The sequence below is a fragment of the Nocardioides sp. Soil805 genome, assembly GCF_001429625.1.
GTDB lineage: Bacteria > Actinomycetota > Actinomycetes > Propionibacteriales > Nocardioidaceae > Nocardioides.
This window is the reverse complement of the sequence record NZ_LMSU01000001.1, coordinates 2,088,961-2,141,614: the sequence shown is the minus strand read 5'-3', so window position 1 is coordinate 2,141,614 and position 52,654 is coordinate 2,088,961. Positions and strand designations below refer to the sequence as shown.

At 73.3% G+C, this 52,654-nt stretch carries 67 protein-coding genes (2 of these 67 running past the window's edge); 29 read left to right on the top strand and 38 right to left on the bottom strand.

The window, feature by feature from the left end:
- The 3 genes from ASG94_RS10445 to ASG94_RS10440 all read left to right on the top strand — a co-directional run.
- A protein-coding gene (locus tag ASG94_RS10445) for a DUF4396 domain-containing protein (protein WP_235537196.1) crosses the window boundary here: on the top strand, positions 1-449 show its 3' portion. The gene continues 34 nt to the left of window position 1, outside the view; the window shows 449 of its 483 coding nt (coding positions 35-483); its start codon lies off the left edge, out of view; its stop codon occupies positions 447-449.
- Positions 450-460: 11 nt separating this feature from the next.
- A complete protein-coding gene (locus ASG94_RS22545) occupies positions 461-589 on the top strand; it encodes a hypothetical protein (protein ID WP_268788583.1) in 129 nt (42 codons plus the stop codon).
- Positions 590-684: 95 nt separating this feature from the next.
- Positions 685-1,428, top strand: a complete 744-nt coding sequence (locus ASG94_RS10440; protein ID WP_056926164.1) for an EcsC family protein — start codon at positions 685-687, stop codon at positions 1,426-1,428.
- A 12-nt stretch (positions 1,429-1,440) separates the two neighbouring features.
- Here ASG94_RS10440 and ASG94_RS10435 read toward each other — a convergent pair whose 3' ends face one another.
- From ASG94_RS10435 to ASG94_RS10415, 5 genes are all read right to left on the bottom strand, one after another.
- Positions 1,441-2,220 carry a VTC domain-containing protein gene (locus ASG94_RS10435; protein ID WP_056926163.1) on the bottom strand — a complete coding sequence of 260 codons (780 nt, stop codon included), beginning with the start codon at positions 2,218-2,220 and terminating at the stop codon, positions 1,441-1,443.
- 1 nt (position 2,221) lies between these two features.
- Positions 2,222-2,824: a DUF4956 domain-containing protein gene (locus ASG94_RS10430; protein ID WP_056926162.1), complete on the bottom strand. Its 603-nt coding sequence runs from the start codon at positions 2,822-2,824 to the stop codon at positions 2,222-2,224.
- A 287-nt stretch (positions 2,825-3,111) separates the two neighbouring features.
- The gene (locus tag ASG94_RS10425) at positions 3,112-3,534 is read right to left on the bottom strand and encodes a hypothetical protein (protein WP_056926161.1); all 423 of its coding nucleotides are present in this window, start codon (positions 3,532-3,534) and stop codon (positions 3,112-3,114) included.
- The gene (locus ASG94_RS10420) at positions 3,521-3,877 is read right to left on the bottom strand and encodes a hypothetical protein (RefSeq protein WP_056926160.1); all 357 of its coding nucleotides are present in this window, start codon (positions 3,875-3,877) and stop codon (positions 3,521-3,523) included. The genes ASG94_RS10425 and ASG94_RS10420 overlap by 14 nt, the downstream gene beginning before the upstream one ends.
- A 29-nt stretch (positions 3,878-3,906) precedes the next feature.
- A complete protein-coding gene (locus ASG94_RS10415; RefSeq protein WP_056926159.1) occupies positions 3,907-4,500 on the bottom strand; it encodes a maleylpyruvate isomerase family mycothiol-dependent enzyme in 594 nt (197 codons plus the stop codon).
- 77 nt (positions 4,501-4,577) lie between these two features.
- Here ASG94_RS10415 and ASG94_RS10410 point away from each other — a divergent pair, with 77 nt between their 5' ends.
- Positions 4,578-5,024, top strand: coding sequence for a MarR family winged helix-turn-helix transcriptional regulator (locus ASG94_RS10410; protein ID WP_056926158.1), 447 nt, complete (start codon positions 4,578-4,580; stop codon positions 5,022-5,024).
- A 12-nt stretch (positions 5,025-5,036) separates the two neighbouring features.
- Here ASG94_RS10410 and ASG94_RS10405 read toward each other — a convergent pair whose 3' ends face one another.
- The gene (locus tag ASG94_RS10405; RefSeq protein WP_056926157.1) at positions 5,037-5,996 is read right to left on the bottom strand and encodes a TIGR03885 family FMN-dependent LLM class oxidoreductase; all 960 of its coding nucleotides are present in this window, start codon (positions 5,994-5,996) and stop codon (positions 5,037-5,039) included.
- A 49-nt stretch (positions 5,997-6,045) separates the two neighbouring features.
- Entirely contained in the window at positions 6,046-7,740 is a 1,695-nt protein-coding gene (locus ASG94_RS10400) for an alpha-amylase family protein (protein ID WP_056926156.1), read from the bottom strand.
- 95 nt (positions 7,741-7,835) lie between these two features.
- Here ASG94_RS10400 and ASG94_RS10395 point away from each other — a divergent pair, with 95 nt between their 5' ends.
- The 4 genes from ASG94_RS10395 (at position 7,836) to ASG94_RS10380 (ending at position 10,466) form a co-directional block, all read left to right on the top strand.
- Complete coding sequence (locus ASG94_RS10395; RefSeq protein ID WP_082624040.1) at positions 7,836-8,885, top strand: DNA polymerase IV; 1,050 nt, start codon at positions 7,836-7,838, stop codon at positions 8,883-8,885.
- 95 nt (positions 8,886-8,980) lie between these two features.
- A complete protein-coding gene (locus ASG94_RS10390) occupies positions 8,981-9,376 on the top strand; it encodes a YbaB/EbfC family nucleoid-associated protein (RefSeq protein ID WP_056926155.1) in 396 nt (131 codons plus the stop codon).
- The gene (locus ASG94_RS10385) at positions 9,376-9,693 is read left to right on the top strand and encodes a hypothetical protein (protein WP_056926154.1); all 318 of its coding nucleotides are present in this window, start codon (positions 9,376-9,378) and stop codon (positions 9,691-9,693) included. Before ASG94_RS10390 ends, ASG94_RS10385 begins: the two co-directional genes overlap by 1 nt.
- Complete coding sequence (locus tag ASG94_RS10380) at positions 9,693-10,466, top strand: WXG100 family type VII secretion target (protein WP_056926153.1); 774 nt, start codon at positions 9,693-9,695, stop codon at positions 10,464-10,466. Before ASG94_RS10385 ends, ASG94_RS10380 begins: the two co-directional genes overlap by 1 nt.
- A gap of 31 nt (positions 10,467-10,497) precedes the next feature.
- Here ASG94_RS10380 and ASG94_RS10375 read toward each other — a convergent pair whose 3' ends face one another.
- Positions 10,498-10,785 carry a hypothetical protein gene (locus ASG94_RS10375; RefSeq protein ID WP_156411499.1) on the bottom strand — a complete coding sequence of 96 codons (288 nt, stop codon included), beginning with the start codon at positions 10,783-10,785 and terminating at the stop codon, positions 10,498-10,500.
- A gap of 50 nt (positions 10,786-10,835) precedes the next feature.
- On the bottom strand, positions 10,836-12,029 hold the full coding sequence (locus tag ASG94_RS10370; protein WP_056926151.1) for a RimK family alpha-L-glutamate ligase: 1,194 nt from the start codon (positions 12,027-12,029) through the stop codon (positions 10,836-10,838).
- Between the two features lie 42 nt (positions 12,030-12,071).
- On the opposite strand from ASG94_RS10370, the gene ASG94_RS10365 reads away from it, so the two are divergent.
- Positions 12,072-12,545, top strand: coding sequence for an ATP-dependent zinc protease family protein (locus ASG94_RS10365; protein ID WP_056926432.1), 474 nt, complete (start codon positions 12,072-12,074; stop codon positions 12,543-12,545).
- A 44-nt stretch (positions 12,546-12,589) separates the two neighbouring features.
- Here ASG94_RS10365 and ASG94_RS10360 read toward each other — a convergent pair whose 3' ends face one another.
- On the bottom strand, positions 12,590-13,228 hold the full coding sequence (locus ASG94_RS10360; protein WP_056926431.1) for an NAD(P)-dependent oxidoreductase: 639 nt from the start codon (positions 13,226-13,228) through the stop codon (positions 12,590-12,592).
- 250 nt (positions 13,229-13,478) lie between these two features.
- Between ASG94_RS10360 and ASG94_RS10355 the strand changes: the two genes are divergently transcribed.
- The 3 genes from ASG94_RS10355 to ASG94_RS10345 all read left to right on the top strand — a co-directional run bounded on the left by ASG94_RS10355 (position 13,479) and on the right by ASG94_RS10345 (position 16,697).
- Positions 13,479-15,014, top strand: a complete 1,536-nt coding sequence (locus ASG94_RS10355; RefSeq protein WP_056926150.1) for a carbohydrate-binding domain-containing protein — start codon at positions 13,479-13,481, stop codon at positions 15,012-15,014.
- 81 nt (positions 15,015-15,095) lie between these two features.
- Positions 15,096-15,593 (top strand): hypothetical protein, encoded by a 498-nt coding sequence (locus ASG94_RS10350; RefSeq protein ID WP_056926149.1) that lies wholly within the window; start codon positions 15,096-15,098, stop codon positions 15,591-15,593.
- Positions 15,594-15,743: 150 nt separating this feature from the next.
- Entirely contained in the window at positions 15,744-16,697 is a 954-nt protein-coding gene (locus ASG94_RS10345; protein WP_056926148.1) for a succinylglutamate desuccinylase/aspartoacylase family protein, read from the top strand.
- A 32-nt stretch (positions 16,698-16,729) separates the two neighbouring features.
- On the opposite strand, the gene ASG94_RS10340 is transcribed toward ASG94_RS10345, so the two are convergent.
- Positions 16,730-17,518, bottom strand: coding sequence for a WXG100 family type VII secretion target (locus ASG94_RS10340; RefSeq protein WP_056926147.1), 789 nt, complete (start codon positions 17,516-17,518; stop codon positions 16,730-16,732).
- Entirely contained in the window at positions 17,515-17,862 is a 348-nt protein-coding gene (locus tag ASG94_RS10335; RefSeq protein WP_056926146.1) for a hypothetical protein, read from the bottom strand. Before ASG94_RS10335 ends, ASG94_RS10340 begins: the two co-directional genes overlap by 4 nt.
- Positions 17,863-18,020: 158 nt before the next feature.
- Between ASG94_RS10335 and ASG94_RS10330 the strand changes: the two genes are divergently transcribed.
- Positions 18,021-18,341, top strand: a complete 321-nt coding sequence (locus ASG94_RS10330; protein WP_056926145.1) for a GNAT family N-acetyltransferase — start codon at positions 18,021-18,023, stop codon at positions 18,339-18,341.
- Between the two features lie 151 nt (positions 18,342-18,492).
- On the opposite strand, the gene ASG94_RS10325 is transcribed toward ASG94_RS10330, so the two are convergent.
- On the bottom strand, positions 18,493-19,068 hold the full coding sequence (locus ASG94_RS10325) for a mycothiol transferase (RefSeq protein ID WP_056926430.1): 576 nt from the start codon (positions 19,066-19,068) through the stop codon (positions 18,493-18,495).
- Positions 19,069-19,130: 62 nt separating this feature from the next.
- On the opposite strand from ASG94_RS10325, the gene ASG94_RS10320 reads away from it, so the two are divergent.
- Entirely contained in the window at positions 19,131-20,075 is a 945-nt protein-coding gene (locus ASG94_RS10320) for a helix-turn-helix transcriptional regulator (RefSeq protein ID WP_056926144.1), read from the top strand.
- A 7-nt stretch (positions 20,076-20,082) separates the two neighbouring features.
- On the opposite strand, the gene ASG94_RS10315 is transcribed toward ASG94_RS10320, so the two are convergent.
- From ASG94_RS10315 to ASG94_RS10290, 6 genes are all read right to left on the bottom strand, one after another.
- A complete protein-coding gene (locus tag ASG94_RS10315; RefSeq protein ID WP_056926143.1) occupies positions 20,083-20,454 on the bottom strand; it encodes a tetratricopeptide repeat protein in 372 nt (123 codons plus the stop codon).
- A gap of 59 nt (positions 20,455-20,513) precedes the next feature.
- Positions 20,514-20,894 carry a DUF1304 domain-containing protein gene (locus tag ASG94_RS10310; RefSeq protein WP_056926142.1) on the bottom strand — a complete coding sequence of 127 codons (381 nt, stop codon included), beginning with the start codon at positions 20,892-20,894 and terminating at the stop codon, positions 20,514-20,516.
- A 39-nt stretch (positions 20,895-20,933) separates the two neighbouring features.
- Positions 20,934-21,287: a hypothetical protein gene (locus ASG94_RS10305; RefSeq protein WP_056926141.1), complete on the bottom strand. Its 354-nt coding sequence runs from the start codon at positions 21,285-21,287 to the stop codon at positions 20,934-20,936.
- Positions 21,288-21,353: 66 nt separating this feature from the next.
- Positions 21,354-21,674, bottom strand: a complete 321-nt coding sequence (locus ASG94_RS10300; protein WP_056926140.1) for a hypothetical protein — start codon at positions 21,672-21,674, stop codon at positions 21,354-21,356.
- 36 nt (positions 21,675-21,710) lie between these two features.
- Complete coding sequence (locus tag ASG94_RS10295; RefSeq protein ID WP_056926139.1) at positions 21,711-22,004, bottom strand: Dabb family protein; 294 nt, start codon at positions 22,002-22,004, stop codon at positions 21,711-21,713.
- Between the two features lie 9 nt (positions 22,005-22,013).
- On the bottom strand, positions 22,014-22,676 hold the full coding sequence (locus tag ASG94_RS10290; protein WP_056926138.1) for a TetR/AcrR family transcriptional regulator C-terminal domain-containing protein: 663 nt from the start codon (positions 22,674-22,676) through the stop codon (positions 22,014-22,016).
- Between the two features lie 84 nt (positions 22,677-22,760).
- Between ASG94_RS10290 and ASG94_RS10285 the strand changes: the two genes are divergently transcribed.
- Positions 22,761-23,708, top strand: a complete 948-nt coding sequence (locus ASG94_RS10285; protein WP_056926137.1) for an NAD(P)-dependent alcohol dehydrogenase — start codon at positions 22,761-22,763, stop codon at positions 23,706-23,708.
- Between the two features lie 22 nt (positions 23,709-23,730).
- Here the strand turns inward: ASG94_RS10285 and ASG94_RS10280 are convergent, their stop codons facing one another.
- Together ASG94_RS10280 and ASG94_RS10275 are read right to left on the bottom strand one after the other, a co-directional pair.
- Positions 23,731-24,693, bottom strand: a complete 963-nt coding sequence (locus ASG94_RS10280; protein ID WP_056926136.1) for an SDR family NAD(P)-dependent oxidoreductase — start codon at positions 24,691-24,693, stop codon at positions 23,731-23,733.
- Positions 24,690-25,127 carry an SRPBCC family protein gene (locus ASG94_RS10275; RefSeq protein ID WP_162260799.1) on the bottom strand — a complete coding sequence of 146 codons (438 nt, stop codon included), beginning with the start codon at positions 25,125-25,127 and terminating at the stop codon, positions 24,690-24,692. The genes ASG94_RS10280 and ASG94_RS10275 overlap by 4 nt, the downstream gene beginning before the upstream one ends.
- A gap of 64 nt (positions 25,128-25,191) precedes the next feature.
- Between ASG94_RS10275 and ASG94_RS10270 the strand changes: the two genes are divergently transcribed.
- Positions 25,192-26,007, top strand: a complete 816-nt coding sequence (locus ASG94_RS10270; protein WP_082624038.1) for a DNA/RNA non-specific endonuclease — start codon at positions 25,192-25,194, stop codon at positions 26,005-26,007.
- Between the two features lie 99 nt (positions 26,008-26,106).
- Complete coding sequence (locus ASG94_RS10265; protein WP_056926134.1) at positions 26,107-26,631, top strand: DUF2231 domain-containing protein; 525 nt, start codon at positions 26,107-26,109, stop codon at positions 26,629-26,631.
- Between the two features lie 54 nt (positions 26,632-26,685).
- On the opposite strand, the gene ASG94_RS10260 is transcribed toward ASG94_RS10265, so the two are convergent.
- Positions 26,686-27,696 (bottom strand): aldo/keto reductase family protein, encoded by a 1,011-nt coding sequence (locus tag ASG94_RS10260; RefSeq protein WP_056926133.1) that lies wholly within the window; start codon positions 27,694-27,696, stop codon positions 26,686-26,688.
- A gap of 19 nt (positions 27,697-27,715) precedes the next feature.
- On the opposite strand from ASG94_RS10260, the gene ASG94_RS10255 reads away from it, so the two are divergent.
- On the top strand, positions 27,716-28,357 hold the full coding sequence (locus tag ASG94_RS10255; protein WP_056926132.1) for a class I SAM-dependent methyltransferase: 642 nt from the start codon (positions 27,716-27,718) through the stop codon (positions 28,355-28,357).
- Positions 28,358-28,393: 36 nt separating this feature from the next.
- Here ASG94_RS10255 and ASG94_RS10250 read toward each other — a convergent pair whose 3' ends face one another.
- Positions 28,394-29,617, bottom strand: a complete 1,224-nt coding sequence (locus tag ASG94_RS10250) for an HNH endonuclease signature motif containing protein (RefSeq protein WP_056926131.1) — start codon at positions 29,615-29,617, stop codon at positions 28,394-28,396.
- 421 nt (positions 29,618-30,038) lie between these two features.
- On the opposite strand from ASG94_RS10250, the gene ASG94_RS10245 reads away from it, so the two are divergent.
- Both ASG94_RS10245 and ASG94_RS10240 read left to right on the top strand, forming a co-directional pair.
- Positions 30,039-30,449, top strand: coding sequence for an NUDIX domain-containing protein (locus ASG94_RS10245; RefSeq protein ID WP_056926130.1), 411 nt, complete (start codon positions 30,039-30,041; stop codon positions 30,447-30,449).
- Positions 30,450-30,576: 127 nt separating this feature from the next.
- Entirely contained in the window at positions 30,577-31,035 is a 459-nt protein-coding gene (locus ASG94_RS10240; protein WP_056926129.1) for a GNAT family N-acetyltransferase, read from the top strand.
- 4 nt (positions 31,036-31,039) lie between these two features.
- On the opposite strand, the gene ASG94_RS10235 is transcribed toward ASG94_RS10240, so the two are convergent.
- Positions 31,040-31,972 (bottom strand): quinone oxidoreductase family protein, encoded by a 933-nt coding sequence (locus ASG94_RS10235; RefSeq protein ID WP_056926128.1) that lies wholly within the window; start codon positions 31,970-31,972, stop codon positions 31,040-31,042.
- A gap of 80 nt (positions 31,973-32,052) precedes the next feature.
- Between ASG94_RS10235 and ASG94_RS10230 the strand changes: the two genes are divergently transcribed.
- Together ASG94_RS10230 and ASG94_RS10225 are read left to right on the top strand one after the other, a co-directional pair.
- Positions 32,053-32,487, top strand: coding sequence for a VOC family protein (locus ASG94_RS10230; RefSeq protein ID WP_056926127.1), 435 nt, complete (start codon positions 32,053-32,055; stop codon positions 32,485-32,487).
- 89 nt (positions 32,488-32,576) lie between these two features.
- Positions 32,577-33,359, top strand: a complete 783-nt coding sequence (locus tag ASG94_RS10225; RefSeq protein ID WP_056926126.1) for a CPBP family intramembrane glutamic endopeptidase — start codon at positions 32,577-32,579, stop codon at positions 33,357-33,359.
- A gap of 22 nt (positions 33,360-33,381) precedes the next feature.
- On the opposite strand, the gene ASG94_RS10220 is transcribed toward ASG94_RS10225, so the two are convergent.
- Together ASG94_RS10220 and ASG94_RS10215 are read right to left on the bottom strand one after the other, a co-directional pair.
- The gene (locus tag ASG94_RS10220; protein ID WP_235537195.1) at positions 33,382-34,845 is read right to left on the bottom strand and encodes a peptide MFS transporter; all 1,464 of its coding nucleotides are present in this window, start codon (positions 34,843-34,845) and stop codon (positions 33,382-33,384) included.
- Between the two features lie 64 nt (positions 34,846-34,909).
- Positions 34,910-35,356: an MOSC domain-containing protein gene (locus tag ASG94_RS10215; RefSeq protein ID WP_200958045.1), complete on the bottom strand. Its 447-nt coding sequence runs from the start codon at positions 35,354-35,356 to the stop codon at positions 34,910-34,912.
- Between the two features lie 39 nt (positions 35,357-35,395).
- Between ASG94_RS10215 and ASG94_RS10210 the strand changes: the two genes are divergently transcribed.
- Positions 35,396-36,082: an SDR family NAD(P)-dependent oxidoreductase gene (locus ASG94_RS10210; protein ID WP_056926124.1), complete on the top strand. Its 687-nt coding sequence runs from the start codon at positions 35,396-35,398 to the stop codon at positions 36,080-36,082.
- Between the two features lie 22 nt (positions 36,083-36,104).
- Here the strand turns inward: ASG94_RS10210 and ASG94_RS10205 are convergent, their stop codons facing one another.
- From ASG94_RS10205 to ASG94_RS10175, 7 genes are all read right to left on the bottom strand, one after another.
- Positions 36,105-37,316 (bottom strand): RNA polymerase sigma factor, encoded by a 1,212-nt coding sequence (locus ASG94_RS10205; RefSeq protein WP_056926123.1) that lies wholly within the window; start codon positions 37,314-37,316, stop codon positions 36,105-36,107.
- Positions 37,317-37,323: 7 nt separating this feature from the next.
- Positions 37,324-37,677 carry a YciI family protein gene (locus ASG94_RS10200; protein ID WP_056926122.1) on the bottom strand — a complete coding sequence of 118 codons (354 nt, stop codon included), beginning with the start codon at positions 37,675-37,677 and terminating at the stop codon, positions 37,324-37,326.
- A 101-nt stretch (positions 37,678-37,778) separates the two neighbouring features.
- Positions 37,779-38,765 (bottom strand): hypothetical protein, encoded by a 987-nt coding sequence (locus ASG94_RS10195; protein WP_156411498.1) that lies wholly within the window; start codon positions 38,763-38,765, stop codon positions 37,779-37,781.
- Positions 38,766-38,837: 72 nt separating this feature from the next.
- Positions 38,838-40,388, bottom strand: a complete 1,551-nt coding sequence (locus ASG94_RS10190; protein ID WP_056926120.1) for a glycosyltransferase family 39 protein — start codon at positions 40,386-40,388, stop codon at positions 38,838-38,840.
- Positions 40,389-40,427: 39 nt separating this feature from the next.
- Positions 40,428-41,423: a serine/threonine-protein kinase gene (locus ASG94_RS10185; protein WP_235537229.1), complete on the bottom strand. Its 996-nt coding sequence runs from the start codon at positions 41,421-41,423 to the stop codon at positions 40,428-40,430.
- 143 nt (positions 41,424-41,566) lie between these two features.
- Entirely contained in the window at positions 41,567-41,863 is a 297-nt protein-coding gene (locus tag ASG94_RS10180; protein WP_056926119.1) for a putative quinol monooxygenase, read from the bottom strand.
- 30 nt (positions 41,864-41,893) lie between these two features.
- On the bottom strand, positions 41,894-42,457 hold the full coding sequence (locus tag ASG94_RS10175; RefSeq protein WP_056926118.1) for a sugar O-acetyltransferase: 564 nt from the start codon (positions 42,455-42,457) through the stop codon (positions 41,894-41,896).
- A 68-nt stretch (positions 42,458-42,525) separates the two neighbouring features.
- Between ASG94_RS10175 and ASG94_RS10170 the strand changes: the two genes are divergently transcribed.
- Complete coding sequence (locus ASG94_RS10170; RefSeq protein WP_056926117.1) at positions 42,526-43,956, top strand: short-chain fatty acid transporter; 1,431 nt, start codon at positions 42,526-42,528, stop codon at positions 43,954-43,956.
- A 104-nt stretch (positions 43,957-44,060) separates the two neighbouring features.
- Positions 44,061-44,846 carry a hypothetical protein gene (locus ASG94_RS10165; RefSeq protein WP_056926116.1) on the top strand — a complete coding sequence of 262 codons (786 nt, stop codon included), beginning with the start codon at positions 44,061-44,063 and terminating at the stop codon, positions 44,844-44,846.
- Between the two features lie 35 nt (positions 44,847-44,881).
- On the opposite strand, the gene ASG94_RS10160 is transcribed toward ASG94_RS10165, so the two are convergent.
- Both ASG94_RS10160 and ASG94_RS10155 read right to left on the bottom strand, forming a co-directional pair.
- Positions 44,882-45,265 carry a hypothetical protein gene (locus ASG94_RS10160; RefSeq protein ID WP_056926115.1) on the bottom strand — a complete coding sequence of 128 codons (384 nt, stop codon included), beginning with the start codon at positions 45,263-45,265 and terminating at the stop codon, positions 44,882-44,884.
- A 70-nt stretch (positions 45,266-45,335) separates the two neighbouring features.
- The gene (locus tag ASG94_RS10155; RefSeq protein WP_056926114.1) at positions 45,336-45,749 is read right to left on the bottom strand and encodes a BLUF domain-containing protein; all 414 of its coding nucleotides are present in this window, start codon (positions 45,747-45,749) and stop codon (positions 45,336-45,338) included.
- 213 nt (positions 45,750-45,962) lie between these two features.
- On the opposite strand from ASG94_RS10155, the gene ASG94_RS10150 reads away from it, so the two are divergent.
- The gene (locus ASG94_RS10150) at positions 45,963-46,733 is read left to right on the top strand and encodes a DUF4118 domain-containing protein (protein WP_056926113.1); all 771 of its coding nucleotides are present in this window, start codon (positions 45,963-45,965) and stop codon (positions 46,731-46,733) included.
- A gap of 27 nt (positions 46,734-46,760) precedes the next feature.
- Here ASG94_RS10150 and ASG94_RS10145 read toward each other — a convergent pair whose 3' ends face one another.
- Positions 46,761-48,029 carry a hemolysin family protein gene (locus tag ASG94_RS10145; RefSeq protein WP_056926112.1) on the bottom strand — a complete coding sequence of 423 codons (1,269 nt, stop codon included), beginning with the start codon at positions 48,027-48,029 and terminating at the stop codon, positions 46,761-46,763.
- Between the two features lie 100 nt (positions 48,030-48,129).
- On the opposite strand from ASG94_RS10145, the gene cls reads away from it, so the two are divergent.
- Positions 48,130-49,599 carry a cardiolipin synthase gene (gene cls / locus ASG94_RS10140; RefSeq protein ID WP_235537194.1) on the top strand — a complete coding sequence of 490 codons (1,470 nt, stop codon included), beginning with the start codon at positions 48,130-48,132 and terminating at the stop codon, positions 49,597-49,599.
- 49 nt (positions 49,600-49,648) lie between these two features.
- On the opposite strand, the gene ASG94_RS10135 is transcribed toward cls, so the two are convergent.
- Complete coding sequence (locus ASG94_RS10135) at positions 49,649-50,512, bottom strand: aldo/keto reductase (protein ID WP_056926111.1); 864 nt, start codon at positions 50,510-50,512, stop codon at positions 49,649-49,651.
- Positions 50,513-50,681: 169 nt separating this feature from the next.
- Positions 50,682-51,521 (bottom strand): DICT sensory domain-containing protein, encoded by an 840-nt coding sequence (locus tag ASG94_RS10130; RefSeq protein ID WP_056926110.1) that lies wholly within the window; start codon positions 51,519-51,521, stop codon positions 50,682-50,684.
- Between the two features lie 121 nt (positions 51,522-51,642).
- On the opposite strand from ASG94_RS10130, the gene ASG94_RS10125 reads away from it, so the two are divergent.
- Together ASG94_RS10125 and ASG94_RS10120 are read left to right on the top strand one after the other, a co-directional pair.
- Complete coding sequence (locus tag ASG94_RS10125; protein ID WP_056926109.1) at positions 51,643-51,888, top strand: hypothetical protein; 246 nt, start codon at positions 51,643-51,645, stop codon at positions 51,886-51,888.
- Positions 51,885-52,654 carry the 5' portion of an FHA domain-containing protein gene (locus ASG94_RS10120; RefSeq protein ID WP_056926108.1) on the top strand. Its footprint extends 127 nt past the window's final position, so the window shows 770 of its 897 coding nt (coding positions 1-770); it begins with the start codon at positions 51,885-51,887; its stop codon lies off the right edge, out of view. The genes ASG94_RS10125 and ASG94_RS10120 overlap by 4 nt, the downstream gene beginning before the upstream one ends.

Here is a 52,654-nt window from a genome sequence, read left to right as displayed (position 1 = left end):
TGGCCGCGAGCGCGACCCTGCACTGCCTGACCGGGTGTGCGATCGGCGAGATCCTGGGGCTGATGATCGGCACCGCGGCCGGGCTGGCGACGGGGGTCACCGTGGCCCTGTCGGTGGGGCTGGCCTTCGTCTTCGGCTACCTGCTGTCGACCCTGCCGCTGGTGCAGGGGGGCATCGCCTTCGGCTCCGCCCTCAAGGTCGTGCTGGCCGCCGACACCCTGTCGATCCTCACCATGGAGGTCGTCGACAACGGCGTGATGCTGCTGGTCCCCGGCGCGATGGAGGCCGGGCTCGTCGACCCGGTCTTCTGGCTGTCGATGATGCTCGCCCTCGCCGCCGCCTTCGTCGTCGCGTTCCCGGTCAACCGGGCGCTCATCGACCGCGGCCGGGGCCACGCCCTGACCCACGACATGCACGCGGGCCACGAGGCCCCGCAGGCCCACCACTGAGGGGAGCCACCATGCAGACCTCCACCCTGGCCGCCGCCGTCGCCGGCTTCCTGCTCGGCGGGCTGACCGTGTCGGTCGCCGCCACCCTGGAGGACGAGCCGGCCCCCGCACCGGCGCCGATGGAGCAGCAGCACCCCTGACCCTCGGCCGACGCTGTCCCTGAGGGTGAGTCCGGACCACGGTGCCGCGTGACAGGATCGGCGCCGGACCAACCGTGAGTCACCAAGGAGCAACGATGGGCCTGTTCGACCTCTTCACCCCGCGGCGCGAGCAGGTCGAGGAGACCCGTTCGGCCCTCGAGGCCGCCCAGGACCCCGCCGCGGACCAGAGCCCCATCCACCGCGTGATCGACATGCTGCTGGACATCGGCCTCGACGGGCGCGGACCGATCCGGTCGGCCTCCCAGGTCGCCGACAAGGCGCTGCGCCAGGAGGGCTCCCCCGACAAGGCCGTCCGGGCCGTCGCCCGGGCGGGCACCCGGGGCGGCGCCATCGGCGGCTTCGTCACCGGCGTGGGCGGCTTCGTCACCCTGCCGGTCGCCCTGCCGGCCAACGTGCTGGAGTTCTACGTCCAGGCCACCCGCATGGTCGGTGCCATCGCCCGGCTGCGCGGCTACGACCTCGCAGACGAGCGCATCCGGTCCGCCGTGCTGCTCACCCTGGTCGGCTCGCGGGCCGACGACGTGCTCAAGAAGGCCGGCATGAGCACCGGCGGCGGCCGGCTGGCCACGCTGGCCACCCGCGGGATGCCGCCGGCGGCCATGATGATCGTCAACAAGGCCGTCGGCTTCAACCTGATGCGCAGCGTCGGCATCCGCACGGTGGGCCGCTTCGGTCGCGGCGTCCCGGTGATCGGGGGCTTCATCGGCGGCGGCCTCGACGCCTGGATGATGAAGCGGATCGCCGACCACGCCATGACGGAGTTCCCACCGATCGGCGAGCTCGCCGCCGACGGCACGGACCCCGACTCCGCCGCCTGACCCGGATCGGGCTCAGGCGGCGTCCCCCGTCGTCAGCGTCAGCCCGGGCCCGAGGTGCCGGGCGGTGACCCGGTGCCAGCGGTTGCCGGGCAGCTCGGGGGTGAGCAGGGCCAGGCCGGTGCCGTACTTGGAGATCCGGACCGGCCGGTGCCCCAGCGACCACAGCCGCCGGTCGAGCGGGCCTGCGGCACCGGGCGGCGACTTCGTCTCGACCACCAGCACGGGTCCCACCCGGGCCCGGCCCGACGCGGTGGTCCAGGTCAGCCCGGCGTCGACCGTGCCCCGGCCGGCCCCCTCCGGGAGCAGCAGCGTCGTGCGCCGGTAGCCCGTGTGCAGCGTGGGGACCAGCTCGCGGGGGTCGACCCCGACTGCCCCGGCCGCGGTCAGCCGGTCGGCGACCCAGCCGACCGCGTCGGGCCCGACCTCGCCGCGACGCGAGGCGTCGTACGGGAGCCGGTCCTTGACGGTGACGCCGCGGGAGCCGCGGGACTTGACCTCCAGCCAGCACTCGCCGGTGTCGGCGTAGACCCTGGTCCGCACCTTCCAGCGGCGTCGGCGGGGGTGGGCCGACGCGGCCCAGCTGGCCAGGTCGGTGGTGTCGAGGTACGTCGAGTCGTAGCGGGCGCTGCGGCGGCCGTCGATCTCAAGGACCCGCAGGCCGGGTACGCCGGTCACCGTGGCGGCGAGGTCGTCGAGCGGGACGAGGTACTTGCGGTCCGTGCGGACCAGGAGCGCGGCGGCGGCGTTGAGGTCGTCGAGCCCCACGGCCGGCAGCGCGGTGAGCGCCTCCACGTCAGTGCGCCGCGAGGACGTCGGCGTGGTCGCGCGCGGCGGTCACCGGGGCCGGCCGGGGCGAGGGGACGTAGCGCACGTCCACCGTGGTGGAGTCGTTGACCAGGTCGACGCGGAGGGCGACCGCGCGGTGGACCCGGGCGTCGAGCACGAGCTCGAGCCGCTCCACGAGAGCGGCCTCGTCGGTGATCGCGGAGTCCAGCACCACCACCTGCTGGCGCGCGCCGCGCTGCAGCACCCGGCTGTCGGCCACGGCGACGACGGCCACCAGCATCACCATCAGCGCGACGGCCAGGCGCGGGTCGCCCGCCCCCAGGCCGCCGAGCAGCCCGAGGGCCAGCGAGGCGAAGTAGTAGTAGGCGATCTCGTGCTGCCCCAGCTCGGCCGAGCGCAGCCGGATGATGGACAGGACCCCGAAGAGGCCGAGCCCGAGGCCGACCGTCGCGGCACTGTTGGCCAGCGCGACGGTCACGGCCAGGACCCCCACGTTGACGGCGACGAACGCCGTGACGAGGTCCCCGCGGCGGTGCCGGGGGAAGTAGACGGCCAGGGCCAGGACGAGGACGGCGACGATGTCGGCCAGGGCGAGCAGGTAGCTGGGCATGCGGGAGTTCCTCCGGTTCGACGTGCGTGTCACCGCAGGCTCGTGGCCGGACCTGTCGCGGACCTGCCGCCCGCCTGTGCCCTCGCTGTGAGACCCCGGGGTCGCCGGGGTCGCCGGGTGCCGCGCCGGCGCCCGGCCAGGGTGGCGGCAGATCGCAAGTCTGGAGCCTCCGGCGGCGCGATGTGCCGCCACTCTGGGGCCGCGCCCCGCGATGTGCCGCCACCCTGGGACAGCGCCCCGCACTGTGCCGCCACTGTGGGAAGCGGCCCGGGGTAGACCGGTGGGGATCAGTCGCGGGGTCGGGTGCGCAGCAGCCAGGCGATGCCGAGGAACGGCAGCACCAGCGGCAGGTAGCCGTAGCCCTGCCCGTACGCCGACCACACGGTCGCGTCCGGGAACAGCTCCGGGTCCAGCACGGTCAGCGTCCCGACGGTGAGGACGCCGACGAGCTCGAAGCCGACGGCCGCCCACGCCATGGTGCGCGGTCGCGGACCGACCTCGGCGAGCCCGAGGGTCGCCAGCACGTAGACCACCGCCGCCACCGCCGAGAGCGCGTAGGCCAGCGGCGCGTCGGAGGCCTTGGTCAGCAGCTGGACGGCGCTGCGGGCGGTCGCGGCGAGCGCGAAGACGGCGTACGTCGCGACGAGGGCGCGTCCGAGCCCGGTCGAGGTGGAGCGCCGGGACGCCACGGCCGGGTCAGGCCGCGGCATGGATCTGCTCCAGGCGGACGACCAGGAAGGCGACGGTGAGCAGCGCGACGATCAGTACCGCGGTCGCGCCGCGGCTGCGCTCCCCCAGGGACCAGAGCAGCCCGAGCGGCAGCACGACCAGGGCGGCGAGGAGGTAGCCCACGAAGGTGATGCCGGGGTCGCCGCTGCCGCCGACCAGCTGGGCGATCCCGACGACCGCCTGCACGACGAGGCCGATCTCGAGGAGGCCGATCAGGGCGATGAGCACCCGGTCGGGGCTGCGGTCGAGGGCGACGTAGCCACCCGTGACGAGCGCGAGGACGAGCGCGGCCACGATGAGGACCGTCTGGAGCGGATCGATCACGGGCCCAGTCTGTCAGGGGGCCGGGGGGCTCAGACGGTCGCGTCGGCCATCGGCCGGCCGGTGCACAGCATCAGCAGCTCGGTCATCGGCGCGCGCAGCTCGCGCCCGGTGCCGCGGGTCCAGGCGGTGTCGGTGGCGACCATGCGGAGCTCGGAGAAGAGGCGCCGGGTGCCGAAGAGGTACGCGAGGGTGCGGACCCGGTCGGCCGCCACCGCGGCCGCCTCGGGCGGCGCCTCCACGGTGCGCCCGAGCGGACGCACGATGTCCTGGGTGTGGACGATCGCGTCGATGAGCGGCTCGACGTGGGTGACGGTGAGCGGTCCCTTGGGCACCTCGGCCCACTCGTCGTACTGCGCCAGGATGTCGGCCACGGGGACGCTTCCACGGCGCCGGCCGTCGCGCAGGATCATGCCGTTGTAGCCGCGCCACATCCCGCCCATGACCTTGACGGTGTTGACCAGGCCCAGCTGCGGGCCGGAGATGACGTGGGCGGCGACGTCGCGCACCCGCCACCCGGCGCACAGCGAGGGCTGCTCCCACTCCTCGGCGGTGAGGTCCCGGAGCACCTCGCGCAGCGCGAGCCGCTGGTCGACGGTGTGCTGCCAGACCTCGTCGCGCTCCATGACGACCCCTCCCAGACCGTCAGACTCCCTGACCGATTAATGGTCAGATAGACTGACGACATTGTCAAGGAGGATCCATGGCCGACCCGCACCCCGCGGTGCTCATGTTCGTGGCGCAGCGGCACGTCGAGAAGCAGGTCCTCGAGCACCTGTGGGAGCGCGGGTACGACGACCTCACGCTCGCCCAGGGCCGGATCGCGGCGCGCCTCGGCGAGCACGGCTCCCGGCTCACCGAGCTGGCCGAGGCCGCCCAGGTCACCAAGCAGTCCGCGGGCTACCTCGTCGACCAGCTGGAGCGGGCCGGCTACGTCGAGCGCCGCCCGGACCCGACCGACGCCCGGGCCCGGCTCGTCTGCCTCAGCGACCGGGGTCGCGCGGTGCAGCAGGAGGCGCGCACCGTCGAGCGTCGCATCGCCCGCGAGTGGTCGCGCCACCTCGGGGCGGAGCGCTACCGCGAGCTGGGCGCCATGCTGGCGGAGCTGCGGGAGATCACCGACCCGTGGTGGGGCGGGCCGTCCTCCTGACCTCGTGGGCGATCAGCCGCGGAGGGCGGGCAGCACCTCGGCGGCGAAGGCATCGATGAACGGCGCCTGCTCCTGTCCGACGAAGTGGAGGTAGAGGTCGTCGAAGCCCAGCTCGGCGTACTCCGCCAGCCACTCCCGGTGCCGACCCAGGTCGGCGGAGACCCGGACGGCCTGCCGGACCGCGTCGATGCCGACGTGCTCGCCCATCAGGTCGAAGGCGGCGGGGAGCTCGGTGTCCCAGTTGACGGGCTCGCTGAAGACGTTGGTGCGCCACTGGTCGTGCGCGATGGCCTCGGCCTGCTCCTCGCTCGGGGCCCACGACAGGTGGACCTGGAGGGCGGCACGGCCCCGACCCCCGGCGTCCCGATAGGCAGCCAGCAGGTCCCTGAGGACCTCGACCGGCTGGTTGAGCGTCACGATCCCGTCCGCCCACGCGGCGACCCGCGCGGCCGAGGCGACCGACACGGCCGGCCCGACGAGCAAGGGCCGCTCCTCGGGGACCTCCCACAGGCGGGCCCGGTCGACGGTGACCAGCCCGTGGTGGGTGACCTCCTCGCCGTCGAGCATCCGGCCGATGACGTCCACGCACTCCTCGAGCCGGCGCGTGCGGCGCTCCTTGTCGGGCCACCGGTCACCGGTGACGTGCTCGTTCGACGCCTCGCCGCTGCCCAGGGCCACCCAGAACCGGCCCGGGAACATCTGGGCCAGGGTGGCGATCCGTTGCGCGTGCACCGCCGGGTGGTAGCGCTGGCCCGGCGCCGACACGCAGCCGAACGCGAGGTCCGTGGTGGCGAGCGCCGCACCCAGCCAGGACCAGGCGTAGCCCGCGTGTCCGTGCCGCGTGCTCCAAGGGGCGAAGTGGTCCGAGCACATGGCCATCTCGAAGCCGGCCCGCCCGGCCTGCTGGACGTCGACGAGGAGCTGGCGGGGCGAGATCTGCTCGTGGGAGGCATGGAAGCCGATGCGGGTCACGCTGTCTCCTTCGGTGGTCGACGTCGGTGGTCGACGTCAGTGGTCGACGTCAGTGGTCGATGCGACGGTCGCCCTCGGGGACGATCCGCCACCAGGCGTAGCCGTACGCCGGCAGCGTCGTCGAGACGCGTCCGCGCGGTCCCGCCTCGATGCGGGGAGCCGGACCGGTGGTGAGGAGGTCGACGAGACCGGTGCCGCGCGCCACCCCGGGCAGCTCGACGGTGATCTCCACCGGCTCGTCGGCGAAGTTGTGGAACGCGACCAGCGCCCACTCGTCCTTGCGGCACAGGTGCGCGAGCACCCGGTGGTCCGGGTGGTCGAGCACCTCCACCTGGGACCAGCCGATCTCCGGCGACTGCCGGTAGCGGGAGATGAGCCGCTGGATGAAGGACCACAGCGACTCCGGGTCGCCGCGCTGCTGGCCGACGTTGACCTGGTCGGGCCCGAAGGGCCCCTGCGTGACGGGTCGCACCAGCGCGCGCCGACGTGCGGTCGAGAAGCCGGCGTTGTCGTCGGGCTGCCACTGCATCGGAGTGCGGACGGCCAGCCTCCCCGGCACGTCGAGGTTCTCCCCCATGCCGATCTCCTCGCCGTAGAAGAGCACCGGGGTGCCCGGCAGCGAGAACATCAGCGAGTAGGCCATCCGGATTCGGCGCGCGTCCCCGCCCAGCATGGGGGGCAGGCGCCGACGCAGCCCCCGGTCGAAGAGCTGCATCTCCGGCTCCGGGCCGAAGGCGTCGAAGACCTCCTGGCGCTCGGCCTTGCTGAGCTTGTCGAGGGTGAGCTCGTCGTGGTTGCGCAGGAAGTTGGCCCACTGGCTGCCGACGTCGATCGGCGGACGCTCGCGCAACGCCGTGACCAGCGGCCGAACGTCGCCGCGGGCCAGTGAGAGGTAGGTCGCCTGCATCCCGATGAAGTCGAACTGCATGGACAGCTCGTCGGCGTCGCCGCTGCCGAAGAACTCGGCCATCTCCGGGTAGGGCAGGTTGACCTCGCCGAGGAACATCGCCGTCCCGTTGCGCCGCCCGGCGTAGGCCTTGAGGTTGCGCAGGTACTCGTGTGGGTCGAAGTGCGGGAACCTCCGCTCGCGCTTGGGCAGCTGGTCCTCGGCGAAGAGGAAGGGGACGGCGTCGATGCGGAAGCCGTCGACGCCGAGCTGGAGCCAGAAGCCCATCGTGCGCATCACCTCGTCGCGCACCGCCGGGTTGGCCAGGTTGAGGTCGGGCTGGGTCCGGTAGAAGTTGTGGAGGTACCACTGGCCCGACGCCGTGTCCTTCTCCCAGATGGCGTCCTCCTTGTCCGGGAAGACCACCTGCTTGCTGGTGTCGGGCGGGGTCGAGGAGCGCCAGACGTACCAGTCCCGGTACGTCGAGTCCTCGCTGCGGACCGCGTCCTTCCACCACGGGTGCCGGTCCGAGGTGTGGTTCATGACGAAGTCGACGACGACCCGGATGCCCCGCGAGTGGCAGGTCTGCACCAGCTCGACGAAGTCGCCGGCGCTCCCGAGCCTGCGGTCGACGCCGTAGAAGTCGGTGATGTCGTAGCCGTCGTCACGATCGGCCGTCGGGTAGAAGGGCATCAACCACAGGCAGGTCACCCCGAGGTCCGCGAGGTAGTCGACGCGGTGGATCATCCCGCGCAGGTCGCCTTGCCCGTCGCCGTCGAGGTCGAGGAAGGTCTGGACGTCCGCGCAGTACAGGACGGCGTTCTTCCACCACAGGTCTGCGGTGTCGGTGAGGTTCACCCGGGTCTCCTCGCGTCGCGGGCCATGGCCGTGCCCGTGGGGCACCACATCACCAAAGGAGCCTGCGACGCACAAGGGGCGCGCATCATGGGTCCGTGACCGCGACCGCACCACGCTGGGTGCTGCACGTCGACATGGACCAGTTCCTGGTCGCCGTCGAGCTGCTGCGCCGGCCCGAGCTGGTGGGCCTGCCGGTGATCGTCGGCGGGCGCGGCGACCCGACCGAGCGCGCGGTGGTGTCCACCGCGTCGTACGAGGCCCGCGAGCACGGGGTGCGGTCGGGCATGCCGCTGCGCGTCGCGGCGCGCCGGTCCCCCGGGGCGGTGCTGCTGCCGGTCGACCGGCCGGTCTACGAGGCCGCGTCGGCACGCGTCATGCAGACGCTCCGCGACCTCCCGGGTGCCGTGGTCGAGGTGCTCGGCTGGGACGAGGCCTTCGTCGGCGTTCACACCGACGACCCGGAGGCGACCGCCCGGGAAGTCCAGGGGGCCGTCCTCGCCGCCACCGACCTGTGGTGCTCGGTCGGCATCGGCGACACCCTGGTCCGGGCCAAGACCGCGACCGACTTCGGCAAGCCCCGAGGCACCTTCCGCCTCACCCGCGACACCTGGCTCGAGGTGATGGGCGAGCGACCGACGACCGCGCTGTGGGGCGTCGGCCCCCGGATCTCCGCACGGCTGGCCGGCCTCGGCATCCACACCGTCGCCGAGCTGGCGCGCGCCCCGGAGGACGTGCTGGTCGCCGAGCTGGGCCCGGCCGGCGGCGGTCACGTCGGTCGGCTCGGTCGCGGCGGAGGGCGCGCCTGGCCGGACGACACCCCCTGGGTGGCCCGCGCGCACGGCCACGAGACGACGTACCAGCGCGACCTCGACCCGGCCGAGGTCCCGGACGCGCTCCGGGCGCTCGCCGAGCAGGTGGTCCTCGACCTGCGCCGCGAGGAGCGCGCGGCGATGCGGGTCCACCTCAAGGTGCGGGTGAAGCCCTTCTTCACCTTCACCAAGGTGCGCAAGCTGGCCGTCCCGACGTACGACGCCGACGTCCTCTCGCGCACCGCCCATGAGCTCTACCTCGCCCTCGACGACGACCGGCCGGTGCGCCTGCTCGGCATCCGCGGCGAGATGGAGCCGCCCGCCGGCGGCTACTGACTCGGACGTTTGAAGTCCCCTCCTGCGAGGAACCGTCCCTCCGCGAGCGCCACCGAGGGCTCCGACCGACAGCCCAAGGGGGAAAGGACCTCACCATGACCGAGTCTTCCGACCAGTGGGTCGAGCAGCTGCGCGGCGAGAGCATCCGGCAGCTCGAGGCGATCCAGCAGATGCAGGACGAGCTGGCCCAGGTGTACGGCGAGGCCGAGGCCGCCCGCGGCCTGGTCAGTGTCCGCGTGACGCCCGCCGGCATGCCGACCCGGCTGCACCTCGACGCGGAGGCGACGCGACTGCCGCCCGACGAGCTGGCGGACCACATCATGGCGGCCATCGGCGACGCCACCGTCCAGGCCTCGCAGCGGATGCAGGCGGTCGTGGGCCAGGTCGTCCCGGCCGACGAGCTCGACGCGATGATGCGCGGGACGGTCTCCGAGGCCGACCGGACCAGCGTCCGCGAGCAGCTCGACGCCCTCCGTGCGGAGGTGCGGTGATGTCCGAGCTCTACGTCGAGTACGCCGTCATGGACGGCGCCACCGAGCACCAGCACTCCGTCAAGGACATGGTCCAGGACGTCGAGCAGACCCGGGCCGGGGCGACCATCCCGGCCGGTGCGCTCGGCAAGATCCTGCCGTCGGAGGAGATCGAGTCGGGCTTCCAGGACGCCACCGACGAGACCCGCGAGATCCTCGCCGACGCGGTCGCCTCCTGCGCGGCCCTGGCCGACGGGGTGGAGCTGGTCAAGAAGCTGTTCATCGCCACCGACGAGAACGTCGCGGAGCGGTTCACCGCCATGCTGGGAAGTGCCTGATGAGCGACAACGCGTCCAAGACCGAGGAGTGGATGTCGGGATTCCTCGACGCGATCTACTCCATCATGAAGCCGCTGCTCAACCCGCTGGTCGACAAGTGGGACTCCGTCACCGGCGACGCCCAGGCCGTCTACGACACCTCGGGAAAGTGGAAGGGGATGGCCGAGAGCATGCGCGCCATCTCTCAGTACGAGGTCGACGCCGCCGACCTGACGAGCGACGGGTGGCGGGGCCTCTCGGGCGAGTCCTACCGCGCGGCGGTCGCCGAGCTCGCCGACTACATGGACCAGATCGCCGGCCAGATGGACGGGGTGAGCGGGTTCCTCGACCAGGCGGCCGAGGAGGTCCACAACGCCGAGCAGCTGTGCCAGCAGCTGGTCTACGAGCTCGTCGAGTGGGCCGCGATCAGCCTGGCGGTGAGCGCGGCCGGCGCCGTCTTCACCTTCGGCGCCTCGGCAGCGGCCGGGGCCGCGGCGGCGGCCGCCAAGGCGGGGGTCACCGGGGCCAAGATCGCCAACCTGCTCCGCAAGGTCGCGGCCGCCCTCAAGAAGGTCGCCGCCGCCATCAAGGCCTACAAGGCGTGGCTCAAGACCCTCAGCTTCAAGCAGAAGTTCCTCTTCAAGGCCGCCGTCGAGAAGCCCATCGTGCGGGCCATCACCCAGCTCGACGGCGACTACAAGGGACCGCTCTACGGCCTGGGCAACATCAAGTACAACTACGGCAACGACGCGCCGTCGTTCCCGGGAGCACCCACGGTGCCCTCCACGGGCTGACGCGCGGCCCCAACGATCAGGGGCGGCCGGGTCAGGGACGGTCCCGGTCGCCTCGCCCGCGCAGCCTGCCCACCAGCGACCACGCGACCGACAGCACCATCCAGGCGAAGACCAGCGCGGCGCCGACGATGGCACCCACCACCGCTCCCGCACCGCCGTCGACGAGGTAGCCGATCACGCCCGCCGGCACCATGACGGCGAGGAACACCGCGGCGTACCGCGCCTCGTCGGCCAGGTCGCCGAGCGCGCTGCGTCCCCAGAAGCCCATGTCCTCGCGGAGTCCCGGCTCCCCTGACTCCCGTCCCGATCCGTCGGTCATGGGCCGACCCTAGCGGGCCCGGACGGGGTGCCGGTCCACGTGTGCAGCGCTCACTCCTGCTCGTGGATGGGGTGCTTGGGGAGCTTCTTGACCTTCTGCCGGCGCTTGCGGCGCTCGGGGATCATCGAGCGCATTTCCTCGAGTCGCCCGAAGCACAGCAACCGGTCCTCGGGCTCGAGCACGTGGCTGGCCCGCGGGTTGGGGATCACCGACGTGCCGCGGTGCAGGGTCAGCACCGAGATGTCCTTCTCGGCCAGGCCCGACTCGCCGAGGGGCTTGCCGACGAGGTCGGCGTCACCGTGGACGAGCAGCTCCGCGACGCCGTACCCGGTCGAGACGCTGAGCCGCTGGCGCACGTCGATCTGCGGGAACGCGACCTGGTTGTCGATGTAGTCGATGATCGCGCCGGCGACGTCGAGCTTGGTCGCGGTCTCGATGCCCTCGAGGCCGGGAGAGGAGTTGACCTCCATCACCTGGGGGCCGTCGTTGCTCTCGAGCATGTCGACGCCGGCGACCTTGAGGCCCATGATCTGCGCGGAGCGGACGGCCGCCTCCTCGAAGGCCGGGTCGAGGTCGACCGGCTCGACGGACCCGCCGCGGTGGACGTTGGAGCGGAACTCGTCGCCCTGCGCGACGCGCCGCATCGCCGCGACCACGCGGTCGCCGACCACGAGGGCCCGGATGTCGCGGCCCTTGCTCTCCTTGACGAAGCGCTGGATGAGGACGTTCTGCTTGGTGCTCTGCAGCGTCTCGATGATCGCCTCGGCGACCTTGATGTCGGGGGCCAGGATCACGCCGATGCCCTGGGTGCCCTCGAGCAGCTTGATGACGACCGGGGCGCCACCCACGCGCTCGATCGCGGGGATCACGTCGGCGCGGTCGCGCACGAACGTCGTCGCCGGCATCCCGATGCCGTGCTTGGACAGGATCTGGGTCGCGCGCAGCTTGTCGCGCGAGTTGGAGATGCCGTACGCCGTGTTGGGCGTGTAGACGTCCATCTGCTCGAACTGGCGCACCACCGCGGTGCCGAAGTAGGTGATCGAGTTGCCGATGCGCGGCAGCACCGCGTCGTAGTCGGACAGCTGCCGGCCGCGGAACTGGAGGTCCGGCTCCTTGCCCGACAGGTCGATGCCGAAGCGCAGGGTGTTGAGGACCTTGACCTCGTGCCCGCGGTCGAGGGCGGCCGTGCGCAGGCGCTGGGTGCTGTACGCCCGTGGGGCGCGGGACAGGATCGCGAGCTTCACTCTTCCACCTGAATGGGATGGGGGCCTGATTGGATGGGGGGCGTGGCCGACACCCATCCAACCACCGTCGCCGGCTGGCGCGAGTGGGTCACCCTCCCCGACGCGGGGGTGGAGTGGATCAAGGCGAAGCTCGACACCGGGGCGCGCTCCTCGTCCGTGCACGCCTTCGACGTCTCGGAGTTCTCCCGCGACGGCGAGCCGTGGGTGCGGTTCTCCCTGCGGCCGTGGCAGCGCTCGGAGGAGGACACCGTCCGGCACGAGTGCCCGGTGCACGACCGGAGGCTGGTCCGCAGCTCGTCGGGGCACTCCGAGGAGCGGTACGTCGTGCTGATGGCGCTGCGCCTGCTCGACCGGACCGTCACCGCGGAGGTCACGCTCAGCAGCCGCGACGAGATGGGCTTCCGGATGCTGGTCGGGCGGGAGGCGCTGCGCCAAGGGTTCCTCGTCGACTCCGGCCGCTCCTACCTCGGCGGCCGGCCGAGGCGCGCCGTACGCCGCCGCAACCGGGGCGTGTAGTCGCCCCACCGGCGACGCCCCCCGACGACGCCCCCCGACGACGCTCAGCCGACGACGCCGATGTGCGCCCTGTGGTGGGCCGGGGTCTCGATCTCGTCGACGATGGCGGCCGCGAAGTCCTCGCCGGAGACCCTGGACCCTCCCTCGTCGTCGAACAGCGCGACCTCACCGCCGACCCGGTAGGAGTCGGTCCGCTCGCCCGGGACCCACGCGCCGTACTCGCCGGCCGGGCTGACGAAGACCCAGTCCAGGTCCGCCGGTGCACGGTCGACCAGCATCACCCGGGTGGCCTCGCCCTCGAGCGCCTCGTCGAGGTACTCGGCGGGGATCTCGCCCTCGACGAAACGTGGGGCCTCGGGCGCGGGGCGGAGCGAGCTGAAGCCTCCGACCTGGACGTAGCGCGCGCCCGCCGCGGCGGCCTGACGGGCGAGGTCGGCGTACACCTCGACGAGGCGACCGGCCATGTCGCCGCGCGGTGACAGGGCCGCGACCACCGCGTCCGCGCCGGGGACGACGCGGGCCGCGACCTCCTCGGCCGGTCCGGTCTCGTAGCGGACGCCGGGCACGGGGTCCCGGGGCGCGGAGCGGCTGACCGCCACGACCTCGAAACCGCGGGCGAGGGCCTCGCGGACGACGTTCGCGCCGGTGTAGCCGGTGCCTCCGAAGACGACGACTGTGGTCATGGGGGACTCCTCGATGATCGGGACGACGGTCACCTGCGACAACACCGTGGAGGCGCCACGTCATCCCCGGACCACGTCATCCCCGCAGCGCCGCGCACCGGGCCGTCGGGGCCGTGACGGCCGTCGACGCCTCACAGGGACCTCACAAGGTCAGGCCACGTCCCGGACAGGTCCGCTCACCACGATCGCTCCCACGGGCCGCCGACGCGGCACCCCACGCACGCACCCCCTCCCGAGAGGCACGACCCTGATGCGACTCCCCCGGCTCCGAGAGGCCGCGGCCCTCACCGCGGCCACCGTCCTGCTGGCCGGCTGCGGCACCTCCGTGTCCGCCGGCACTGCCGGCGACACGACCAGCAGCAGCACCTCGTCCGCCTCCTCGTCGACGGCGGCCGACGCCACCACGGTGGCCGAGGCACTGGCCGACGACCTCGAGGTCGAGACCGGCGACACGGCGTACGACGAGGACGACACCGTCGACGTGGCCCTGTCCGGGACGTCGGCCTCGGCCGACAGCGACGCGGTCACCAGCGAGGACGGCACCGTCACCATCACCGCGGCCGGCACCTACCGGCTGAGCGGCGAGCTCGACGGACAGGTCGTCGTCGAGAGCACCGGGGACGGCGTCGTACGTCTCGTCCTCGACGACGCGACCATCACGTCCTCGACCACGGCCGCGATCGACGTCGTGGACGCCACGTCCGTGGTGGTGGTGCTCGCCGACGGCAGCGACAACGCGCTCGCCGATGCGGCGACGTACGCGGACACCTCCGACGAGGCGCCCACCGGTGCCCTGTACTCCACCGCCGACCTCACCATCGGCGGCTCCGGGTCGCTGAGCGTGACCGGCAACGCCAACAACGGCATCGTCGGCAAGGACGGCCTGGTCATCAACGGGGGCACCATCGAGGTCACCTCCGTCGACGACGGGATCATCGGCAAGGACTACCTCGTCGTCGCGGGCGGCGACGTCACCGTCGACGCGGTCGACGACGCGATCAAGTCCGACAACACCACCGACGCCGGCGCGGGCTTCGTGCTGGTCTCCGGCGGCACGGTCCAGGTCACCTCGCAGGACGACGGCATCAAGGGCGTCCAGGTGCTCGTCTCCGGCGGGACGATCGACGTCGCGGAGTCGACCGAGGCGATGGAGGGCTCCCTCGTCATCCTCGACGAGGGCGACCTCGAGCTGCACTCGGCCGACGACGGGGTCAACGTCGCCACGTCCGACAGCACCAGCTCCGACGACAGCGCCACCACGGACGGCGCCGGCGGCCCCGGCGGCGGCGCGATGGCGGCCGACGACTCCCTGCACCTCGTCGTCAACGGCGGCACCCTCGAGGTGTGGTCGAGCGGTGACGGGCTCGACTCCAACGGCGACGCGGTCATCACCGGCGGCGACATCACGGTCTACGGTCCGACCACCGACGGCAACGGCGCCCTGGACGTCAACGGGACCTTCGAGGTCACCGGCGGCACCCTCGTCGCGACCGGCAGCTCCGGGATGATGGTCGCCCCGTCGACCGACTCGGCACAGGGCTGGATCGCCACCGCCCTGCCCAGCACCGTCACCGCCGGGTCCGAGGTCGTCGTCACCGACGCCGACGGCGCCGAGGTCGCGGCGTACACGATCGCCAAGGACTTCGCCTCGGTCGTCTACTCCTCCGCCGCCGTCGAGCAGGGCGCGACCTACACGGTCACCGTCGACGGCACCGACACCACCGTCACCACCGTCACGGCCGGCGACGCGCCGGCCGGCGGCATGGGCGGTCCGATGGGCGGCTGAGCCCGCCCCCCTTGCCCGGCACCCGCCCAGCACCTCCACCCCGTACTCCCACACCTCACCTCACCTCGAGAAGGACACCTGATGAACGCACAGCACGACGACACCACGACCCCGGCCTCTGCCCCGACCCCTGCACCGGAGCCGCCGGCCGCCGCGGACGGGGCGACGTACGACGACACCACCACCCACCCGGCGCGTCGCGGCTGGCGCAGCCGGCTCCCGCGCGGTCGCAGCGCCGTCGTGGTCGGCGCCGCGGCGGCCGTGCTCGCCGTGGGCGGGGTCGGCTTCGGCGCGGGGTACGCCGTCGGGGACCACGGGGCCTCGGTCGACCAGGCTACCACCCAGCAGGTCCCCGGCTTCGACCGGGACGGGGACGGCTTCGGCGGCCCCCCGGACGGGCGGATCGGTGGCCCGATGGACGGCAGCCAGCTCGGCGGCCAGGCCGACGGCGACTCCGGGACCACCGGCCAGGCACCCGACTTCGACGGGGACGGCCAGCCCGACAGCAGCGGCACCGACTCCGGCAGCACCGACTCGAATGGCACCGACTTGAGCGGGACGACCGGTCAGCAGAGCTGACCCACATCCCCCGGCCTGCTCTGCCACGCCGGACCCCTCGACCAGCCCACCCCGGCCGCGCCTCCCCCGCGCCGGCCGGGGTGGGTCCCGTCCGGTGCACCGTGACCCCAACGGATAGCGTCTGCGCATGCGACGACGAGGGGACGGCTGATGGCCCGCGAGTCGTTCGCGATCGGCGCGGTACGCGTGCGTGCGGGCACGATCCGCAACCTCGAGCTGCCGATCACCCGGCTCGTCACCGGCGCCGACGTGAGCCTGCCGGTGCGCGTGGTGCACGGCCGCGAGGACGGCCCCACCATGTGGATCAGCGCCGCGATCCACGGCGACGAGGTGGTCGGCGTCGAGGTGATCCGCCAGGTGCTGGCGGGGCTGGACCCCAAGCAGGTGCGGGGCACGGTCGTGGCGCTGCCGATGGTCAACGTGCTGGGCTTCATGAACGGCGACCGCTACCTGCCCGACCGCCGCGACCTCAACCGGTCCTTCCCCGGCTCGGCCCGCGGGTCCCTGGCCAGCCGGATCGCCCACCTCGTGATGACCGAGGTCGTCGCCAAGTGCTCGGTGGGCCTCGACCTGCACACCGGGTCGGACCGCCGCTCCAACCTGCCGCAGATCCGTGCGGACCTCGACGACGGCTTCACCCGCGACCTGGCGGCGGCCTTCGGGGCACCCGTGATGCTGCACGCCCGCATCCGCGACGGCTCCCTGCGGCACGCCGCACGCGAGCGTGGCGCCACGGTGCTGCTCTACGAGGCGGGCGAGAGCCTGCGGATGGATGCCTACGCGATCGACGCGGGCGTGCTCGGCGTACGTCGCGTGCTCGCCGCGCTCGGCATGGTCGACGGTGTCGACGACGCCCCGCCCGCCGCCAGCGTCGAGTGCCGGGCCAGTGGGTGGGTGCGTGCCCGCCGCACGGGCATCCTCGACCTCGACGCGAACCTCGGCCAGGACGTCACCGAGGGCGAACGGCTCGGCGCCCTGGTCGACGCCTTCGGCAAGACGCTGCGACTGGTGCACGCCAACCGCACGGGAGTCGTCATCGGCCGCACCGAGCAGGCGCTGGTCAACTCGGGTGACGCCCTCGTGCACATCGCCTCTGCCGACTGAGCCTGTGTCGCGCCGCACGCCCGACCGGGGGCTCACGTGACCGGCAATCGGTGCTCCCGGGAGCGAGCGCCGACCAGCGACTCCAGGGGCTCGCGGACCTGTCCGTCCATCCCGGTCGCCTCGGACGTGGCGCCGCGCAGCGGCTTCGTGACCACCGTGGCAACCACCTGCCTCTCCGCACGCTCCACGACCTTGCGCCGGACAGTGGAGAGCCCCTCCACCCACGCACGGTAGGCGTCGACACGGGCCCGGATGCGCTGCAGCACGGCGGCCAGGCGCCGCACCAGGGCCGCGATCCGCGAGCCGGTCACCGCCGCCTTGGCTGCGGCCGCCACGGCTCCCGCGACCGTGGACGCCCCCAGGGTCACCAGTCCCGTCACGGCCGACACCGCGAGGGTGAGGGCCGCCCACTCCAGCAGCTCCCGGACCAGCTCGCGCACCAGCCGCTCGGTCTCGTGCACTGCCGTCGCGGCCTCCTCGAGGCAGGCGCCGATGTCGGCCGACCGCTCGCCCAGAGCCTCGAGGCCGACGCCGACCTCGGTGCCGGCCTGCGCCCAGCTGCGCTGGGCCAGGCCGACCCACGCACCCTCCGTGTCGCCGACGGCGCGGTGCTGGCGGTGCGCGATGTCGTCGAGGTGCTCGCCCACCCCGCGCCAGCGCTCGGCGGCCTCCCGGACCGCGTCGTGGTCGCCGACCAGGGCGTCCCACTGCTCGAGCAGCGGCCGGACCACGGGCCGGATGACGGCCTGGACCTCGGCCGGCAGGCTGCCGAGAAGGGTGACCGACTCCAGACGGGTGGGCGTCAGGGCGATCCCGCTCATGCGACGAGCCCGCCGAGCGACTCGAAGCGTCCCGCCACGTCCTCGTCGACCAGCCGCACGTCGTTGCGGAAGGCCCGCAGGGTCTGGTGGAGGTCCTGGCACCGGTGCGCCCGGTCCCACAGCCGACCACGGATGGCCTCGCCCGCGCTTCCGACCGCGGCGAGGAGCTCCTCGCTCGGCAGGATCCGGCCGAGTGCGGCCGGCGGCAGGGCCGCGTCCCGGCGTTCGTCCTGGAGCCGGATCAGCTCGTTGCGCACCGCGCGCTCCTCGGCGGCGGCGCGGGTGAGGGCGTCGTACTCCACCCGCATCAGGCCACCGGACGTCTGCTCGCTGCTGGGCCACATCTCGTGCTCCTCACTCCTGTCGGTGGGACCACGCTGCCCGGAGCCACCGACGCAGGCACGGGCGAGCCCGCCGCCTGTGGAGGGGGCGAACCGTGCGCCGGGCTGTGGATGCCACGTGGCTCGGGTCGGACCCTCGCGACGGCTCCTAGGCTGGCGCCATGACCACTGACGTGACCCTGTCCGGTGACCGCTTCGAGATCGCCGTCGACGGCACCCGCGCGGGCCTGACGCAGTTCGTCGACAGCGGCGGGCAGCGCATCTTCTTCCACACCGAGGTCGGTGAGGAGTACGCCGGCCAGGGCCTGGCCGGCACGCTCGTCACCCGGGCCCTCGACGCCACCCGGGAGGCCGGGCTCCGCGTCGTACCGGTGTGCCCCTACGTCAAGCGCTTCGTCGGCTCGCACGAGGAGTACGCCGACATCGTCGACGCGGTGACCGCGGACGCCCTCGCCACCGTCCGGGCCGGCCAGGCCGGCTGAGGCGTCAGGACGGCTGCTGCTCCGGACCTCTCCGCGGGTAGTTGGGGACGTTCTGGTAGCTCGATCCGGGTTGCGACCCACCAGATCGTCCCAAACTACGGCGGGATGGGGCGGCGGGATGGGGCGGCGGAACGGGGCGCGGACTCCTGAGTCAGCGGGTCCAGTCGTCCGGCGGGTCCTCGCCGGTGACCCCGTCGACCGACTCACGGAGCAGGTCGGCGTGCCCGGTGTGCCGGCCGTACTCCTCGAGGTGGTCGAAGAGCAGCCGACGGAGGCTGGCGTGGTTGCCGTTGCCGTCGTCGACGTGGCACACGAAGTCGAGCCCGCCCTCGTCGAGGGCGTCGGCGATGCGGATGTCGGCCCGCTCGATCGCCTCGTCGTACAGGCGGTAGAGCTCCTCGGGCGCGAAGCCGGCAGCGCTGGTGAACTCCCACTCGTCGGTGCCGTCGTGGCCCAGCGAGCGCCACGGCTCGACCAGCTCCTCGCCGCGCAGCTTGGTGGTGAACATGTAGTCCTCCACCATCGCGAGGTGCAGCAGCAGCCCGCCGAGCGTGAGGGTCGAGGGGCCCAGCGTGGCGGAGAGCCCGGCCGCGTCGAGGTGGCCGGTCTTCCAGCGGAACGTCGCCCGCATCCGGGTGATCGCACCCAGCAGGTGCTCGGTCTCGGTGCCCGCGACGGGCGGTTCCCAGGGCGGCGGGGTCCATCCGGAGGTGTAGGAGGTCGTCATGGCGACCACGCTAGGACCACATCCGGACGGATCGCGTCCGCTGCTCGTGCGATCCTGCGGGGGTGGACGACACGAACCCCGCCGCGCGGGCGCTGCTGGCCCTCGACCTGATCCAGTCCAGCCCGGGCATCGGCGCCGTCGAGCTCGGGGAGCGCCTCGGCGTCTCCGACCGCGCCGCGCGCCGCTACGTCGCGGTGCTCCGGGCCGCGGGCATCGACATCGACAGCAGCCGGGGACAGTACGGCGGCTACCGGGTGGCCCGCGCCCTGCGACTGCCGCCGCTGCGCTTCAGCGCCGCCGAGGCGCTCGGGCTGGTGATGGCCGCGCTCGACGGGCACCACCCCGCCAGCGACCCGACCGACGTGGTCGGCTCCGCGCTGGGCAAGCTCATCGCCGCGCTCCCGGACACCGTCGCCGCCCAGGCGGAGGCCGTACGCCGCACGGCCGCCGCGGTCCCGGACCGCTCCGCCGCACGCCCCGACCCGGCCGCCATCACCACGCTCGTGCGAGCCGCCTCGACCAGCCGGCAGGTGTCCTTGGGCTACCGCTCGGAGGCGGGCCGCGAGTGGGAGAGCGTCGTCGACCCCTGGGCGATCGTGGTCCGCCACGGCCGGTGGTACCTGCTGTGCTGGTCGCAGCACGCGGACGCGACCCGGGCCTACCGGATCGACCGGGTCACCTCCGTGCGCGTCCTCGACGCCGGCTTCCGACCGCCGGTCGACCTCGACCCGGTCGCCGCCCTCGAGGAGCACCTGGCCGTGGGTTGGGACCACCCGGTCGAGGTGGTCATCGAGGCACCCCTCGACCGGGTCGCGTGGCTCCCCCGCCGCCTCGGCCGGCTGGAGGAGGTCGACGAGCAGACCACCCGGCTGACGGGCAGCACGAGCAACCCGGCGTCGTACGCCGAAGGGCTGGCGCTGCTGCCCGTCCCCTTCCGGGTGGTCGCGGGCGACGAGGTCCGCGAGGCCGTGCGCGAGCTCGGCCGGCGGCTGCTCGCCGCCGGCTGAGCGCTCGTCAGGCCGCGCCCGGCACGTCGGCGTTGAGGGCGTCGGCCAGCCGGCGTACGGCGCGGGCCTGGGCCCGGCGGGTCTCGTCACCACCGGCGCTGCGCTGCAGCGAGCGGGCCAGGAGCTCGGCGGCGTAGGCGTTGCCGGGGTCGCGGTCCAGCAGGTCGCGGGCCACCTCGGCGGCCCGGCGCGACTGCGCGGAGTGGAAGTAGCTGCGGGCGAGCAGCTCGCGGGCCCCTGCCAGGTCCCGCTCGTCGGGGTACGTGTCGACGAGGCGCTGCAGCACGGCGGCGGCGCCGTAGTAGTCGCGCTGCTCGAAGAGGCCCTCGGCCCGGCGGAAGGCGTCGTACGGCGCGAGGAGCTGCGGGATGCGGATCATGGATTCCCTCCTGTGGGGTGTGGACACCCGGGTGAACCACATACCCCCAAGGGGTATTCCTAGCGCGAGACCAGCAGAGCGAGCAGGCCCAGGGCGGGGAGCAGCCCCTGGGTCAGCGCGGCCCGCGCCTTGGACTCGTCGCTCAGCACCAGGACCAGCGCGGCGGCGACCATCGAGCCGGCGGACATCACGGCCAGCGCGAGCCCGACGTCGTCGTGGCCCGCGGCGAGGAAGCCGACCGCGGCGAAGGCACCGACGGCCAGGAAGAGGTTGTAGAAGCCCTGGTTGTAGGCCAGGGGCCGGGTCACCTCCGCCTGCTCGACGGTGGTGCCGAACGTGCGCCGGGTGCTGTCCGCGGTCCACGCGAAGGACTCCAGCCAGAAGATGTAGACGTGGAGCGCTCCGGCGAGCGCGAGCAGCACCCAGGCGACGTAGGTCATGGCCGGAGCATAGGCCCGGCCTCAGGGATCGGAGCGGCGTCAGGGCTCGATGTGGAGCGCCCCCGCCTCGGGGCCTTCCTCGCTGCCGGGATCGATCGCGTTGCCACCGAGCACGTCCTCGTCCGCGGGGACGGCGTCCGGGTCGTCACCGCCGACCGTGTCGACGGCGTCCGGGTCGTGGTAGCCGGCGTCGGGGTCCGGCTCCTCCTGGCGAAGGCGCTGGGAGATCGTCTCGTCCCCCTCGATGAACTCGGCCCCGCGGGGCTGGCGGTCCGGCGGGCTCCACGGCTCGTCGTCGCCCGCAGTCGGGTCCTCCAGGTTGATCTCGGCGTCGGCCTGCTCGGCCTGGTCCAGCTGGGTCTCGCCCCAGTCACCTTCGCTCTTGTGGCTCATGCCTCCACTGTGTCCGGTGGCACCGGTGCGGACAAGGGCGGTCCACCCGGGGGTGCGAGGCCAGGATCAGTCGTCGTCCTCGACGGACTCCTCGGCAGGCTGCTCGCCCACCCGATCGCCCGGCTGCTCGACCCCGTCGGCGACCTCGTCGGCGCCGACCCCCGACTCGTGGGCGCTGGAGTCCACGGCGTCCGTGTCGACGGCGTCGCCCACGGTCGCGTTGCCCTCGGGCTCGGCGTCGAGGGCCGCCCGGCGGTCCGACTCGTCGACGCGCTCGCCGGCACCGGGGAACGACGAGGCGGGGCTGCCGTCGGCGTCGCTCGCGTCGGGGTCGTTCCAGTCGTCGCCGGAGTCGCTGCCGGTGGTGCCGTCGGGGGAGGTGTCCATGCCGGCGACCCTACGCGCGGGCCGACGGGAGCAGGCTCACCCCAGCGGCTGGTAGTCGAGCTCGAGGAAGTCCGCGACCTCGGGGACCCAGCGCTGCGCGACGAACGCGGTGTGGACCGGGTGCTCGTTGTAGGAGTCGTACGCCGCCCGGTCGGCGAACTCCATCGAGAAGCCGAACGTGAAGTCGTTCTTGCTGCTCGTCTGGCGCAGCTGCTCGAAGCGCTGGACACCCGGGATCGCGGCCAGGGCGGCACCCGCGTCCAGGAACTCCTGCTCCGCGGTCGAGCCGGACGGGTGGACGAGGCGGAAGCTGACGGTGTGGCGGATCACCCGCCGACCCTAGCCGCCGGCGCGCCCGACCGTCCGGGCCAGACGCTCCTCGAGCCCGTCGAGGACGAGGTCCAACCCGTAGTCGAACTCGTCGGCGTACGCATAGGTGCCGCCGACCACCTGCTCGGTCATCATCTCGACGAGGTGCGGGTAGTCCTCGGCGGCGAGCCCGAGGCCGGTGGCGAAGGCCTCGGCGTCCTCCCCGGCCCCCATCGGCAGGTTGAGCTCGGTGAGCACGAAGCCGTAGACGTAGGCGTCCAGCACCGAGAAGGCGTGGGCGGCCAGCACCACCGGGAAGCCCGCGCCGCGCAGGCAGCCGATGACCGCGTCGTGGTGGTGCAGGAGCGCCGGCCCCGGGTGGCGGCGCGACTCGAGCAGCCCCAACGCCCAGGGGTGCGCGAGGAGCACGGCCCGCGCCGACGCGGCCCGGACCGCCATCGCGTCCCGCCAGGACTCGTCGGGCCCGGGCAGCGTGATGCGCGCGAACGCCCAGTCGGCCAGGGCGTCGAGCAGCTCCTCCTTGCCCGCGATGTGGTGGTACAGCGACATCGCCTCCGCCCCGACCTGGCGCCCGACGTTGCGCATGCTCACCGCGGTGAGCCCGCCCACGTCGGCCACCGCCACGGCCGCGTCGACGATGCCGTCGCGGGTGAGCGAGGGTCGCACCGGCATGCCACCTCCGCGATTCGGGTCGTTGCCAACTTACACCCGTAAGGCTACAGTCCCGTTCAGACTTACAGGCGTAAGGGAGCAGACATGAGAGCAGCAGTCGTCCACGAGTACGGCGCACCGGACGTCGCCCGGGTCGTCGAGGTCGACACCCCCACCCCCGGCGCGAAGGACGTCCTCGTCCGCGTGCACGCGGCCGCCGTCACCTCGGCGGACGCGCGGATCCGGGGCGCTCGCTTCCCCCGCGGCTTCGCCCCCTTCGCGCGACTCGCCTTCGGGCTCCGCCGCCCGGGGCGACCCGTCCTCGGCGGCACGTTCTCCGGCGTCGTCGAGGCGGTGGGCGACCGGGTCACGGGCGTGTCGGTGGGCGACGCCGTCGTCGGCACCACGGGCCTGCGGATGGGCACGCACGCCGAGCTGGTCGTCGTACCCGCGTCGCGGGTGGTCCCCAAGCCCGCGGGCGTGAGCCACGACGACGCGGCGGGCGTGCTCTTCGGCGGTCAGACCGCGCTGTTCTTCCTGCGCGACAAGGCCACGGTCGGGCCGGGCACGCGGGTGCTCGTCAACGGGGCCTCGGGAGCCATCGGCACCAGCGCGGTCCAGCTGGCGAAGCACCTCGGCGCCACCGTCACCGGCGTCACCAGCGGGGCCAACGCCGACCTGGTCCGCGGCCTGGGTGCCGACCACGTCGTCGACCACACGACGACCGACCTCGCGTCGCTGCCCGAGCGGTACGACGTCGTGCTCGACACCGTCGGCAACGTCTCACCCGCCTCGGGTCGCCGCCTGCTGGCCGACGGCGGCGTCCTGCTGCTCGCCGTCGCCGACCTCGGCGAGATGCTGCGCGCCCGGGGAGACGTGAAGGCCGGGACCGCCCCCGAGCGGCCCGAGGACGCCCGCGAGCTGCTGGCCCTCGTCGCGTCGGGTGCCCTGCGGGTCGTGATCGACGCAGCCCTCCCGCTCGACGACGTCGCCGTCGCGCACGCGCGCGTCGACTCCGGGCACAAGGTCGGCAACGTCGTCGTCCACCCCTGAGGCGTCCGACGGAGGCGTCGGCTCAGCCCAGTCCGGCGGCCTCCTCGAGCCACGCCCAGGCCCGCGCCCGGTCGGCCTCGCCGGCGCGGGTCGTGGGCACGATGTGGGCCAGACGCCGGACCCGGTCGTGCCAGAAGCGGCCGGTGGCGGGCGGCGGCTCCGTGCCGACGAGCCAGACGCTGGTGTCGGCGCCCTGGGCGTCGTCGCGCAGCACCGGCCGGGTGATCGAGCGGAAGCGCGGCAGGGACTCCTTCACGCCCGGGGTGTCGGCCCACCCGGGGTGCATCGCCGCGGCGGTGATCCCGCCCAGGGACCAGCGGTCGGCGAGCAGCGGGAGCATCTCGACCTGCATCCGCTTGGAGCGGGCGTAGGCGGTGGTCGGCGAGTAGGTGCCTCGGCGGTACGCCGGGTCGTCGGCGCGCAGCGCCTGGCCGTACATCCCGCCGCTGCTCACCAGCACCACGCGGCCGCCCTCGAGCTGCGGGCGCAGCGCCTCGGTCATCACCACGGGACCGACGACGTGCACGGCCATGCTGAGCTCGTGGCCCTGTGCCGACTCGGCGCGCTCGGGCGGCATCACGCCGGCGTTGTGCACGATCGCGTGGATCGCGGGCAGCTCGGCGCCGACCTCGCCGGCGAAGCGGCGTACGTCGTCGACGTCGCCCACGTCGCAGCGCCACAACCGCAGCTCGGCGTCGGGGCGGCGACGGGCGATCTCGTCGAGGACCCGACCCCCCTTGGCCTCGTCGCGCACCACGAGGTGCACGCGCGCCCCCAGGGCGGCGAGGCCCTCGGCGGTGGCGATCCCCAGCCCCGAGCTGGCCCCGGTGACCAGGACGTCGCGACCAGCGAGCGCGTCGGGGGCGGGATCGGCGGGCCAGCCCGGCAGCGCCTGCCGGACCCGCAGCCCGATCGTCGTGTAGCCCAGCACCAGCGACCGGTCGAGCACGGTGTCGAGCGCCCGCACGGGCAGCGGCCGGCTCATGCGAGGCCGTCCAGGTGGGCGCGCAGCTCGTCGATGGTCCGGCGGGCCAGCAGCGGGAGGTACGCCGCGACGACCGGCGCCGCGAACCGTGCCGCGCCCTTGAAGGAGAACTCGGCCGTGTAGGTGACCTCCGAGCCGGTGCCGTGGGACCGGATGCCGAGCACGTCGTGGCCGTCGAACTGCTCGTTGGTCCCGGTGAGGTGGATCCGCGTGGGGCGCTCGGCCTCCACGGTCGTGTAGGTGATCTCGCTCGTGCGGCCGAGGAAGGACGAGACGTTGCGGTAGACCGTGCCCACGCCGCCGTCGCCGGAGACGCGCTCGCAGGAGAGCGTCCCGGGGTCCCACTCCTCGGCGTGCGAGAAGTCGCAGAGGTAGTCGTAGACGGCCTCGGGCGGCGCGGTGGTGGTGAAGGTGCGGGTCACGGTGGGCTTCACGGGCATCACTCCTGGGGTCGTCCACCACGCTACGGGCGGCGCCCACACGCCGTACGGTCGACGCATGACCCCTCCTGCGAGCGTGACGGTGGGCTACGACCCCGACTTCTTGTCCACGCCGGTCGCGGTGCCGACGCTGGACCGCGAGCTGGTCGCGGACGCGGTCCTGCTCGACGGCGACCCGGTCGTGCCGTACACCCACTTCTCGCTGACCCTGAGCGCCTCGCGGCGCCTCGCCCGCTGGGTGGCGTGGAACGTCGACGGCAGCGCGATCCGCAAGCTCGCGCGCGGCGACGACTTCCGGCTGGACCCGCGGCTGCCGGCCGACGTCCAGACCGGTGAGGAGCTGTACGCCGACAACCGGCTGGACCGCGGGCACCTCGCCCGCCGGGCCGACCTCACCTGGGGGACGGCCGAGGAGGCCGCCCGCGCCAACACCGACTCGTTCTTCTTCACCAACATCGCCCCGCAGCTCGACTCCTTCAACCAGGCCTCACGCTGGGGGCTGTGGGGACGGCTGGAGGACGCGCTCTACGAGGCGGTCACGGTCGACCGGCTGCGGATCAGCGTCTTCGGCGGTCCGGTGCTGCGCGACGACGACCTGGAGTACCGCGGCGTGCTGGTCCCCCGCGAGTTCTGGAAGCTGATCGCGTGGGAGGAGGCAGGGGTCCTGACCGCGCGGGCCTTCCTGCTCACCCAGGACCTCGACCCGCTGGAGGCCATCGACCTCGGCGAGTTCGAGGTCTACCAGGTGCCGCTCGCGATGCTCACCGAGCGCACCGGGGTCGGCTTCGACCCGGCGCTGGCGGCCCTGGAACCGGCCGGCGCCGAGCCGATGGCGGCCCGTCTCGTGACCACGGAGGACGACCTCGTCTGGTGAGGACCCCGCCCCCCTGCCGTTCTTCCAGCACTGCGGGCCCTGTCGCTCCCGGCCGGGTCGTGGTCGACTGGCAGGACCCACCCGGACCCCGGAGGACCCATGAGCCTGCTCGAGTCAGTCGCACGACGCATCGAGGACGCGGACGCCCTGGACGCGGCCGCGGACCTCGCCCGGTCCACCGCGCACGAACGGCTGGTCGAGCCGAGCACGCTGGACGCCGTGCTGGGCGGTGCGTGGCTGGGCCACCGCGTCCATCCCGTCGCGGCGCAGGTGCCGCTGGGAGCGTGGGGGATGGCGGTGCTCCTGGACCTCGTCGACGGCGAGAAGCACGCCGCGGCGGTCGACACGCTGCTGGCCACCGGCTGCCTCGCGGCGCTGCCCACCGCCCTCACCGGGGCTCACGACCTCGGCACCACCACGGGGTCGGACACCCGGGTCGTGCTCGTGCACGCCGGCACCATGGACGCGTCCCTCGGGCTCTTCGCGGTGGCCTGGATCAAGCACCGGCGCGGTGACCGACGCGGCGCGCGGCGCCTGGCGCTCGCCGGGACGGTCGTGGCCGGCGCGGGCGCCTGGCTGGGCGGCCACCTCACCTACCGGCTCGGGGTGGGCGTCGAGGACTGACGCCCACCCCCTGCCGGATCGGACCCTGCCGGATCGGACCCTGCCGGACCGGGCTCAGACCACCCGCGAGCGGGGGGAGTTCTCGATCGTCTTGCCCGCGTCGCGCTCGACGACGTCGCCGAGGGCCTCGTCGATCGCCTTCATCGCGTCGGCGTCGAGCTTCACGCCAGCCGCCTTGACGTTCTCGCCGACCTGCTCGGGCCGCGAGGCGCCGACGAGGGCGGAGGCGACGTTGTCGTTCTGCAGCACCCATGCGACGGCGAGCTGGGCCATCGTCAGGCCGGCCTCGTCGGCGACGGGCTTGAGGGCCTGCACGCGGGTGAGGACGTCGTCGTTCATGAAGCGCTTGATCATGTCGGCACCACCCTTCTCGTCGGTGGCGCGCGAGCCCTCGGGCAGCGGCTGGCCGGGGACGTACTTGCCGGTCAGCACGCCCTGGGCGATCGGGCTCCAGACGATCTGCGAGACGCCGAGCTCCTCGCACGCGGGGACGACCTCGTCCTCGATGACGCGCCAGAGCATGGAGTACTGCGGCTGGCTGGAGATGAGCTGGAAGCCGAGGTCGCGGCTCATCTCGACGCCCGCGCGGATCTGGTCGGCGGTCCACTCGCTGACGCCGATGTAGAGCGCCTTGCCCTGGCGCACGATGTCGGCGAAGGCCTGCATCGTCTCCTCGAGCGGCGTCTCGGTGTCGAAGCGGTGGGCCTGGTAGAGGTCCACGTAGTCGGTCTGCAACCGCGTGAGCGAGCCGTTGATCGACTCCATGACGTGCTTGCGGGACAGGCCGGTGTCGTTCTTGCCCTTGGGCCCGGTCGGCCAGTAGACCTTGGTGAAGATCTCCAGCGACTCGCGCCGCTCGCCCTTGAGGGCCTCGCCGAGGACGGTCTCGGCGGCGGTGTTGGCGTAGACGTCCGCGGTGTCGAAGGTCGAGATGCCGGCGTCGAGCGCGGCCTGCACGCACTGGGTCGCGATGTCGTTCTCCACCTGCGACCCGTGGGTCAGCCAGTTGCCGTAGGTGATCTCCGAGATCTTGAGCCCGCTGTGTCCGAGGTATCGATATTCCATGCCTGCCAAACTAACGGGCGTGGACGAACACCAGCACGGGCACGGGCACGGGCACGGGCACCAGGAGTGGGACGACCGGTACGGCGACGAGCCGATGTGGAGCGGTCGGCCCAACGAGGCACTGGTCCGGGAGGTGAGCGACCTGCGCCCCGGCACCGCTCTCGACGTCGGCTGCGGCGAGGGCGGCGATGCCGTATGGCTCGCCCAGCAGGGCTGGCGGGTCACCGGCATCGACGTCTCCGGTCGCGCGCTCGAGCGCGCCGCCCGGGCGGCCGACGCCGTCGGGGTGGCGGTGGAGTGGCAGCACCTGGGGCTGGAGGACCTGCCGGCGGACGCGACGTACGACCTGGTGAGCGTGTTCTACCCCGCGCTGCTGCGCGGTGACGGGTCGGTCGTCGCCGCCCTGCTCGGGGCCGTCGCCCCGGGGGGCACGTTGCTCGTGGTGCACCACGCCTTCGTCGACCGCGCGCGGGCGCTGGAGCACGGCTTCGACCCGGACGACTACGTCGGGCACGCCGACCTGGTCGCCGCCCTCGACACGGCCCTCGACGCGGGCGGCTGGACGGTCGAGCGGGCCGGCCAGGTCGAGCGCGCCCCGGTCGAGGGTCCCGGGGTGCACCACCACACCGACGAGGTGCTGCGGGCGCGACGCAGCGGCTGAGCCGTCCGCTGGTCGCCTGCCTTGGTCCTGCCGTTCCTATCTGCGGCGGTGGAAGCGAAGGTCGCCGTTGGGGAGGCGGTCGTGGAGGTAGCGGTCGTCGTGGGCCCGGTGGTGGTGATGGGAGCAGAGCAGTACGCCGTCGGCGAGGTCTGTCTTGCCGCCCTTGCTCCACGGGGTGAGGTGGTGGGCTTCGCACCAGGCGGCGGGGATGTCGCACCCCTCGGCCCGGCAGTCGCCGTCGCGCAGGTCCATGGCCTTGCGTTGGGCGGTGTTGTAGAGGCGTTTGGCGCGGCCGAGGTCGAGGACCTCGGACGTCCCGCCGAGCACGGCGGGGACGATCTTGGCGGTGCACGCCAGGCGGCGGGCCTCGGAGGCGGTGATCCGGTGCCCGGTGCTGGTGGTCGCGATCCCGAGACCGGTCATCAGCGAGTCGAGGTCCATCGTGATCACGACCGCGGTAGCGGTGCCGCCGTGGACCGGGAGCCTTGTCGGGTCGAGGTGCTCGAGCAGTGAGCAGAACGCGTGCCCGAGGCGGGTCGAGTAGGGCACCTTGGCATCAGCGTCATCGCCGTTGCCCTTGCGGGGGTTGGTCCACGCGTGCAGGTACGTGAGCAGCCGGCCGGCGGTGGCGTCGGGGACGCGGATCCGGATCGTCGTCGTCCCGTCGCCGTGGGAGCGCGTGGTGAGCGAGGTGGTCCTGCGAGCCGCGCGTTCCTCGTCCTCGAGCTTCTTGCGTTCCTGCTGCTCGCCGACCTCGGGGGCGACGACGTCGAGGATCCGGCTCCCGAGGACCCGCAGCTCGTGTGGGGTGAAGGTCGCGGCGTGCTCGACCAGCACCTTCTCCGCCTTGATCAGGATGTAGGCAGGGGTGTCGTCGGGCAGGTCGTCCAACGCGCGGGCGATCACGTCGGCCTGCGCCGTCGACACCTCACCCGATCCGTGGCCGTCCGCAACGAAAGTCCACCGGCGCTCGAGCCCGCGAGCAAGACGCAGGTCCCGGCGCGCCGGACCCCGGTCGGCCCGCACCGCCCGCGCGAACCATGCGGCGACGTCCCGGTCACCGGTCTCCTCGGCCACCTCGTCCGACACGGCCATCAACCGCAACCGGGTCGCAGTCACCCGCGACTCCAGCCGAGCCAGCTCGACGAGGGCCTGCGCCTTCTCGGCCGGCGAGAGGTAAATCAGCTCGACCCGGCCCACCTTGTCCAGGGCGGCTGCGATCGCTTCGCCACACTCCTGGACCAGGTGTCCGGTCGTCATGTCAGCCCCCCGCTGATCGGCCCCTCCGCGTCCACATCGCGTGATGGCGGCCGCGCACACTTAGTTTATTCGAACAAACGTTCGAACTACATACCTAGTTTCGGGTAGATCCCGTGCCAAGGAGTGCCCGGTCGGCGTCGCCGTGGTGGCAGGAGGTGCCCCCGGTCGGCGTACCCGTGCGGCCAGGAAGGGGGCCCGGTCGGCGCTCCGTACGTGACACGAAGCGCCCGGTCGGCGTACCCGTGCGGCCAGGAATCGCCCGCTCGGCGTACCCGTGAGGCCAGAAACTGCCCGGTCGATGCCCCTGTGCTGTCAGGAATCGCCCGGTCGGCGCGTCCCAGTGGCCAGGAACTGCCCGGTCGGCGCTCCTGTGCTGTCAGGAACTGCCCGGTCGGCGTGGAGCTCCCTCTAGGGTGCAGCGATGAAGTCAGTGGTCATGGTGGGGCTCCTCGACACCCGGGGTCGGGTCCTCCTGCAGGAGCGCGACGAGCACGCGCCGGTCGAGCCCGACACGTGGTGCCTGGTCGGCGGCGGGGTCGAGGAAGGCGAGTCGCCCGAGACCGCTGCCCACCGGGAGCTGGAGGAGGAGACGGGGATCGTCTGCGACGACCTCGTGTGGTCGGGTCGGCACGACCTGCCCTGCGCGTTCCACGGCCGGGACCTCGTGGACCTCTTCACCGCCCGTACCGCCCTCACCGATGCCGACGTGGTCTGCGGCGAAGGACGCCAGATCGTCTTCGTGGAGCCGAGCGCACTGTCGACCCTCGACCTCACGGCGACGACCAAGGCCCTGCTCCCGCTGGTCCTCGACGGCGACGCCCAACGCGACTGACTGCAGTCCCTCGACCTCCGGCCCACCGGAGTCAGTGGCGGATCTCCTCGTTCACCCCGACCCCCGTGCGGCCCCACGCGCGACAAACCCGATTGCCCGCGGAGACGTCGGGTGTCAGGGTCGCGGGATGAGCGACGAGTGGGACCTCCGGCTGGGCGTGGACGAGCAGGCCGAGGACGTCGTGACCAGCCGGCTGGTGGAGCACAACACGCACGAGTCACCCATCGTCCGGGAGCGCTTCGTACCCGCGAACCTGCCGTCCCGTCCGCTGGCGGTCTACGCCTGGGAGGGGGACCGGGTCGTGGGCGGCTGCACCGGCTCGACCGAGGACCTGTGGAGGTGGTTCACGGTCGACACCATGTGGGTCGACGCAGGTCTTCGCGGCCGCGGGCTCGGCGCGGCGCTGCTCGCGCAGGCGGAGGCAGAGGCGGTCCGGCGCGGGTGCCGCTGGGCCAAGCTCAACACCTGGGACTTCCAGGCGCCCGTCTTCTACGAACGCTGCGGCTACGAGGAGTACGGCCGGGAGGTCGACTATCCCCCCGGCCACACGAACTTCCTGATGCGCAAGACCCTGCGCTCGCCGTGACCCCTCAGGGCTCGAGGACCAGCTTGCCGCCGGGGTGCTGCCCCATGAGCAGCTCAGTGGCCTCGAGCGCGTCGGCGAGCGGGAACCTCCGCGCGACCGGGACCTCGAGCCGCCCCTCCCCGGCCAGCCGCACCAGCTCGCCCCGCACGGAGTCGCGGTAGGCCTGGCTGGCCGGCATCGCGCCGGCGATCGCCCTGACGTCCTCGCGCTTCGCCCGCTCGGCGGCCGCGATGGTGACGATCCGGTCGCGGTTGGCCACCAGCGCCAGGGAGACGTCGACCGCCTCGTCCGTGCCCACGCAGTCCAGGGCGGCCACGACACCGTCGGGCGCGGCCTCGCGCACCCGCTGCTCGAGTCCGTCGCCGTAGGTCACCGGCACGCCGCCGTACCGGGCGACGACGTCGGAGCTGCCCTCGCTCGCGGTGCCGACGACCCGCGCTCCCAGCAGGGCCGCCTGCTGGAGGACGCTGACCCCGACCGCGCCGGACGCCCCGTGGACCAGGATCGTGTCGCCCTCGCCGACGCCGGTGACGTGCAGCATCTCCGAGGCGGTGGTCCCGGCCAGCAGCAGGTTGGCCGCCTCGCCGAAGGACAGGGACGCGGGCTTGGCGAAGACGTCGCGCGCCGCGACGGTCACCTCGGTGGCCCACCCGCCGCCGATGCGGAAGGCCAGCACCTCGTCGCCCACGGCGACCGGGCCCGAGCCGATCTCGGTGCCCGGACCCACGGCACTCACGACCCCGGCCACCTCGTAGCCGATCGCCTTCGGGAAGTCCGCCGCACTGCCGCGCGCCACGTGCTTGGCGTCGGCGGGGTTCATGCCCGCCGCACGCACCGCGATGGTGACCTCGCCCTGCCCGGGCGGCGGGACGTCGTACTCCTCGAACGAGAAGACGTCGAGGCCACCCGGCCCGGTCGCGATCCAGTGCTGTGCCATCCCTCGAACCTAGTCCGGGGGCCGACGTGCTCGCCACGAATCCGTACGACCCCGGCCGGCGTGCGCCCTAGGGTGGCGCCATGGCGTCGGTCAGGCAGGTCCAGGTCACATTCGACTGCGCGGAGCCGGAGCGCGTGGCCCGCTTCTGGTGCGAGGTGCTGGGGTACGTCGCGCCGCCGCCGCCCGAGGGCCACGCCACGTGGGACGACCACAACGCCTCGCTGGCACCCGAGGACCGCGACGCGTGGTTCGCCTGCGCGGACCCGACGGGCGTGGGACCGCGGCTGTTCTTCCAGCGGGTCCCCGAGGGCAAGGTCGTCAAGAACCGGCTGCACCTCGACGTCCGCGTCGCCACCGGTCTCGTCGGGCAGGAGCGGCTCGCCGCGCTGGAGTCGGAGTGCGCCCGGCTCGAGGCCCTGGGCGCCGTCCGCGGGCGGCTCCTGCTCGCCGACGAGGAGAACGAGTCGTGCCAGGTGATGCAGGACGTGGAGGGCAACGAGTTCTGCCTCGACTGAGGGTGGATTCACCGGGGGACCTTCGGCCCTCCCTGCGGGAGGGGGACGCTGGTTACGGTGCCTAGCACCCGACCCCCCGGAGGACCGCGATGCGCGTGCAGCCCCGACCCCTCGTCACCGTCGCCGTCGCCGTGGGCTACATGGCCATCGTGGGCCTCACCTGGACCGTCGTCGGCCTCGACTACGACGCCGTCGGGGACACGACCACCACCGTCGTCGAGGGGATCGTCGTCCCGGTCGGCCTCGGCGCGGTGTTCCTGGCCGCCGTCACCACCTACCTCGGCTGGTGGGGTCCGGCGATCCACGAGGACCTGCGCGCCCCACGGTGGATGTGGGTGGTCCCGGTGCTGATGATCCTTCCCGGGCTCGGGGTCCTGCTGGGGGGCGCCGGGCCCGCCGACCGCTCCGCCGGCTTCCTGCTGGCCCTGGGCATCGGCACGCTGCTCGTCGGCTTCAGCGAGGAGCTGTTGACCCGCGGAACCGGTCTGGTGGGGTTGCGCGGCGGGTTCGGCGAGGCCCTGTCCTGGTTCTTCAGCTGCCTGCTCTTCGGGCTCATCCACGCCCTGAACGTCCTCTTCGGACAGTCGCTGGGCTCCACGGTGCAGCAGATCGGCTTCGCCTTCCTGGCCGGATCCGTCCTCTACATCACGCGCCGCGTGGCCGGCACCCTCATCGTCTGCATGCTGCTGCACGCGTGGATCGACTTCACGACGTTCGCCTTCTCCGACGCCGCCATCGACGACGAGTCCCCCTTCGTCGCCCTCGCCGTCACCCAGTGGCTCACCTTCGTCCTGGCGATCGTCGGGGTGGTCGTCCTGCTGCGCAGCTCCAGCCGGTACGGCGGTCGCTCACCGCAGGCGCAACCGGTCTGAGCGGGACCGGCAGCGCGAGCGGTCAGCGCACGCCCGACATGAGGCTCCGGATGGGCCTGGCGAGCGCCAGCACGACGACACCGGTGACCACGGACGCGAGCCCGATCCACAGGAAGAACGGCCGCTCGTCGTCCACCGAGTAGTAGCCGGCGAGCTGGCCGGCCATCGCGGTGCCGAGGGCCACGGAGAGGAAGAACAGCGCGACCATCTGGGTGAGGTACTTGCGCGGTGCCAGCTTGGTCGCCACCGACAGCCCCACCGGCGAGATGAGCAGCTCGGCGAGGGTGAAGACCAGCAGGATCAGCGCCAGCCCGAGGAGCGGCACGGCACCCGCGCCCGACGGCATCGCCAGGAACAGGAAGAACGCGACGCCCATCAGGATCGTGGAGAGCCCGAACTTCACCGGCGTGGACGGGGCCCGGTCACCGAGGCGGGTCCACATCGTCGCGAAGACGCCGGCCAGCACGATGATGAAGACCGGGTTGATCGACTGCACCCACGAGATCGGCATCTCCCAGCCGAACAGGTCGCGGTCCAGCCGCTCGTCGGCGTAGATCGTGACCACGGTGAACTGCTGCTGGTAGAGCGACCAGAAGACCGCGCTGCACGCGAACAGCGGGATCATCGCCAGCACCCGGCGACGCTCGGCTCCCTGCACCTCGCGGTCCACGAGCATCATCGTGAAGAGCCCGATCGCGGCGACGATGCTCACCCCGATCACGATGTTGGCCAGCCGCTCGACGGTGATGACGCCGACCAGGCACAGCACCACGACGAGCGCGACGACGGCGCCCAGCCCGGCGGCGTACCGCACGCGCTGGTCGGCGGGCAGCGGGTCGGGGACGTGCTGGGTCTCCTCGGGGAGCTTGCTCCGGCCGAGGGTGTACTGCACGAGGCCGGCGGCCATGCCGACCGCGGCCAGGGCGAAGCCGACGTGGAAGCCCCACTGCTTCTGGAGCAGCCCGGTGAGGAGTGGTCCGACCAGCGCGCCGATGTTGATGCCCATGTAGAAGAGCGAGAAGCCGGCGTCGCGGCGCTCGTCGTGCTCGTCGTACAGCGAGCCGACCAGCGAGGTGGCGTTGGCCTTGACCCCGCCGCTGCCCAGCGCGATCAGCACCAGGCCGATCCCGACCCCGGTGAGCCCCGGGACGAGCGCGAGGGCGATGTGCCCGGCCATCACCGTCACCGCGGCGTAGAAGAGCGTGCGCTCCGCGCCGATCAGCCGGTCGGCGAGCCAGGCGCCGAGGATCGTGGAGAGGTAGACCGCCCCGCCGTAGGCGCCGACGATGCCGGTCGCGGTGGCCTGGTCGATGCCGAGGCCGCCGTCCGCGACGCTGAAGTACAGGTAGATCAGCAGGATCCCCTGCATGCCGTAGAAGCTGAACCGCTCCCACAGCTCGACGCCGAAGAGGTTGGCCAGCACGGAGGGCTGACCGAGGAATCCGGTGTCGGAGGGCTGCTGCCGTGTCGTCTCGCGCGTGCTCACGTCGCTCGACGTTACGACGCGCCACCGGCGCGCGCACATCGAGGCCCGCGTCCGATGACGTGGGTCACACGCCCGGCGGCAGCGCGAGGTCGACCGTGTCGCCCACCTGCACGGTGCCCGACGCCAGCACCCGGCACACCGAGCCGGCGCGGCGGCGCAGCGCCTCCTGGGCACCCGCGCCGATGGTGTCGTCGAGGAGCTTGCACGGGGCCGCGACCCGGACCACCTCGAGCAGCACGTCGCCGATCCGGATCCGCGCGCCCGGCTCGCGCGGCACCACGCCGTCGCTGAGCGTCAGGTTGCGGCGGGTCAGGGCGGCCGGGATGTCGCGGCCGAACACCGCGGCCGACTCGGCCAGCGCGGTCGCGCTCTGCACGGTCACGTGCCGGTGCCGCGTGCCGTGGTAGCGGTCGCCGACGATCCCGCGGCCCTCCTCGACCTCGACCTGCCCGACGGCGCGCATCGGCAGCCGGGTCGCCTTGGCGACGTGGATCTCGGAGACGGTCGGCACGAGGGGCACGGTAGTCAGGGGGCGGTTACTGTCGCCGACATGAGCACGCGTGAGCTGGACGGGGCCCGGATCGCCGTGGTGGGGGCCAGCGGCGCGCTGGGCTCCCTGGTCGCCCACGAGCTGGTACGCCGCGGGGCGCGGCTGCTGCTCGTCGGTCGCGATGCCGCCCGCCTCGAGGCCCTCGGGATCGACGCCCCCGTCGTCGTCGCCGAGGTCGGGGACGCGACGGCCGGCGACACGATCGCCTCGGCGGCCCAGGCGGCGTACGGCGGTCTCGACGGGCTGGTCAACGCGGCCGGCGTGGTGGCCTTCGGGCCCCTCGTCGACACCCCGGACGAGGTGATCGAGGAGCTGTTCCTCACCAACGTCGTCGGGCCGCTGTTCCTCGTCCGCCGGCTGCTGCCGGCCCTGCAGGAGTCGCAGGGGTTCGTGCTCCAGATCAGCGCCGTGGTCGCCGAGCGCCCGCTGCCCGGCATGGCGGCGTACTCCGCCAGCAAGGCGGCCCTCAGCGCCGTCGCCACCGCCCTGCGCACCGAGCTGCGCCGCGCACGGGTCACCGTCCTGGACGTCCGGCCGCCGCACACCGAGACCGGCCTGGCCACCCGGCCGCTGGCCGGGGAGGCGCCGCGGCTGCCGCAGGGGCTGGCTCCCGAGGACGTGGCCCGGCGCATCGTCGACGCGATCGCGGCGGGAGAGCAGGACCTCGGCGCGGACGCCTTCGGCTGAGCCGGTCCCCCGTGTCCCGGCCTCAGGCGCCGTCGCGCAGCCGGGTGAGGTGCGCGCGCTCCAGCGGCGTCGGGTCCAGCGCGAGCGCGGCGTCGAGGGCCGCCCGCGACTCCGCGTCGCGCCCCAGCTCGCCGAGGAGGTGGGCCCGCGCCACGTGCCACGGGTGGTACGACGCGAGGTCGAGGTCGTCGACGAGGCGCAGCGCCTCCTCCGGTCCCTCGACCCGGGCGAGGGCCAGGGCCCGGTTGAGCCGCACGACCGGGCTCGGCGACAGGGTGAGCAGCAGGTCGTAGAGCGCGACCACCTCGGCCCACGGCACCTGGTCGTCGGTGTGCGCCGCCCCGATCGCTGCCTGCACCTGGTAGGGCCCGGGCCGGCCGATCGCGAGCAGGGCCCGCACCAGCAGCCGGCCCTCGGCGAGCAGGTCGGGGTCCCACCGGCTGCGGTCCTGCTCGTGCAGCAGCACCAGCCGGCCCTCGACGACCCGGGCGCCGTCGCGGGCCCGGGTGAGGAGCATCAGCGCGAGCAGGCCCTGCGCCTCGGGCTCGGCCGGCAGCAGGGCCACGAGCTGACGGGCCAGCCGGATCGCCTCGTCGGCGAGGTCGGGGCGGCTGCCGCTCGCGTCCCCGACGGAGAGGTAGCCCTCGTTGAAGGCCAGGTAGAGGGCGGCGAGCACACCCCCGAGTCGCGCGGGCAGGTCCTCGCGGGCAGGCACCCGGAAGGGGATCCGGGCGTCCCGGATCTTGCGCTTGGCGCGGGTGATCCGCTGCGCCATCGCCCGTTCCTCCACCAGCAGCCCCGCGGCGATCTCGGCCACGCTCAGCCCGGCGACGAGTCGCAGCGTCAGGGCGACCTGGGTCTCCCGGGCGAGCGAGGGGTGGCAGCACATGAAGAACAGCCGGAGCCGGTCGTCGTCGACGACGCCGAGGGGCTCGGCCGGGACGTCGATCATCGCCGTCGCCTCCCTCTCCCGGTGCGTGCGCGAGGACTCGCGGCGCAGGCGGTCGAGCGCCTTGCGGTGCGCGGTGGTGGTGAGCCAGGCACCGGGGTTGGGCGGCACGCCGTCGACCGGCCACTTCTGCCAGGCCACCTCGAGGGCCTCCGCGACGGCGTCCTCGGCGAGGTCCACGTCGCCGTACCGACGGACCAGGGCGCCGACGATCCGGCCGTGCTCCTCGCGCACGACCCCGGCCAGCGCAGCCCCGGCGCCGGACCCGTCGCCGGGCCCGCTCACCGGCTGCTCACTCGGACTGGAACGGGCGCACCTCGACCGGGCCGTGGCACGCGGCCGAGGCCTCGGTGCCCCAGCGCATCGCCTCGTCGAGGTCGGCCGCCTCGATGACCCAGAAGCCGCCGAGGTACTCCTTGGACTCGACGTACGGACCGTCGGTGACGACCGGCTCGGCGCCGCTGGCGTCGACGACGGTGGCCGACGAGGCCGGCTTCAGGCCGCCCGCGAACACCCACCGGCCCTCCTGCCGGAGCCTGGTGTTGAAGGCGTCGACGTCGGCCATCACCCGGTCGGCGGTCACTCCCTCGGGCCACGTGACCTCGTCGCCGTGGTGGACTCCGAGCAGGTACTGGGTGGTGGTCATGTGCGTCCTCTCGTCGGTGGCACCCTACTGATCGGGCGCCCGTCTCCCTCTCCACGAACGACCCGCACCGGATGCGACACCACCCGGCCGACCCGCCGGCCTCAGGGCGCGACCACGCCCGAGGCCCGCTCGCACCCGACGGCGTCGCACCGCACCAGCGCGCTGCGACCCCGTCGGTCCGACGCGGTGACGAGGACGGTGCGTGCGTCCTCCCAGCCGAGGACGCCGAAGCCGCCCGGGGAGTCGTACGACGCCACCCGACGACCCCGCGCCGTGTCCACGTGGAACCGACCGAGGGGTCCGTCCGCGTAGACGCCGGTGGTGAGCACCCGACGCCCGTCGGGTGAGATGTCGAGGACCGCGTCCTCGCAGGAGCGCCACAGGGTCCGACGCGGTGCCGAGAGCCTCGCCAGCACGGTGCAGCCGCCGTCGTACACGGGCGCGGTGAAGACGGCGAGCCGGTCGGCGGAGATGTCCGCGGCATAGCCGGCGCGCCCCGCGACCCGGGTCACCCGGTCGGTCGCCACCGTCCACGACAGGGTCCGGGCCGGACCCGTCTGGCCCACGAGCACCCGGCCGTCGTCGACGTCGAGGACCGCCGCGCCGGCGCCGAACACCCGGCGGACGAGCACCTCCCCGGTGGTGGAGTCGCGGACCGCGAGGACCGTACGCCGGAGGCTCGGGGTCCGGGTGGTGACGAGCCGGGTGCCGTCGCCGGACAGGTCGACGGCGTAGGGCACGCGGTCCAGCACCGTGCTCCGGCTGCCGTCGGCCGCCACCCGCTCGACGGCGGACCCGCCGTCGGCCCAGGTCGCGACGACGTACTCCTCGCCCGAGGTCCCGAGCAGCTGCACCTCGTCGGCGTCGACGTCGAGCACCCGGTCGCCCTCGACGACGGCGGTGCCCACGACCCGGGGCACGGCGGGTCCCTCGCCACGGTCGAGCTGGCCGATGCGGACGGAGGTGACCGGGACGTCCGCACGCACGGCGCTCGCCGGCAGCACGCCGGCGACGGGTCCGGCGGCGGCGCCCAGCACGGTCAGGACTGCGGCCACGCGGACGAGTCGTGGGGTGAGGGTTCTGGGCATGGGCGTCTCCCGAGCGTCGGTGGTGTCACCGTCAGGGACGCCGTCGGGGGCCCGTTGGTTGCGAGCCGTGCCTCAGTCCGTCCGCCTGGCCAGCACCTGGTAGTCGCCGGACAAGAAGACCATGTCGTAGTGGCGACCGATCACCCGGTCGGCGCGGTCCGCGTCGATGCCCCACGAGGACAGCGACGCGCCGCGCCGCACGATCCACGTCGGGGCCGACCCACCGCGCAGCACCCGGTCGAGCAGGACGAGATCGGGGTCCCGCACGCGCACGGGCAGGCTCCACAGGTAGGGGTAGGGACTCCGGAGGCCGGCCGCCTCGAGCACCGAGGCCGCCCCGAACGCCACCACTCCCGTCCGCGGCCCCTCCCGGTGGGCGCGCAGGTAGTCGACGACCGCCCGCTCGTCGGCGGGCCGCTGGAGCGGCCGCAGCGACACGACCCCCAGCGCGACGGCGGTGGAGGCCACCACCGCGACGAGGGCGACGCCGACCGGGGTGCCGACCGATCCGCGCCCCGCCGCGGTGTCGGACGCGGCGCGCCGGCGCAGGGCGAGCGCGAGGACGACCACGAGTCCGGGCACCAGACCCACCAGGTAGTGCAGCCAGTAGCTGCCCCCCGCCGCCACCGAGAGCCCCTCCCAGGCCAGGAGCCCGGCGGCCACCCAGGTGAGGGCCGGGTCGCCCGGGTCCCCTGATCCGTCGGACCACGCGGCACGACCCGTGGGCCGCCAGGGCAGGCGGAGCAGCAGCAGGGCCACGACCGGCACGCCGCTGCCGACCAGGGCCAGGAGCAGGAGGCCGGCCCGCGCGCCCGTCGCAGCCGACGCCTCGGTGGAGATCACCTCGCTCGCGCGGAGCCGGAAGAGCACCACCGCGTCCCAGAGCCCGGCGGGCGACGTGCCCCGGGTGTCGGCCAGCACGAGGACCGCGGCCACCACGGCGGCGGCACCGACCCCGCACCACGCCAGCAACCGGACGGCGTCGCGCCACCGGCGGGCGACGAGCAGGACCACCGCCAGCAGGACGGCCAGCACCAGGACGTCGACCAGGTTCTGCTTCAGGGAGGCGGCGCCGGCGCCGAGCACGCCGCCCCCGGCGGCCCAGGCCCGCGAGCGCCGCTCGACGGCGGTGAACAGCATCCACGCGCCGCCGAGGAGGAACGGGAGCGCCAGCACCTCGCCACCGATCTCCCGCACCGCCAGCAGCGGGTTGGAGACGAGCGCCGCCGTCAGCGCCGCGCACGCGGCGCCCGACCACCTGTGCCACGGCGCGAGCCGTCGTCCGACCAGGGCGGCGGCGAGCACCGCGGCGGCCGCGGCGACGGCGCCGACGAGCCGCAACGCGACGCCCCCGCCGAGCTGGGAGGCGAGCCCGGCCACCGCGACGAGACCGGGTGGTCGGTCGACCCAGTAGTCGCCGTAGAGGCTGCTGCCCGGCGCCCACTGGCCGCCGACCATCAGGAAGCCGGCTTCGTCGGGCGTCAGCGGCCCGACCGCGAAGGGCAGGCGCACCAGCACCGCGCCCAGCACGGCGGCGGCGGTGAGCAGGAGCGGTACGGCGCGCCCGCGCGGATCAGCGCGGCCGGGGCGACCGGCGCCGGAGGACCCGCTGCCCGGTCCCACCCGTCACCGCCGCGTCCTCGACCAGATCAGGTGAGCAGGTCAGCCGAGCAGGTCACGGACCGGGGTGGCGACCGTGTGGACGTCCTCCGGCGGGGTGTCGGCGACGACGTCGCGCGCGGGAGTCGGCGAGGGGCCGCTCCGGTAGGCCGGGGTGGCGGTGTCGTCGTCGTGGAAGCCGTCCACCAGGGCGGCCAGGCCGTCGGCCAGGCCGGCCAGCTCGGTGGTGGCGATGCCCATCATCTCCGCGACCGCCCGGGCGTTGGCGGGACGGTCGGCGGGCTGCTTCTCCAGCAGGGCGGCGACGACGGCCCGCAGCTCCGCCGGGACCTCCTCGGCCAGCGGCGGGGGCGGCTCGTTGACGTGCGACATCGCGGTGGCGATCGGCGTGCCCCGGTCGAAGGGGCGGGTGCCGGTGAGCATCTCGTGGGCGACCACGCCGAGGGCGTAGAGGTCGCTCGCGCCGGTCGCCGGCTGCCCGAGCGCCTGCTCGGGGCTGATGTAGTTGGGGGTGCCGAGCATCTCGCCGACGCGGGTGTGGCCGCGGGCGTCGAGGGCGCGCGCGATCCCGAAGTCGGTGAGCATCACGACGCCGTCGTCGCGGACCAGGATGTTGGCGGGCTTGACGTCTCGGTGCACCACGCGGGCCTCGTGGGCCACGCCGAGCGCGAGCGCCGCCTGGCCGATGATCGAGCGCACCATGTCGGGCTCCAGCGCGCCCGCCTCGCGGATCACCGCCGACAGCGGGGCTCCCGGGACGAGCTCCATCACGAGGTAGGTGAGGTGGTCGTCCTCGCCGTAGTCGAAGACGGTGGTGATGTTGGTGTGCATGAGGGCCGCGGAGTGCCGGGCCTCGTCGCGGAAGCGCTTGGCGAAGATCTCCTCGTTGTCCGGGTCGGCGCGCATGATCTTGACCGCGACCGCGCGCTGGAGCACCTCGTCCATGGCGCGCCACACGTCAGCCATGCCACCGGAGGCGATGCGCTCCTCGAGGACGTACCGATCCCCCAGCCGAAAACCTACGGCGAGTCGTTCCACGAGCAAGGGGTCCCATCTCTTGGAGCCATCACGAGCCCGTGCGGTCCTCGCACACGCTTCCTTCGGATGGTAAGGCATTCAATTGCCTTCCCCGCGCTCGCGCCGTCGCAGCGCCCCCGAAGGGGTGACCCCGGGCCAGGGGCCTAGCCGGTGACGGGCACCAGCGGGTGGATGGCCACGTCCCCGGTGAGGGCGCCGTCCGCCGCGGCGAAGGCGGCGGCCACGTGGGGGGCCTGCATGTGGGCGTCGAGGGCGGCCTGGTCGCTCCACCGCTCGACGGTGACGAAGACGCCGGGGGCGGCCGCGGACTCGTAGAGGTCGTAGGCGAGGCAGCCCGGCTCCTGGCGGGTGGCCTCGGCCAGCCCGGCCAGCGCCTCCCGCAGCGAGTCGACGTGCTCGGCCTTGACGGGGATGGTGGCGACGACGTGCAGCTCGCTCATGGGTGTGCCTCTCGTGGGTGTCCGCCCACCCTAGATGCTGCGGATGACCCTGGCCGGCGAGCCGACCGCCACCACGCCCGACGGCAGGTCCTGCACGACGACCGACCCGGCGCCGACGACGGTGTCCGCGCCGATGGTGACCCCGGGGCAGACGATGACGCCGCCGCCGAGCCACACGTTGTCCCCGATGACGATGGGCTGCGCCGCCTCCCACTTGTCCCGGCGCGGGCCCGGCTCGATCGGGTGCGTCGCGGTGAGCAGCTGCACCCCGGGACCGATCTGCACGTCGTCGCCGATGGTCACGGTGGCCACGTCGAGGACGACCAGCCCGAAGTTGGCGAAGGTGCGGGCCCCGATCGTCGTCTGGTAGCCGAAGTCGCACTGGAAGGGCGGACGCAGCTCGCTGTCCTCGCCGAAGGCGCCGAGCAGCTCGTCCAGCAGGGTGCGCTTGAGGTCGCGGTCCGTCGGGTCCGCCATGTTGATCTGGTGGCACAGCCGCTGCGCCCGGCGCGACTCCTCGCCCAGCACGGGGTCGTCCGCGATGTAGGGCTCCCCGGCCAGCATCCGCTCACGCATCGTCCGTTCGTCGCTCATGGCGGCCAACCTACGGGGTCCCGGGGCCTCGCCGACCGCCCGCTGCCGCTCGGCTAGGTTGCCGTGCCATGTCGACCCTCACCTCCACCGCCGAGCACGAGAAGGGCCTGGCCCGCCTGGCCCAGCGCACCGCCGCCTGGACCGAGAAGTGGTTCCCCGACGCGTACGTCTTCGCCCTCGCGGGCGTCGTGATCGTCTCGGTCGCCGCCATGCTCAACGGCGCCAGCCCGGTCACGGTGGCCGAGACCTTCGGCACCGGCTTCTGGGACCTCGCGCAGTTCACCCTGCAGATGGCGATGGTGGTGCTGACCGGGTACGTCGTCGCGACCTCGCCGCCGGTCGCCCGCCTCATCGAGCGGATCGCCCTCGTCCCCGCGAGCCCGCGCGGGGCGGTGGCCTTCGTGGCGCTGCTGTCGTGCCTGGTCTCGATGCTCAACTGGGGGCTCAGCCTGGTCTTCAGCGGCCTGCTCGCCCGGGCGATCGCGCGCCGCGGCGACCTGCGCGCCGACTACCGGGCCCTGGGCGCCGCGGCGTACCTCGGCCTCGGTGCCGTGTGGGCCCTCGGCCTCTCCTCCTCGGCCGCCCAGCTGCAGGCGACGCCCGCCTCGCTGCCGCCGGAGCTGCTCGAGATCACCGGGGTGCTCGACTTCGGCGCGACGATCCTGACGTGGCAGTCGCTGCTGATGGCCGCCGTGCTGATCGTCCTCAGCGTCGTCGTCGCCTGGGCGTCCGCACCGCAGGGCGAGGCCGTCCGCACCGCCGAGGACATGGACGTCGACCTCTCCGACCGCGTCGAGCCGATGCCGCAGCGCGCCCGGCCCGGCGAGTGGCTGGAGTACTCCAGGATCCTGCCCCTGCTGGTCGGCCTGCTCACCCTGGGCTGGCTCGTCCACCAGTTCGCGACGCTGCCGTTCCTGTCGGTGATCAGCAGCCTCAACGGCTACCTGATGGTCTTCCTCATCCTCGGACTGGTCCTGCACGGCACGCCCCGAGGCTTCCTCAACGCCGTCACGAAGGCCGTCCCCACCACCGCCGGCGTGCTCGTCCAGTTCCCCCTGTACGCCGCGATGGCGGCGATCCTGACCCGGGCGCCGGGGCGCGGCGGGGTCACCGTGTCGGAGCACCTGGCCGACCTCTTCACCCGCGTCGGCGACAGCGGCGCCTTCGCCGTGGTGATCGCCCTCTACACCGCCCTGCTGGGTCTGCTCGTCCCGTCGGGCGGCGGCAAGTGGCTCGTCGAGGCGCCGTACGTCATGCAGTCGGCGACCGACGTGGGCATGAACCTCGGCTGGACGGTGCAGATCTACAACGCCGCCGAGGCGCTGCCCAACCTCGTCAACCCGTTCTTCATGCTGCCGCTGCTCGCGGTGCTCGGGGTGCGGGCCAGGGACCTGGTCGGCTTCACGTTCCTGCAGTTCCTCTTCCACCTGCCGGTGGTGCTGCTGCTGCTCTGGCTGCTGGGGATGACCTTCGAGTTCGAGCCGCAGGTGATGCCCTGACCCCGGCTCGGGCGACACCCGGGGGGGCCGTTCAGGAGGTCTTCAGCGACCGGGGTCCACGCTGGTGGCAGCAGCACGGCCCACCCCCGGTCAGGAGACCCGTCATGAAGATCAGCACCGCAGCACTCGTCTCGGGCGCCGTGGTCGCCGCCCTGGCGACCGGCACCGGCCACGCCACCTCCGCGGCGCCCCCGACGGCGTCCGGGCCCGGTCATCCCTGCGCCCAGCCGGGGCCCTACCCGCTGCCGCACGGGGGCGAGCCGGTGCGGCTGGATCCCGCGGACTTCACCACGCGCATCGACCACCCCTACTGGCCGATGCGCCCGGGCACCACCTGGCGCTACGTCGAGCGCGGTGGCGGCGAGGTCGCCACCGTGCGCGTCACGGTGACCCGCCGCACCAAGGTCATCGAGTCGGTCCGCGCCCGGGTGGTGCACGACGTGGTCCGGGTCGACGGCGAGGTCGTCGAGGACACCCGGGACTGGTACGCCCAGGACTCCGGCGGGAGCCTGTGGTACCTCGGCGAGCTCTCCCGCTCCTACGAGGACGGCCGGTTCGTCGGCACCGAGGGGTCCTGGATGCACGGGCGCGACGGCGCCCAGGCGGGCGTCATCCTGCCCGCTCACCTGTCGGCCGGCTGCCGCTACCGCGAGGAGCACCTGGCGGGCGAGGCGGAGGACCGGGCCCGGATCCTCTCCACCCGCGAGACCCTCCGCACGCCGACCGGGCTCCACCACGACGTCGTCCAGACCGCGAACACCACGCCGCTCGAGCCGGACGTCCTGGAGAACAAGTTCTACGCTCCCGGCATCGGGCCGGTCCTGGAGCTCGACCTGTCCCCGGAGCGGGGCAGTGCCGTGCTGACCCGCGTGACGCATCGCGCACCGTAGGCGCCATCCCCCGAGCCTTAGGTCGCGGAAGCCCCTCAGGCGGGGTCCGCGGCCAGCCGGGTGCGGAGCAGGTCGCTCAGCCGCTCGACCGAGCCCCGCATCCCGTCGAGCTCGTCGGCGCTCACGAGCGGCCGCAGGCCGTCCGCGCTGCGGGCCAGGATGACCGGGGCCCCGTACGCCGCCACCGCCTCGGCCACGTCCGCTGGCATCTCGTCGAGGTGCAGCAGGTCCACCGGCCGCCCCAGCGCCACGACCAGCCGGTCCCACGCGGGCTTGCGGCGCACCCGGCCGTGGGTGATGTCGCACAGCGCGCAGTGACGGGTGCCGCGCAGCTTGCCCCAGACGTACGCCGCCTCGCCGAGCAGGCCGCCGTCGGCGTCGTACACGCCGACCAGGCCGATCACGCGCGGGTCGCTCACCTGGCCTCCTGACGGGGTGCTCGTGGACTCGTCCCGAGGCTAGCCGCCCGGGTTCAGGGACACCGGTCGGTCAGCGGCTCGCGCGGAACCTCTCGAGCAGGTCGTAGGTGGGTCCGGCCTGCGCGCCGAGCCCCTGGCCGACCGGGTGCCGCAGGAAGTCGGCGTACCCGTCGATGTCGCGCACCTCGCGCTCGCTGACGTTGCGGAAGCCCATCGACCAGTCCTCGAAGGCCCGTTGCTCGATCGGGCTGCGGTGGACGACCTTGACCTCGGCGTGCCGCGGGTCGGACTCGATCGAGGCGAAGACCGTCTCCACGGCCTCGTCCGGGCCCTCGAGGGCCTGGACGATGTTGCCGCCGCTGTAGAGCAGCATCCCGGTGAGCTCGAGGCGGTGGTTGCGGGGGCGGATCTGCTCCAGCATCTCGACCAGCTGCGGCACGGTCATCAGCTCGGTCGCGGAGCTGACGTAGGTCAGCGAGAACACTGAGGGCACCCCCCGGGAGTCGTGGACCGTCGACGCTACCGACGGCGGTCGGGGTCCGGTCCACCCGAAGGTCGGTGGTCGCGCGCACCCTCGCGACGATCGGGCCGACGGCCGGTGGTCACGGTCGGGCATCAGGATTCCGTCAACGAGGGACGCCCGGAGCCACGAGGAGGGGCACACTCGACGCAGGAGGGGTCTCACGGAGGGCATGACATGAGCGTCGAGCTGGCAGGTGGACCGCGCACCGCCCGGTGGCGGACCGTGGTCCGCGTGGCAGCGATCATCGGGCCGTTCCTGACGTGCGCCGCCCTGTCCGCCTTCCGGGACGAGGTCACCGCGGCGACGGCCGTCCTCGTCATGGTCGTCTGGGTGGTGGCCGCGGCCGCCAGCGGCGATCGGTGGGCCGGGGTGATCGCTGCCCTCTCGGGGGGTGCATGGTTCGACTTCTTCCTCACCGAGCCCTACCACCGGTTCACGATCTCCTCCGCCGACGACGCGGAGGCCACGATCCTGCTGGTGGTGATCAGCCTCGCGGTCACCGAGGTCTCCCTGTGGGGCCACCGGCAGCAGGTCCAGGCCTCACGACGCTCCGGCTACCTCGACGGGGTCCTCGGTGCGGCCCGGGCCGTGTCGATGAGCGACGTCCCCGACCGGTCGGTCATCGACGTCGTGGCGCGCCAGATCGCACAGGTGCTGACCGCCGACAGCTGCCACTTCGTCGGAGGACCTGTGCACGACCCGCGCGTCGCCGTGCTCGACGACGACGGCGCCCTCATCCGCAACGGGCGGGAGGTCGACGTCGAGCGGGTCGGACTGCCCTCCGACGAGTACGTCGCCGTCCCGGTCCGCCGCGGAGCGCACCAGATCGGGCACTTCCTGGTCGGTGCGACCGCCCGGGTCGCCTACCCGACCCGCGAGCAGCGTCGTGTCGCGGTGCTGCTCGCGGCGCAGGTCGCTCCCGCGGCCCAGGGCCGGTCCGGCTGACGCCCGCCGGCGGGGCCGCCCGGTGACTCAGTCGTCGCGGTGCAGCGCGAGCCGGGTCACCCGGCTGCCGACCACGTCGGTCACCTCGAGCACCCCGCCGTCCACCGCCACCTGCTCGCCGACCTCCGGGATGTGGCCGAGGACCGCGATGACGTAGCCCGCGACCGTGTCGTAGCCGCCGTCGCGCAGCACGATCCCGGTGTCCTCGGCGAAGTCGGCGAGGCTGGTCCGGGCGTCGACGTCGGAGGGGTCGGCGGAGGGGGCGAGCTCGTCGACGTCGTACTCGTCGCGGATGTCGCCGACGATCTCCTCGACGAGGTCCTCCAGCGTGACGATGCCGTCGGTGCCGCCGTACTCGTCGACGACGACCGCGAGGTGCGTGCCCTCGTGCCGCATCGTGGCGACGGTCGGGAGCACCAGCTTGGTGCCCGGCAGCGCCAGCACGGGTCGGCACACGTCGCGCACCAGCCGTTCCTCACCGGCCCCGAGGCCCAGCAGGTCCCGCACGTGCAGGAAGCCGAGCACGTCGTCGAAGCCCTCGCCGGTGACGGGGTAGCGCGAGTAGGGCAGGTCGCGGACGCGCTCGGCCGCCTGCACCAGGGTGAGGTCGCCGGCGACGAACGAGACGTCCGTGCGCGGGCGCATCACCTCCTTGATGCAGGTCTCGGTGGCGGCGAAGACGTCCGAGAGGATGCGCCGCTCCTCCTCCTCGAGGTCCTCGTGCGTGGACACCAGGTCGCGCAGCTCCTCCTCGGACAGCTGCTCGCTGGTGGCGTGCGGGTCGCCGCCCAGGACCCGGACCAGCGCGTTGGTGGACAGCGAGAGCAGCCAGATCACCGGGCGCATCAGGGTCGCGAACCGGTCGAGCACCGGAGCCACGGCCAGGGAGAGCGGCGCCGCCTTCTGCAGCGCGAGCCGCTTGGGCACGAGCTCGCCCAGCACCAGCGACAGGTAGGCGATGAGCAGGGTGAGGACGACCAGCGCGGTCGTCTGCGCGGCGTCCTCGCCGAGGCCGAGGTCCACGAGGTACGGCGCGAGGTCGGGCGCGAGGGTCGACCCGCCGTACGCTGCGGAGAAGAAGCCGGCGACGGTGACGCCGATCTGGACCGCGGCGAGGAACCGGTTGGGGTCGCGGGCCACCTCGGCGACCCGGGTGCCGCGCGACCCGGTGCGCTCCATCGCCACCAGCTGGCTCTCGCGCAGCGAGACCAGGGCGATCTCGGTCGCGGCGAAGACGCCACCGACCAGGACGAACAGCAGGACCAGCCCGAGGTTGAGCAGGGTCTGGGCGTCCATCAGGCGCGTCCACCCCTGCCCTGCACGTCGCACGACCGACCGGGGCCAGGGGGTCTGTACATGGTCGCCAGCGTACGGAGCCAGCGGCTACCGTCAGCAGGTGCCGGACTGGATCGCGTCCCTCCCCACGCTCCTGGGAGCGTCCCTGGTCGCGCTCGAGATCGCCGTCGTGGTCGCCGCCCTGGGCATCGTCCCCGGCAACCGCCGGCCCTCCACCGGGATGGCGTGGCTGATCCTGGTGCTGGCGGTCCCGCTCTTCGGGCTGATCGCCTTCCTGTTCCTGGGCCGGGCCGACGTCGGCCGCAAGCGTCGCGAGACCCAGGCGCGGGCCAACCGGATCATCCGCGAGCGGACGGCGGAGGTCACCGAGCTCGACATGGCTGCGCACGGGCTCGAGTACGTGACCTCCGTGGCGCTGCTCAACCGCAACCTCGGCTCGCTGCCGGCGGTCAAGGGCAACTCCGTGGAGCTCTTCCCCGACTACCTCGAGTCGATCGCCGCGATGACCCGGGCCGTCGACGGTGCCGAGCACTTCGTGCACGTGCAGTTCTACATCACCGGGTGGGACGAGGTGACCGAGCCGTTCTTCGCGGCCCTGGTGCGAGCCACCGAGCGCGGAGTCCGGGTGCGGCTGCTCCTCGACCACCTCGGCTCGCGCGGCATCCCGTCGTACAAGGAGACCGTGCGCAAGCTCGAGGCCACCTCCATCGAGTGGCGTCGGCTGCTGCCGGTCGACCCGCTTCGCGGCGAGTGGCGGCGCCCGGACCTGCGCAACCACCGCAAGATCCTGGTCGTCGACGACACCGTGGCCTTCGCCGGCTCCCAGAACCTCATCGAGCCCGGCTACGACAAGCCCAAGAACCACGAGCTGGGCCGGAAGTGGGTCGAGCTGACCACCTCCGTGCGCGGGCCCGCCGTGCGCTCGCTGGACAAGGTCTTCCTCACCGACTGGTTCACCGAGACCGGCGAGCTGCCCGACGAGGGGATCCACACCGAGCCCCACGGCGGGGGCGAGGGCGGGACGGTGGTCCAGGTGGTCCCCAGCGGCCCGGGGTTCGTCGCGGAGAACAACCTGCGGATGTTCACCACGCTGATCTACTCCGCGCAGCACCGGGTGTCGGTCACCAGCCCGTACTTCGTGCCGGACGAGTCACTGCTCTACGCGATGACCACCGCCGCCCAGCGCGGCGTCGCCATCGAGCTGTTCGTCGGCGAGGAGGCCGACCAGTTCATGGTCCACCACGCGCAGCGTTCCTACTACCAGGCGCTGCTGGAGGCCGGGGTCCGCATCCACCTCTACCCCTCACCCCTGGTGCTGCACGCCAAGCACTTCACCATCGACGACTCGGTGGCCGTCATCGGGTCCAGCAACATGGACCTGCGGTCCTTCGCCCTCAACGCCGAGGTGACGTTGATGCTGCTCGGCGACGAGGTGGTCCGCGACATGCGCGCGGTCGAGGACACCTACCGCTCGCTGTCGCACGAGCTGACCCGCGAGGAGTGGGAGGGGCGCTCGCGCAGGTCGAGGTACGTCGACAACGTCATGCGACTCACCTCCGCCCTCCAGTGAGGGCGCTCCCCTGAGAAGGCGGAGGCGAGCACGCGGGTGACGCGGTCGCTCAGCCGTCGAGGCGGGCCAGCTCGTCGGCGGTGAGCTCGAGGTCGGCCGCCGCGGCGGAGTCGCGGACCGAGTCGGGGCGCTTGGCACCGGGGATCGGGACCACGCACGGCGACTGCGCGAGCTCCCAGGCCAGCGCGACCTGCTGGGCGCTGACCCCTCGGTCCTGCGCCACCTCGGCGAAGGCCGGGTGCTTGTCGGCCAGGCCCTTGGCGTCGTTGAGGCCGCCCAGCGGGCTCCACGGCAGGAAGGCCAGGCCGAGCTCCTCGCACACGTCGATCTCGGGACGGCTGCTGAGGAACTTGGGGCTGAACTGGTTCTGGACGCTCACCAGCGCGTCCCCGAGCACGGCGTGGGCCGCGCGGATCTGGTCGGGGTCGGCGTTGGAGAGCCCCACGTGGGCGACCTTGCCGCTGTCCGCGATCTCCTTCAGCGTGCCGATGACGTCGTCGTACGACACGTCCGGGTCGGGTCGGTGGTGCTGCCACAGGGCGATCTGCTCGACGCCGAGGCGCCCGAGGCTGGCGTCCACGGCCGCGCGCAGGTGCTCGGGCGTGCTGTCGGTGGCCCAGTCGCCGCTGTCGGTGCGGACGTGACCGCCCTTGGTGGCGAGCACGACCCGGTCGCGGGCGCCGAGCTCGTCGAGCAGGGAGGCGATCAGGCGCTCGTTCTGGCCCTGCGCGGCGGCACCGTCGTCGCCGGGGCCGTAGGCGTCGGCGGTGTCGAAGAGGGTGACGCCGGCGTCGAGCGCGGCGGTGACGGTGTCGAGGAGCTGCTGGCGGGGCTGGGGGCCGCTCTGGTCGAAGGTCATCAGGCCCAGGCCGATCGCGCCGACCTGGTGGGGTCCGAGGTGTCGTGTGTGCATGTCCTCGACAGTACGGCGACGGCGGGAGGCCGCCCCCACCCTCAGGTGCGCCGCACCTCAGGTACGCCGCACCTCAGGTACGCCGCACCTCAGGTACGCCGCACCTCAGGTGCGCCGCACCTCAGGAACACCGCACCTCAGGAACACCGCACCTCAGGAACGCCGCACCTCAGGAACGCCGGGCGCGCAGCGACGTACCGTCCGTGTAGGCGACCATCCGGTTGAAGACCGCGGTCGCCGCGGCCGGCGGGGTGCTCGGCCGCGTGGGGGTCTGCTCGAGGACGGCGAGCACGTCGGCCGACGCGCGGGAGCCGGCCGAGGCGCCGGCCTGGGCGGTCAGCACGGCCGCGTCGCGCACGACGCCGCCGTCGACCGACCACAGCGCCTCGAAGAGCCGGTCGTCGCCCGTCGCGCCGTGGCCCGGCAGCTCGAAGGCCACGAGCGCGACCGCGAAGTCGGGAGCCTCGTGGACCACGATCCACTCCCGCAGCAGCGGGGAGTCCGCCGGGAGGCCGACCGTCGCCGGGCGGGACTCGTCGTCGTGGGACTCGAAGTCGGCGATGGCCACCGCCGCCCGGGCGGTGCGGGCCAGGTCCTCCCACCGGCGACGGGACCGGCCGTAGTAGCGGCCCCGCTGGAAGGTGCCGAGCAGGATGCCGTGGGAGGACTGCGCGACGGCCTCGTCCTCGATGGCCCACGACAGCGCCAGCAGCGTGCGCTTGGTCAGCGTGTACGACGTGAGCTCGGGGTGGCGACGGCTCAGCGCGGCGTACACCGAGGCACCCTCCCCCAGCTGTCCGGAGCGGAGGGTGGCCGCGATGGCCTCCTCGAGGCGCAGGCCGCGGTCGCGCTCCTCGACGACCCGCTGGACGGCGCGGACGTCCGCGGCGGTGTAGCGGCGGTGCCCGCTGGGCAGCCGGACCGGCTCGGGGAACCCGAACCGCTGCTCCCAGGCCCGCACCAGCTGGGTGGAGATTCCGGCGTGCTTCGACAGCTCGCCGATGGTCAACAGATCGTCCGACCCTTGCGGTGAGGCGACGCTCGTGTCCATACTCGCTCCATAACCTAAACAGTCTGTCGAAGTTCTGTGTCGAACTTCAGCCAGACCCTACAGCACCCGGAGGCTCACCATGACGCAGGACCAGACTGATTTCCGTGCCGACTCGGTCGTGGACTGGAGCGACCTCGGTCGGGAGATGTGGTCGTTCCTGACCGGCCGGCGCGCCGCGATCAACTACCAGTTCGTGGACATGGCCGTCGAGGTGCCTCGCGACACCGGCCCGAAGGCGCCGCGCGCGACCTGGAAGATCGACGGCACCCTGCGCATCTCCACCGACGACGACACCACCCGGGGTCCCGCACCGGAGGCGGCGTGACGACCCTGCGGACCCGCATCGACGCCGACGTCTGCTTCCGCGTCGACACCCCCGGCCACGAGCCGGTCACCGGCTCCCTCCAGGGGCGGGGCAGCGCCCTGGTCCTGCGGGTCAGCGATCCGGTGGCGTTCGCCGGCGGGGCCGACGCGGCCGGCCTGCGCCGGATCGCCGCCGAGCTCGCCGAGCTCGGGGTGTCGGTGCAGGTGCGCGACGCCGACGACGTACCGCTCGTGACCCTGGGAAACGTGCGCTGTCCCTGGTGGCAGCGTCCCTTCACCCGCAGTGCCCACATGCGCGTCGCCGGCCTGCGGGGCGCCGTGTCCGCCGGACGCGGTCGGCTGCGCAACGACGTCGCGACCCTGCCGGGTCCCGGCCTGCTGCCCCCGGCGACGCCGTTCCCGGTGGCCCCCACCTTCCTGCGGCGCCCGGTGCGCCGGGTGACGACGACCCACGACCCCGGCCGCGGCGGCCTCCCGCGGCTCGTCGAGGTCCCGGGTGACGGCATCACCCGCACCGACACCCCCACGCACTGGCTCCAGGACGACCGCACGACCATCGGGTCCGACCCCGGCTGCGACATCGTGCTGCCCGGCCTGGCCCCGGTCCACGCCGAGGTCGTCCACGACGATGCCGACGAGTTCGTCGTCCACGCCCTCGACGACGCCGAGCTGCGGGTGCACGGGCGCCGGGTCGGCTCCTCGATCCTTCGTACCTCGACCCGCATCGAGCTCGGTCCCGGCCCGCTGCGGATCCTGGCCTTCACCCG

Bases quoted from the DNA above. Each gene is read 5' to 3' on its own strand.
- ASG94_RS22545 (WP_268788583.1), top strand. From the start codon at position 461: ATGCAGACCTCCACCCTGGCCGCCGCCGTCGCCGGCTTCCTGCTCGGC.
- ASG94_RS10440 (WP_056926164.1), top strand. From the start codon at position 685: ATGGGCCTGTTCGACCTCTTCACCCCGCGGCGCGAGCAGGTCGAGGAG.
- ASG94_RS10430 (WP_056926162.1), bottom strand. From the start codon at position 2,824: ATGCCCAGCTACCTGCTCGCCCTGGCCGACATCGTCGCCGTCCTCGTC.
- ASG94_RS10425 (WP_056926161.1), bottom strand. From the start codon at position 3,534: ATGCCGCGGCCTGACCCGGCCGTGGCGTCCCGGCGCTCCACCTCGACC.
- ASG94_RS10415 (WP_056926159.1), bottom strand. From the start codon at position 4,500: ATGGAGCGCGACGAGGTCTGGCAGCACACCGTCGACCAGCGGCTCGCG.
- ASG94_RS10410 (WP_056926158.1), top strand. From the start codon at position 4,578: ATGGCCGACCCGCACCCCGCGGTGCTCATGTTCGTGGCGCAGCGGCAC.
- ASG94_RS10390 (WP_056926155.1), top strand. From the start codon at position 8,981: ATGACCGAGTCTTCCGACCAGTGGGTCGAGCAGCTGCGCGGCGAGAGC.
- ASG94_RS10385 (WP_056926154.1), top strand. From the start codon at position 9,376: ATGTCCGAGCTCTACGTCGAGTACGCCGTCATGGACGGCGCCACCGAG.
- ASG94_RS10380 (WP_056926153.1), top strand. From the start codon at position 9,693: ATGAGCGACAACGCGTCCAAGACCGAGGAGTGGATGTCGGGATTCCTC.
- ASG94_RS10375 (WP_156411499.1), bottom strand. From the start codon at position 10,785: ATGACCGACGGATCGGGACGGGAGTCAGGGGAGCCGGGACTCCGCGAG.
- ASG94_RS10360 (WP_056926431.1), bottom strand. From the start codon at position 13,228: ATGACCACAGTCGTCGTCTTCGGAGGCACCGGCTACACCGGCGCGAAC.
- ASG94_RS10355 (WP_056926150.1), top strand. From the start codon at position 13,479: ATGCGACTCCCCCGGCTCCGAGAGGCCGCGGCCCTCACCGCGGCCACC.
- ASG94_RS10350 (WP_056926149.1), top strand. From the start codon at position 15,096: ATGAACGCACAGCACGACGACACCACGACCCCGGCCTCTGCCCCGACC.
- ASG94_RS10345 (WP_056926148.1), top strand. From the start codon at position 15,744: ATGGCCCGCGAGTCGTTCGCGATCGGCGCGGTACGCGTGCGTGCGGGC.
- ASG94_RS10340 (WP_056926147.1), bottom strand. From the start codon at position 17,518: ATGAGCGGGATCGCCCTGACGCCCACCCGTCTGGAGTCGGTCACCCTT.
- ASG94_RS10335 (WP_056926146.1), bottom strand. From the start codon at position 17,862: ATGTGGCCCAGCAGCGAGCAGACGTCCGGTGGCCTGATGCGGGTGGAG.
- ASG94_RS10330 (WP_056926145.1), top strand. From the start codon at position 18,021: ATGACCACTGACGTGACCCTGTCCGGTGACCGCTTCGAGATCGCCGTC.
- ASG94_RS10325 (WP_056926430.1), bottom strand. From the start codon at position 19,068: ATGACGACCTCCTACACCTCCGGATGGACCCCGCCGCCCTGGGAACCG.
- ASG94_RS10315 (WP_056926143.1), bottom strand. From the start codon at position 20,454: ATGATCCGCATCCCGCAGCTCCTCGCGCCGTACGACGCCTTCCGCCGG.
- ASG94_RS10310 (WP_056926142.1), bottom strand. From the start codon at position 20,894: ATGACCTACGTCGCCTGGGTGCTGCTCGCGCTCGCCGGAGCGCTCCAC.
- ASG94_RS10305 (WP_056926141.1), bottom strand. From the start codon at position 21,287: ATGAGCCACAAGAGCGAAGGTGACTGGGGCGAGACCCAGCTGGACCAG.
- ASG94_RS10300 (WP_056926140.1), bottom strand. From the start codon at position 21,674: ATGGACACCTCCCCCGACGGCACCACCGGCAGCGACTCCGGCGACGAC.
- ASG94_RS10290 (WP_056926138.1), bottom strand. From the start codon at position 22,676: ATGCCGGTGCGACCCTCGCTCACCCGCGACGGCATCGTCGACGCGGCC.
- ASG94_RS10285 (WP_056926137.1), top strand. From the start codon at position 22,761: ATGAGAGCAGCAGTCGTCCACGAGTACGGCGCACCGGACGTCGCCCGG.
- ASG94_RS10280 (WP_056926136.1), bottom strand. From the start codon at position 24,693: ATGAGCCGGCCGCTGCCCGTGCGGGCGCTCGACACCGTGCTCGACCGG.
- ASG94_RS10270 (WP_082624038.1), top strand. From the start codon at position 25,192: ATGACCCCTCCTGCGAGCGTGACGGTGGGCTACGACCCCGACTTCTTG.
- ASG94_RS10265 (WP_056926134.1), top strand. From the start codon at position 26,107: ATGAGCCTGCTCGAGTCAGTCGCACGACGCATCGAGGACGCGGACGCC.
- ASG94_RS10260 (WP_056926133.1), bottom strand. From the start codon at position 27,696: ATGGAATATCGATACCTCGGACACAGCGGGCTCAAGATCTCGGAGATC.
- ASG94_RS10250 (WP_056926131.1), bottom strand. From the start codon at position 29,617: ATGACGACCGGACACCTGGTCCAGGAGTGTGGCGAAGCGATCGCAGCC.
- ASG94_RS10245 (WP_056926130.1), top strand. From the start codon at position 30,039: ATGAAGTCAGTGGTCATGGTGGGGCTCCTCGACACCCGGGGTCGGGTC.
- ASG94_RS10240 (WP_056926129.1), top strand. From the start codon at position 30,577: ATGAGCGACGAGTGGGACCTCCGGCTGGGCGTGGACGAGCAGGCCGAG.
- ASG94_RS10235 (WP_056926128.1), bottom strand. From the start codon at position 31,972: ATGGCACAGCACTGGATCGCGACCGGGCCGGGTGGCCTCGACGTCTTC.
- ASG94_RS10230 (WP_056926127.1), top strand. From the start codon at position 32,053: ATGGCGTCGGTCAGGCAGGTCCAGGTCACATTCGACTGCGCGGAGCCG.
- ASG94_RS10225 (WP_056926126.1), top strand. From the start codon at position 32,577: ATGCGCGTGCAGCCCCGACCCCTCGTCACCGTCGCCGTCGCCGTGGGC.
- ASG94_RS10210 (WP_056926124.1), top strand. From the start codon at position 35,396: ATGAGCACGCGTGAGCTGGACGGGGCCCGGATCGCCGTGGTGGGGGCC.
- ASG94_RS10200 (WP_056926122.1), bottom strand. From the start codon at position 37,677: ATGACCACCACCCAGTACCTGCTCGGAGTCCACCACGGCGACGAGGTC.
- ASG94_RS10195 (WP_156411498.1), bottom strand. From the start codon at position 38,765: ATGCCCAGAACCCTCACCCCACGACTCGTCCGCGTGGCCGCAGTCCTG.
- ASG94_RS10180 (WP_056926119.1), bottom strand. From the start codon at position 41,863: ATGAGCGAGCTGCACGTCGTCGCCACCATCCCCGTCAAGGCCGAGCAC.
- ASG94_RS10175 (WP_056926118.1), bottom strand. From the start codon at position 42,457: ATGAGCGACGAACGGACGATGCGTGAGCGGATGCTGGCCGGGGAGCCC.
- ASG94_RS10170 (WP_056926117.1), top strand. From the start codon at position 42,526: ATGTCGACCCTCACCTCCACCGCCGAGCACGAGAAGGGCCTGGCCCGC.
- ASG94_RS10165 (WP_056926116.1), top strand. From the start codon at position 44,061: ATGAAGATCAGCACCGCAGCACTCGTCTCGGGCGCCGTGGTCGCCGCC.
- ASG94_RS10150 (WP_056926113.1), top strand. From the start codon at position 45,963: ATGAGCGTCGAGCTGGCAGGTGGACCGCGCACCGCCCGGTGGCGGACC.
- ASG94_RS10145 (WP_056926112.1), bottom strand. From the start codon at position 48,029: ATGGACGCCCAGACCCTGCTCAACCTCGGGCTGGTCCTGCTGTTCGTC.
- ASG94_RS10135 (WP_056926111.1), bottom strand. From the start codon at position 50,512: ATGCACACACGACACCTCGGACCCCACCAGGTCGGCGCGATCGGCCTG.
- ASG94_RS10125 (WP_056926109.1), top strand. From the start codon at position 51,643: ATGACGCAGGACCAGACTGATTTCCGTGCCGACTCGGTCGTGGACTGG.